Origin of the sequence: Caballeronia sp. AZ7_KS35 (genome assembly GCF_023631045.1) — a bacterium.
Classification (GTDB): domain Bacteria; phylum Pseudomonadota; class Gammaproteobacteria; order Burkholderiales; family Burkholderiaceae; genus Caballeronia; species Caballeronia zhejiangensis.
The window spans coordinates 170105-227775 of the sequence record NZ_JALQDV010000017.1 but is presented as its reverse complement, the minus strand read 5'-3'; the positions used below and the strand labels follow the sequence as shown (position 1 = coordinate 227775).

52 protein-coding genes, 1 tRNA gene and 1 pseudogene (2 of these 54 running past the window's edge) are annotated in these 57671 nt (G+C 63.5%); 34 read left to right on the top strand and 20 right to left on the bottom strand.

The genetic code is table 11. From position 1 onward, the window contains the following. From rsmH to lpxC, 16 genes are all read left to right on the top strand, one after another. Positions 1-769 carry the 3' portion of a 16S rRNA (cytosine(1402)-N(4))-methyltransferase RsmH gene (gene rsmH / locus NCT05_RS14795; RefSeq protein WP_008343001.1) on the top strand. Its footprint begins 173 nt before the window's first position, so the window shows 769 of its 942 coding nt (coding positions 174-942); its start codon lies off the left edge, out of view; its stop codon occupies positions 767-769. Next, positions 766-1110 carry a cell division protein FtsL gene (gene ftsL, locus NCT05_RS14790; protein WP_008342999.1) on the top strand — a complete coding sequence of 115 codons (345 nt, stop codon included), beginning with the start codon at positions 766-768 and terminating at the stop codon, positions 1108-1110. The genes rsmH and ftsL overlap by 4 nt, the downstream gene beginning before the upstream one ends. Beyond that, a complete protein-coding gene (locus NCT05_RS14785) occupies positions 1107-2963 on the top strand; it encodes a peptidoglycan D,D-transpeptidase FtsI family protein (protein ID WP_008342998.1) in 1857 nt (618 codons plus the stop codon). The genes ftsL and NCT05_RS14785 overlap by 4 nt, the downstream gene beginning before the upstream one ends. Next, entirely contained in the window at positions 2960-4504 is a 1545-nt protein-coding gene (locus NCT05_RS14780; RefSeq protein WP_244807651.1) for a UDP-N-acetylmuramoyl-L-alanyl-D-glutamate--2,6-diaminopimelate ligase, read from the top strand. Before NCT05_RS14785 ends, NCT05_RS14780 begins: the two co-directional genes overlap by 4 nt. Continuing rightward, positions 4501-5931, top strand: a complete 1431-nt coding sequence (locus NCT05_RS14775; RefSeq protein WP_250435212.1) for a UDP-N-acetylmuramoyl-tripeptide--D-alanyl-D-alanine ligase — start codon at positions 4501-4503, stop codon at positions 5929-5931. Before NCT05_RS14780 ends, NCT05_RS14775 begins: the two co-directional genes overlap by 4 nt. Before the next feature lie 22 nt (positions 5932-5953). Continuing rightward, complete coding sequence (gene mraY / locus NCT05_RS14770; RefSeq protein ID WP_008342993.1) at positions 5954-7123, top strand: phospho-N-acetylmuramoyl-pentapeptide-transferase; 1170 nt, start codon at positions 5954-5956, stop codon at positions 7121-7123. 30 nt (positions 7124-7153) lie between these two features. Beyond that, positions 7154-8665 carry a UDP-N-acetylmuramoyl-L-alanine--D-glutamate ligase gene (murD, locus tag NCT05_RS14765; RefSeq protein ID WP_250502642.1) on the top strand — a complete coding sequence of 504 codons (1512 nt, stop codon included), beginning with the start codon at positions 7154-7156 and terminating at the stop codon, positions 8663-8665. Next, entirely contained in the window at positions 8662-9939 is a 1278-nt protein-coding gene (ftsW, locus tag NCT05_RS14760; RefSeq protein ID WP_008342990.1) for a putative lipid II flippase FtsW, read from the top strand. The genes murD and ftsW overlap by 4 nt, the downstream gene beginning before the upstream one ends. After that, entirely contained in the window at positions 9936-11054 is a 1119-nt protein-coding gene (murG, locus tag NCT05_RS14755; RefSeq protein ID WP_239295172.1) for an undecaprenyldiphospho-muramoylpentapeptide beta-N-acetylglucosaminyltransferase, read from the top strand. The genes ftsW and murG overlap by 4 nt, the downstream gene beginning before the upstream one ends. Further along, positions 11055-12449 carry a UDP-N-acetylmuramate--L-alanine ligase gene (murC, locus tag NCT05_RS14750; protein WP_250502641.1) on the top strand — a complete coding sequence of 465 codons (1395 nt, stop codon included), beginning with the start codon at positions 11055-11057 and terminating at the stop codon, positions 12447-12449. It begins immediately after the preceding gene. A 22-nt stretch (positions 12450-12471) separates the two neighbouring features. Then, positions 12472-13413, top strand: a complete 942-nt coding sequence (locus tag NCT05_RS14745; RefSeq protein ID WP_008342984.1) for a D-alanine--D-alanine ligase — start codon at positions 12472-12474, stop codon at positions 13411-13413. Between the two features lie 34 nt (positions 13414-13447). Continuing rightward, positions 13448-14200 carry a cell division protein FtsQ/DivIB gene (locus tag NCT05_RS14740; protein WP_008342982.1) on the top strand — a complete coding sequence of 251 codons (753 nt, stop codon included), beginning with the start codon at positions 13448-13450 and terminating at the stop codon, positions 14198-14200. 26 nt (positions 14201-14226) lie between these two features. Next, positions 14227-15459, top strand: a complete 1233-nt coding sequence (gene ftsA, locus NCT05_RS14735; RefSeq protein WP_008342980.1) for a cell division protein FtsA — start codon at positions 14227-14229, stop codon at positions 15457-15459. A gap of 117 nt (positions 15460-15576) precedes the next feature. Beyond that, entirely contained in the window at positions 15577-16788 is a 1212-nt protein-coding gene (gene ftsZ / locus NCT05_RS14730) for a cell division protein FtsZ (RefSeq protein ID WP_008342979.1), read from the top strand. 285 nt (positions 16789-17073) lie between these two features. Continuing rightward, the gene (locus NCT05_RS14725) at positions 17074-17577 is read left to right on the top strand and encodes a peroxiredoxin (RefSeq protein ID WP_175982744.1); all 504 of its coding nucleotides are present in this window, start codon (positions 17074-17076) and stop codon (positions 17575-17577) included. A 264-nt stretch (positions 17578-17841) separates the two neighbouring features. Further along, positions 17842-18759, top strand: a complete 918-nt coding sequence (lpxC, locus tag NCT05_RS14720) for a UDP-3-O-acyl-N-acetylglucosamine deacetylase (RefSeq protein WP_008342975.1) — start codon at positions 17842-17844, stop codon at positions 18757-18759. Between the two features lie 45 nt (positions 18760-18804). On the opposite strand, the gene NCT05_RS14715 is transcribed toward lpxC, so the two are convergent. Further along, positions 18805-19290, bottom strand: coding sequence for a DciA family protein (locus NCT05_RS14715; RefSeq protein WP_250502640.1), 486 nt, complete (start codon positions 19288-19290; stop codon positions 18805-18807). A gap of 276 nt (positions 19291-19566) precedes the next feature. Here NCT05_RS14715 and secA point away from each other — a divergent pair, with 276 nt between their 5' ends. The 4 genes from secA to NCT05_RS14690 all read left to right on the top strand — a co-directional run bounded on the left by secA (position 19567) and on the right by NCT05_RS14690 (position 25088). After that, positions 19567-22380, top strand: coding sequence for a preprotein translocase subunit SecA (gene secA / locus NCT05_RS14710; RefSeq protein WP_284507543.1), 2814 nt, complete (start codon positions 19567-19569; stop codon positions 22378-22380). Positions 22381-22540: 160 nt separating this feature from the next. Beyond that, entirely contained in the window at positions 22541-23782 is a 1242-nt protein-coding gene (gene argJ, locus NCT05_RS14700) for a bifunctional glutamate N-acetyltransferase/amino-acid acetyltransferase ArgJ (protein WP_250502639.1), read from the top strand. Between the two features lie 14 nt (positions 23783-23796). Beyond that, entirely contained in the window at positions 23797-24660 is an 864-nt protein-coding gene (locus NCT05_RS14695; RefSeq protein WP_008342970.1) for an ATP-binding protein, read from the top strand. Continuing rightward, a complete protein-coding gene (locus tag NCT05_RS14690; protein ID WP_008342968.1) occupies positions 24657-25088 on the top strand; it encodes an NUDIX domain-containing protein in 432 nt (143 codons plus the stop codon). The genes NCT05_RS14695 and NCT05_RS14690 overlap by 4 nt, the downstream gene beginning before the upstream one ends. Positions 25089-25094: 6 nt before the next feature. Here the strand turns inward: NCT05_RS14690 and yacG are convergent, their stop codons facing one another. The 9 genes and pseudogenes from yacG to NCT05_RS14645 all read right to left on the bottom strand — a co-directional run bounded on the left by yacG (position 25095) and on the right by NCT05_RS14645 (position 32843). Further along, entirely contained in the window at positions 25095-25286 is a 192-nt protein-coding gene (gene yacG, locus NCT05_RS14685) for a DNA gyrase inhibitor YacG (RefSeq protein ID WP_008342966.1), read from the bottom strand. Between the two features lie 63 nt (positions 25287-25349). Beyond that, on the bottom strand, positions 25350-26105 hold the full coding sequence (gene zapD / locus NCT05_RS14680; protein ID WP_008342965.1) for a cell division protein ZapD: 756 nt from the start codon (positions 26103-26105) through the stop codon (positions 25350-25352). Between the two features lie 171 nt (positions 26106-26276). Further along, positions 26277-26882: a dephospho-CoA kinase gene (gene coaE, locus NCT05_RS14675; RefSeq protein WP_175982748.1), complete on the bottom strand. Its 606-nt coding sequence runs from the start codon at positions 26880-26882 to the stop codon at positions 26277-26279. A gap of 21 nt (positions 26883-26903) precedes the next feature. Then, a complete protein-coding gene (locus tag NCT05_RS14670) occupies positions 26904-27827 on the bottom strand; it encodes a prepilin peptidase (RefSeq protein WP_250502638.1) in 924 nt (307 codons plus the stop codon). 31 nt (positions 27828-27858) lie between these two features. Further along, positions 27859-29064: a type II secretion system F family protein gene (locus NCT05_RS14665; RefSeq protein WP_250502637.1), complete on the bottom strand. Its 1206-nt coding sequence runs from the start codon at positions 29062-29064 to the stop codon at positions 27859-27861. Further along, positions 29061-30229, bottom strand: a pseudogene (locus tag NCT05_RS14660) (GspE/PulE family protein). The gene NCT05_RS14665 and the pseudogene NCT05_RS14660 overlap by 4 nt, the downstream one beginning before the upstream one ends. 71 nt (positions 30230-30300) lie before the next feature. After that, positions 30301-31590 carry an HlyC/CorC family transporter gene (locus NCT05_RS14655; protein ID WP_034471461.1) on the bottom strand — a complete coding sequence of 430 codons (1290 nt, stop codon included), beginning with the start codon at positions 31588-31590 and terminating at the stop codon, positions 30301-30303. Between the two features lie 143 nt (positions 31591-31733). After that, positions 31734-31810: transfer RNA gene (locus tag NCT05_RS14650), tRNA-Pro, on the bottom strand. A gap of 40 nt (positions 31811-31850) precedes the next feature. After that, on the bottom strand, positions 31851-32843 hold the full coding sequence (locus NCT05_RS14645; protein WP_008342955.1) for a polyprenyl synthetase family protein: 993 nt from the start codon (positions 32841-32843) through the stop codon (positions 31851-31853). Positions 32844-33100: 257 nt separating this feature from the next. Between NCT05_RS14645 and rplU the strand changes: the two genes are divergently transcribed. From rplU to proB, 4 genes are all read left to right on the top strand, one after another. After that, positions 33101-33412, top strand: coding sequence for a 50S ribosomal protein L21 (rplU, locus tag NCT05_RS14640; RefSeq protein ID WP_008342953.1), 312 nt, complete (start codon positions 33101-33103; stop codon positions 33410-33412). Positions 33413-33437: 25 nt separating this feature from the next. Further along, complete coding sequence (gene rpmA / locus NCT05_RS14635; protein WP_008342952.1) at positions 33438-33698, top strand: 50S ribosomal protein L27; 261 nt, start codon at positions 33438-33440, stop codon at positions 33696-33698. Between the two features lie 146 nt (positions 33699-33844). Next, positions 33845-34930 (top strand): Obg family GTPase CgtA, encoded by a 1086-nt coding sequence (cgtA, locus tag NCT05_RS14630; RefSeq protein ID WP_008342949.1) that lies wholly within the window; start codon positions 33845-33847, stop codon positions 34928-34930. A 25-nt stretch (positions 34931-34955) separates the two neighbouring features. After that, positions 34956-36074, top strand: a complete 1119-nt coding sequence (gene proB / locus NCT05_RS14625; protein ID WP_008342948.1) for a glutamate 5-kinase — start codon at positions 34956-34958, stop codon at positions 36072-36074. Positions 36075-36135: 61 nt separating this feature from the next. Here the strand turns inward: proB and NCT05_RS14620 are convergent, their stop codons facing one another. Next, a complete protein-coding gene (locus NCT05_RS14620; protein ID WP_033537265.1) occupies positions 36136-36699 on the bottom strand; it encodes a CNP1-like family protein in 564 nt (187 codons plus the stop codon). Between the two features lie 149 nt (positions 36700-36848). Then, positions 36849-37493 (bottom strand): RNA pyrophosphohydrolase, encoded by a 645-nt coding sequence (locus NCT05_RS14615; protein ID WP_008342943.1) that lies wholly within the window; start codon positions 37491-37493, stop codon positions 36849-36851. Between the two features lie 221 nt (positions 37494-37714). Here NCT05_RS14615 and NCT05_RS14610 point away from each other — a divergent pair, with 221 nt between their 5' ends. Continuing rightward, complete coding sequence (locus NCT05_RS14610) at positions 37715-39451, top strand: proline--tRNA ligase (protein ID WP_008342941.1); 1737 nt, start codon at positions 37715-37717, stop codon at positions 39449-39451. Further along, positions 39451-40050 carry a MarC family protein gene (locus tag NCT05_RS14605; protein WP_008342940.1) on the top strand — a complete coding sequence of 200 codons (600 nt, stop codon included), beginning with the start codon at positions 39451-39453 and terminating at the stop codon, positions 40048-40050. The genes NCT05_RS14610 and NCT05_RS14605 overlap by 1 nt, the downstream gene beginning before the upstream one ends. A gap of 45 nt (positions 40051-40095) precedes the next feature. On the opposite strand, the gene NCT05_RS14600 is transcribed toward NCT05_RS14605, so the two are convergent. Together NCT05_RS14600 and ffh are read right to left on the bottom strand one after the other, a co-directional pair. Beyond that, complete coding sequence (locus NCT05_RS14600; protein ID WP_008342939.1) at positions 40096-40647, bottom strand: hypoxanthine-guanine phosphoribosyltransferase; 552 nt, start codon at positions 40645-40647, stop codon at positions 40096-40098. Between the two features lie 124 nt (positions 40648-40771). Beyond that, positions 40772-42139: a signal recognition particle protein gene (gene ffh / locus NCT05_RS14595; protein ID WP_008342937.1), complete on the bottom strand. Its 1368-nt coding sequence runs from the start codon at positions 42137-42139 to the stop codon at positions 40772-40774. Between the two features lie 110 nt (positions 42140-42249). Here ffh and NCT05_RS14590 point away from each other — a divergent pair, with 110 nt between their 5' ends. The 4 genes from NCT05_RS14590 (at position 42250) to NCT05_RS14575 (ending at position 47700) form a co-directional block, all read left to right on the top strand. Next, positions 42250-43158, top strand: a complete 909-nt coding sequence (locus NCT05_RS14590) for a cytochrome C assembly family protein (protein WP_008342934.1) — start codon at positions 42250-42252, stop codon at positions 43156-43158. 27 nt (positions 43159-43185) lie between these two features. After that, positions 43186-43524, top strand: a complete 339-nt coding sequence (locus NCT05_RS14585; RefSeq protein ID WP_250502636.1) for a PP0621 family protein — start codon at positions 43186-43188, stop codon at positions 43522-43524. Continuing rightward, positions 43521-44123 (top strand): 1,6-anhydro-N-acetylmuramyl-L-alanine amidase AmpD, encoded by a 603-nt coding sequence (ampD, locus tag NCT05_RS14580; protein WP_250502635.1) that lies wholly within the window; start codon positions 43521-43523, stop codon positions 44121-44123. The genes NCT05_RS14585 and ampD overlap by 4 nt, the downstream gene beginning before the upstream one ends. A 574-nt stretch (positions 44124-44697) precedes the next feature. After that, a complete protein-coding gene (locus NCT05_RS14575; RefSeq protein WP_008342928.1) occupies positions 44698-47700 on the top strand; it encodes a ribonucleoside-diphosphate reductase subunit alpha in 3003 nt (1000 codons plus the stop codon). A gap of 837 nt (positions 47701-48537) precedes the next feature. On the opposite strand, the gene NCT05_RS14570 is transcribed toward NCT05_RS14575, so the two are convergent. After that, positions 48538-49935 carry an MFS transporter gene (locus NCT05_RS14570; protein WP_034471465.1) on the bottom strand — a complete coding sequence of 466 codons (1398 nt, stop codon included), beginning with the start codon at positions 49933-49935 and terminating at the stop codon, positions 48538-48540. Positions 49936-50057: 122 nt separating this feature from the next. Between NCT05_RS14570 and NCT05_RS14565 the strand changes: the two genes are divergently transcribed. From NCT05_RS14565 to NCT05_RS14550, 4 genes are all read left to right on the top strand, one after another. Further along, a complete protein-coding gene (locus tag NCT05_RS14565) occupies positions 50058-50270 on the top strand; it encodes a DUF3820 family protein (RefSeq protein WP_008342924.1) in 213 nt (70 codons plus the stop codon). Between the two features lie 693 nt (positions 50271-50963). Beyond that, positions 50964-52205, top strand: a complete 1242-nt coding sequence (locus NCT05_RS14560; protein ID WP_250502634.1) for a ribonucleotide-diphosphate reductase subunit beta — start codon at positions 50964-50966, stop codon at positions 52203-52205. A 103-nt stretch (positions 52206-52308) separates the two neighbouring features. After that, positions 52309-52638 (top strand): hypothetical protein, encoded by a 330-nt coding sequence (locus tag NCT05_RS14555; protein WP_250502633.1) that lies wholly within the window; start codon positions 52309-52311, stop codon positions 52636-52638. A 31-nt stretch (positions 52639-52669) separates the two neighbouring features. Further along, entirely contained in the window at positions 52670-53359 is a 690-nt protein-coding gene (locus tag NCT05_RS14550) for a histone H1-like DNA-binding protein (RefSeq protein WP_034471475.1), read from the top strand. Positions 53360-53584: 225 nt separating this feature from the next. Here NCT05_RS14550 and NCT05_RS14545 read toward each other — a convergent pair whose 3' ends face one another. The 5 genes from NCT05_RS14545 to prmA all read right to left on the bottom strand — a co-directional run. Next, complete coding sequence (locus NCT05_RS14545) at positions 53585-54064, bottom strand: outer membrane lipoprotein (protein ID WP_008342914.1); 480 nt, start codon at positions 54062-54064, stop codon at positions 53585-53587. Positions 54065-54081: 17 nt separating this feature from the next. Next, positions 54082-55020 (bottom strand): carbohydrate kinase family protein, encoded by a 939-nt coding sequence (locus NCT05_RS14540; RefSeq protein ID WP_008342912.1) that lies wholly within the window; start codon positions 55018-55020, stop codon positions 54082-54084. Positions 55021-55140: 120 nt separating this feature from the next. After that, positions 55141-55641, bottom strand: coding sequence for a thiol peroxidase (gene tpx, locus NCT05_RS14535; protein WP_008342910.1), 501 nt, complete (start codon positions 55639-55641; stop codon positions 55141-55143). Between the two features lie 118 nt (positions 55642-55759). Next, the gene (locus tag NCT05_RS14530) at positions 55760-57073 is read right to left on the bottom strand and encodes a zinc-ribbon and DUF3426 domain-containing protein (RefSeq protein WP_250502632.1); all 1314 of its coding nucleotides are present in this window, start codon (positions 57071-57073) and stop codon (positions 55760-55762) included. A gap of 50 nt (positions 57074-57123) precedes the next feature. Then, on the bottom strand, positions 57124-57671 hold the 3' portion of the coding sequence (gene prmA / locus NCT05_RS14525) for a 50S ribosomal protein L11 methyltransferase (protein WP_250502631.1). It continues 355 nt past the right edge of the window; 548 of the gene's 903 nt are visible here — the last part of the coding sequence; the start codon falls outside the window, past its right edge; the stop codon is at positions 57124-57126.

Sequence of the window (57671 nt, the reverse complement as noted above, 5' to 3'; positions counted from 1 at the left end):
TCTCGCGATCGCCACGGCGCAACAGATTCAGGATTCGCGCTTTTCGATCGTGCACGACAGCTTCGCGGCGTTGCGCGACGCGGCGAGCGAGCGCGGAGTAGGGCGGGTGTCGGGCGTGTTGCTGGACCTAGGCGTGTCGTCGCCGCAGGTGGACGACCCGGAGCGCGGCTTCAGCTTCCGCGCAGAAGGTCCGCTCGACATGAGGATGGACCCGACTCGGGGCGAGTCGGCGGCAGAGTGGCTCGCGCGTGCCACGGTGCAGGAAATCACGGAGGTCATCAGAGATTATGGGGAAGAACGGTTTGCTTTTCAGATTGCAAAGGCGCTTGTTGCTCGCCGGGCAGAGTCCGACCGTCTTGGGCCTCTCGACAGCACGCGCGAGCTTGCCGAAATCGTGGGTCACGTCGTCAAAACCCGTGAAAAGGGCAAGGACCCGGCAACTCGCACCTTTCAGGCTATACGGATTCACGTCAATCAAGAGCTTGCGGAGCTGCAGGTAGTACTCGAATCGGCATTGGCATTGTTGGAGCAAGGGGGGCGGCTGGTCGTGATCAGCTTTCATTCACTCGAAGACCGGATCGTCAAGCGGTTCATGCAGGCGCACGCGAGCGCGCCGGCGGTGGACCGTCGTTTGCCGATCCGCGCGGTCGATCTTCCCAGCCCGCCGCTGCGCGTGGTCGGCCGCGTGTTTCCGAGTGATGCCGAAGTCGCCGATAACCCGCGCGCCCGTTCCGCGGTGATGCGTATCGCCGAGCGGATCGCGCCATGAATCGCCTCAATATCTTCCTGCTCATCATCGTGCTCGGGTGCGCGCTGTCGGTCGTCAGCTCCACCAATCAGCAGCGGGAGATTTTCATCGACTTGCAAAGGGCGCAATCGCAAGAGCGTCAACTGCAACAGGATTACGCGCAGTTGCAGTACCAGCAGAGCGCGTTGTCGAAGACATCGCGCATCGAGCAGTTGGCCACCAACTCACTGAAAATGCAGCCCGTGACGACCGGCCGAACGCAATATCTCACCTACGACACGGCCGCCAACAAGGCCGCCGACGCACCGATGCCGCCGCCGCTGCCGGCGTCGGCGCCGCCTGCACGCGGAGCCAAGCGATGAAAAAGTCCGCGAAGCAGAAAGACATCGCTCACACGCCGAATCCGCTTCTCGCCGTGCGCCTGCCCATGTGGCGCTCGAAGCTCGTCGTGTTCCTGCTATTCATGGCGTTCGTCGCGCTGGCCGGACGCGCGTTCTGGATTCAGGGCCCGGGCAACGCGTTCTTCAAGAAACAGGGCGAAAGCCGCTATCAGCGCACGCTCGAAATGCCTGCGACGCGCGGGCAGATCCGCGACCGTAACGGCCTCGTGCTCGCAACGAGTTTGCCGGTGAAGGCCATCTGGGCGATTCCCGAAGCCGTGCCGAACGATCTCGGCGCGGACAAATTCGCGCAATTGTCCAAACTTCTCGAAATGCCGGAAAAAGAGCTTCGCGCGAAGCTCTCGATGGACAAGACCTTCGTCTATGTGAAGCGCCAGGTGCCGCTCGAAGTCGCGCAGAAGGTCGCCGCGCTCGACATTCCCGGCATCTATTCGCGCGGCGAATACAAGCGCTTCTATCCGGAAGGCGAAATCACCGCGCACCTGATCGGCTTTACTAACATTGAAGACAAGGGACAGGAAGGCGTCGAACTCGGCGACCAGAACGTCCTCGCCGGCACGCCGGGCATGCGCCGCGTCATCAAGGACCGCATGGGCCATATCGTCGAGGACGTCGACGAGCAAGTCGTGCCGCACAACGGCGCGGACGTCGAACTTTCGATCGACAGCAAGATTCAGTACATCGCGTACACGAACCTGAAGGCCGCCGTCGAGAAGACGAAGGCGAAGGCCGGCGCGGCAATGGTCATCGACGTGAAGACGGGCGAAGTGCTCGCGCTCGTCAACTATCCCACGTACAACCCGAACGATCGTTCGCGGATGACCGGCGAGCAGTTGCGCAACCGCATTCTCACGGACACCTTCGAGCCGGGCTCGATCATGAAGCCGTTCACCGTTTCGCTCGCGCTCGATCTGCATCGGGTGACGCCGAATACGCTCGTCGAAACGGGCGGCGGCGTGTTCGTGCTCGACGGCGCCCGCATTACGGACGATTCTGGCTTCGGCACGCTCACCGTCGGCGGCGTGATTCAGAAGTCGAGCAATATCGGCGCGACCAAAATTGCGATGCAATTGCGTCCCGAGGAAATGTGGAACATGTACACGAGCATCGGGCTCGGTCAGGCGCCGAAAGTCGGTTTTCCGGGCGCCGTGACCGGGCGTCTGCGCCCGTGGAAGAGCTGGCGACGCATCGAGCAGGCGACGATGTCGTACGGCTACGGCCTGTCCGTGTCGCTGTTCCAGCTCGGGCGCGCATACACGGCCATCGCGAACGACGGCAAGATCCTGCCGGTCTCGATTTTCCGCACGGCGGGCGATCAGCCGCCGCTCGGTCAGCAAGTGTTTTCGCCGACTACCGCGCGCGAAGTGCGTGCGATGCTCGAAACCGTCGTGTCGAAGGGCGGCACGTCGCCGGATGCGGCGGTGGCCGGCTATCGCGTCGGCGGCAAATCGGGCACGGCGTACAAGCATGCGGGCCACGGCTACGACCATTCGAAGTACCGGGCATCGTTCGTCGGCATGGCGCCGATGCCGAATCCGCGCATCGTCGTGGCCGTATCGGTGGATGAACCGACGGTCGGCAGCCACTTCGGCGGTCAGGTGTCGGGTCCGGTGTTCTCGGGCATCGTCGGCGATACCTTGCGCGCGCTGAATGTGCCGCCCGATATGCCAGTGAAGCAAATGGTCGTGACGGACGATTCGAACTCCGCCACGCAAGCGGCCGCCAAGCAGCCGGCGAATACGAACAACGCGAATACCGCGAAGAAATTCGCGGTGTCGAGCAATACGAAGACGCACCCGGGAGTCGTGCGATGAGCGCGCAAACCCGACAGAGCAAGATGCAAAAGGACGTATCACAAGCCGTTCAATGGCTGCGCGCCCACGCGCAGCCCGAGGCGCAATTGCACGCCGACACGCGCTCGCTCAAAAGCGGCGACGTGTTTCTAGCCTATGCGGTCGACGGCGCGGACAACCGTCCGTATCTCGACGCCGCGCTCGCCGCAGGCGCGGCTGCGGCGCTCTATCAGCCGGAGAATTTCGCGGGCAAGCCGGACGCGTCGAAGACGCTCGCCGTGAAGGCGCTGAACGAACTCGCGGGCCCGATCGCATCCGCGTGGTACGGCGAGCCGACCGCGTCGATGCTTACCGTCGGCGTGACGGGCACGAACGGCAAGACTTCGTGCAGCCAATGGATCGCGACTGCGCTCTCCGCGCTCGGCCGTCCGTGCGCCATCGTCGGCACGCTCGGCATCGGCATGCCGGGCAAACTGGTGCATAGCGGCTTCACCACGCCCGACGCGCCGCAGCTTCAGCGCAATCTTGCGCAATTGAAAGCTCAGGGCGCGGAAGGCGTCGCGATGGAAGTGTCGTCGCATGCGCTGCATCAGGGGCGCGTGAACGGCGTCGATTTCGATATCGCCATCTTCACGAATCTCACGCAGGATCATCTCGACTACCACGGCACGTTCGAGGCGTACGAAGCGGCGAAGGCGCGTCTTTTCGCGTGGCCGTCGCTGAAGACGGCAATCGTCAATCGCGACGATGCGGCCGGTCAGCGTCTGATCGAATCGCTGCGCGGCAAGGTGCGGACGATTGCCTACGGCGTCGAGATGCCCGCCGATGCCGCGCCGAGCGCCGACGCGTTCCTGCTCGCAACGCAAGTCCGCGCGACTGCGACCGGCACTGCGTTTCATCTGTCGTCGGACTGGGGCGAAGCCGATGTCGAAGTCGGCACGCTCGGCACGTTCAACGTGAGCAATCTGCTTTCCGTGCTCGGCGTGCTGCTCGAAGTGGGCGTGCCGTTCGATGCCGCCATCGCGCGCATCGAAAAGCTCGAATCGGTCAACGGCCGCATGGAGCGTCTCGGCGGACGCATTCAGAGCGACGAGCCGCTCGTCGTGATCGACTACGCGCACACGCCCGACGCGCTCGACAAGACCCTCACCGCGCTGCGCCCGATCGCCGAGGCGCGCGGCGGCGAGCTCGTCTGCATGTTCGGCTGCGGCGGCGACCGCGACGCCACCAAGCGTCCGCTGATGGGCGAAATCGCCGAACGCCTCGCGGATCAGGTCGTCATCACGAGCGACAACCCGCGCAGCGAAGATCCCGTCGCGATCATCGATCAAATCGCCGCCGGCATGAGCGAAGCCGCGAAGGCGCGCCGCGTCGAAGACCGCGCGAGCGCGATTCTGCAAGCAATACGAAGTGCGGCGCGCGAGGACGTCGTCGTGCTCGCCGGAAAAGGGCACGAAGCCACGCAGGAAATCATGGGCAAGAAGCGCGCGTTCTCGGATCAGGATCACGCGCGTCTCGCGCTGGCCGCACGCGCCACACAACAACGCGGAGGCGGCGAATGACGATGTTCACTTTGCGCGAAGCCGCCGCGATGATTCCCGGCGCCGTCCTTAAGGGCGATGCGGGTATCGCCATCGCGCGCGTCGTCACGGACAGCCGCGGCGTGCAGGCCGGCGATCTGTTCGTCGCGGTGAAGGGCGATCGCTTCGATGCGCATGATTTCCTCGATCAGGTGGCGAAGAGCGGCGCGGCTGCTGCGCTCGTGTCACGCGACCCGAGCAACTCCGGTGCCTGGCCACTTCCGGTCATCAAGGTAAAGGACACGCGCGCGGCGCTCGGTGCGTTGGCGCACGGCTGGCGCAAGCGCTTCACGATGCCGCTCGTCGCGGTCACGGGCAGCAACGGCAAGACGACGGTCAAGGAGATGATCGCGTCGATCTTCGCGGCTGCGGTCGGCGAGGAAGCGCGCCTCGCGACCGCGGGCAACTTCAATAACGACATCGGCTTGCCGCTCACGCTGTTTCGCCTGAAGGCGTCGCACAAGCTCGCGGTCGTCGAGCTGGGCATGAATCATCCGGGCGAAACCGAAGTGCTCGGCAAGATCGCCGCGCCGGATGTCGCCGTCGTCAACAACGCGCAGCGCGAGCATCAGGAATTCATGGCGACGGTCGAAGCGGTCGCGCTCGAGCACGCTTCGGTCATTCATGCGCTAGGCGATACCGGCACGGCCGTGTTTCCCGCCGACGACCAGTACGCCGTCTTCTGGCGCACGGCCGCGACCGGCAACGCGATCATCGATTTCGCGCTGACCGCCGATGCATCGCAGGCCGCCGTCACCGGTACGCTCGAAGGCACGACGGTCCACATGCAAACGCCGCAGGGCGCGGTCGACATCGCGCTGAACGTGCTCGGCGAACACAACGCGCGCAACGCAATGGCGGCGACCGCGGCAGCGCTTGCCGCAGGCGTTTCGCTCGACGTCATCAAGCGCGGTCTCGAAGCGTTCGAGCCGGTTAAAGGCCGCTTGCAGGTGAAGCGCGCGATGCTCGGCGCGCTCGCCGGCGCGACCGTCATCGACGACACGTACAACTCGAATCCCGATTCGATGCGCGCCGCGATCGACGTGCTCGCATCGCAGGCAACGCCCCGCGTGCTCGTGATGGGCGACATGGGCGAAGTCGGCGAGGAAGGTCCGGCGTTTCATCGCGAAGTCGGCGCGTATGCGGCGGAGTGCGGCATCGATGCGCTCTTCGCGCTCGGCGCCGCGAGCGTCGATTCGGTGAACGCATTCAACGCGGCCGCATCGAAGCAAACCGCGCAGCATTTCGCCGATGTCCGCGAACTGCTCACCGCGCTCGAACAGGCAGGCTACGGCAACAAGGCCACGTATCTCGCCAAAGGCTCGCGCTTCATGAAGATGGAGCGCGTGGTGGATGCCTTGACGAGTCCACAACAACCCGCAGCGGGCCATGCGCCCGCTGCACATTGATTCACTGAAGAGAAGGACCAGCATGCTACTCGCACTCGCGCAATGGCTTCAGAATGACGCCAGCTTCATGCGCGTGTTCACCTACATCACGTTCCGCGCGGTGGGCGCCACGGCAACGGCGCTTCTGATCGGTCTCGTCTGCGGCCCGTGGGTCATCCGCAAGCTGACCTTGCTCAAGGTCGGCCAGGCCGTGCGCAAGGACGGCCCGCAGACGCATCTCGTGAAGTCCGGCACGCCGACGATGGGCGGCGTGCTGATCCTCATCGGCATTGCCATTTCCACGTTGCTGTGGGCCGATCTCACGAACCGTTTCGTGTGGATCGTGATGCTCGTCACGTTCGGCTATGGCGTGATTGGCTGGGTGGACGACTATCGGAAGGTCGTGCACAAGGATCCGCGCGGCATGTCGTCGCGCGAGAAGTATTTCTGGCAATCGGTGATCGGCCTGTTCGCGGCGGTGTATCTCGCGTTTTCCGTGTCCGAAGCGAACAACGCGCGCGTGTTCGATCTCTTCATGGCGTGGGTGCGCAGCGGCCTCTCGATGGGCCTGCCCGCGCGCGCCGACCTGATGCTGCCGTTCCTCAAATCGATCACGTATCCGCTCGGCGTGTGGGGCTTCATCGCGATGACCTACTTCGTCATCGTCGGGTCGAGCAACGCCGTGAATCTCACCGACGGCCTCGACGGCCTCGTCATCATGCCGGTCGTGCTGGTCGGCGCGTCGCTCGGCGCGTTCGCGTATGTGATGGGCTCGTCGGTCTATTCGAAGTACCTGCTGTTCCCGCACATTCCCGGAGCGGGCGAGCTTTTGATCTTCTGTTCCGCAATGGGCGGCGCCGGTCTCGCGTTTCTCTGGTACAACACGCACCCCGCGCAGGTCTTCATGGGCGATGTCGGCGCGCTCGCGCTCGGCGGCGCGCTCGGCACGATCGCGGTGATCGTTCGTCAGGAAGTCGTGCTGTTCATCATGGGCGGCGTGTTCGTCGCGGAAACGCTTTCCGTGATGCTGCAGGTCTTCTGGTTCAAGTTCACGAAGCGCCGTTATGGCGAAGGCCGCCGTTTCTTCAAGATGGCGCCGCTGCATCACCATTACGAGCTGTCCGGCTGGACCGAGACGCAAGTCGTGGTGCGCTTCTGGATCATCACGTTGATGTTGTGCCTGTTCGGTCTGTCGACGTTGAAGTTGCGTTGATTCATTCAAGTTTCGGTAAAAGGTAAAGCGATGTTTGGCGAGAAGTTTGTCGGTCGGCAAAGTCCGATGGTGCTCGTGCTTGGGCTGGGTGAATCCGGTCTGGCGATGGCGCGCTGGTGCGCCAGGCACGGTTGCCGCCTGCGGATCGCCGACACGCGCGAAGCGCCGCCGAATCTCTCCGAACTCGCGATCCACAAGATCGATGCGGATTTCGTCGGCGGCGCGTTCACGCCCGCGTTGCTCGATGGCGGCATCGAACTCGTCGCGATCAGCCCGGGGCTGTCGCCGCTCGCGGATGACCTCGCGCCGCTGATCGCTGCAGCGAAAGAACGCGGCATTCCCGTCTGGGGCGAACTCGAACTGTTCGCGCAGGCGCTCGCCGGACTCGGCGCGAACGGCTATGCGCCTAAAGTCATCGCGATCACGGGCACGAACGGCAAGACCACCACGACCGCGCTCACCGGCCTCTTGTGCGAGCGCGCGGGCAAGTCGGTCGCGGTCGCGGGCAACATCAGCCCGGCGATGCTCGACAAGCTGACCGAAGCCATCGACCAGACCGCGCTGCCCGATGTCTGGGTGCTCGAACTGTCGAGTTTCCAGCTCGAAACCGCGCATACGTTCGCACCGGATGCCGCCGCGGTGCTGAACATCACGCAGGATCATCTCGACTGGCACGGCGGCCTCGACGCCTATGCCGCCGCGAAAGGGCGCATCTTCGGCCCGGCCACGACGCGCGTGCTGAACCGCGACGACAGCCGCGTCATGAAGCTCGCGGCGAACGTCGCGCAACATCGCGTCGTGACGTTCGGACTGAACGAGCCGCTGAATGTCGGCGACTACGGTTTGCTGCGCGATAACGGCATGCAGTGGCTCGTCGTTGGCATCGATCAGGAGGCGTCGGAAGAGACTGCGACTTCGCGTCGCCGCAAGAAGGACGAGGCCGAGCCGAACCTCGTTTCCAAGCGTCTGATGCCCGTCGACGCGCTGCGCATCCGCGGTCTGCACAACGCGGCGAACGCGCTCGCAGCGCTGGCGCTGGCTCGCGCGATCGATCTGCCGCTCGCGGCGCTTTTGCACGGCTTGCGCGAGTATCGCGGCGAGCCGCATCGCGTCGAAGTGATCGCGCAGATCGACGGCGTCGATTATGTCGATGACAGCAAAGGCACGAACGTCGGCGCGACGGTCGCCGCGCTCGACGGCCTCGCGCAACGCGTCGTGCTGATCGCCGGCGGCGACGGCAAGGGCCAGGACTTTTCGCCGCTCGAAGCGCCGGTCGCACGCTGGGCGCGCGCCGTGATGCTGATCGGCCGCGACGCGGCACGCATCCGCGAAACGCTGGCATCGACGAATGTCGAATTGCAGGATCACGCGACGCTCGAGGAAGCGACGAACGCCGCCGCGAAAATCGCGGAAGCCGGCGACGCCGTGCTGCTTTCGCCCGCGTGCGCGAGCCTCGACATGTTCAAGAACTACGCACATCGCGCCGACGTGTTTCGCGGCGCGGTCGAAGATATCGCCGCCGCGCGGGGAGTGATGCTATGAGCTGGTCGGAACGCTTCGGATCGAAACTCACCGGACAGCGCAACGCCATGCCCGGCGACTCGCTCGCGGGCCGCTCGAATTCGGGCACGCGCGGCGGCATTTCGAGCGCGGTCAACGGCGTGCGCCCGGCGCGCTCGCGCATGCTCGACTACGACTATTCGCTGTTGTGGGTGATGATCTCGCTGCTCGGCCTGGGCATCGTGATGGTGTACTCGGCGTCGATCGCGATGCCGGATTCGCCCAAGTACGCGAGCTATCGCGACTATCACTTCCTCGTGCGTCACCTCGTTTCGATCACGACGGCGCTCGTCGGCGCGACCATCGCGTTCAAGATTCCGATCAAGACGTGGGAAAAGTACGCGCCGAAGCTTTTTCTCGTCGCGCTGGCGATGCTCATCATCGTGCTGATTCCGCACGTCGGCAAAGGCGTGAACGGCGCGCGCCGCTGGATTCCGCTCGGCATCACGAACATGCAGCCGTCGGAGATCATGAAGCTCGCGGTGACGATCTACGCTGCGAACTACACCGTGCGCAAGCAGGAATTCATGCACAGCTTCGGCAAGGGCTTTCTGCCGATGGCGGTCGCGGTCGGCGCGGTCGGTGCGCTCTTGCTGCTCGAGCCCGACATGGGCGCGTTCATGGTGATCGCCGCGATCGCGATGGGCGTGCTGTTTCTCGGCGGCGTCAACGGCAAGCTGTTCGGCGGCCTCGTGCTGACGGCGGTGGGCACGTTCACGATGCTCGTGTGGCTGTCGCCGTGGCGTCGCGAGCGGATCTTCGCGTACCTCGATCCGTGGGACGACCGTTACGCGCAAGGCAAGGCGTATCAGTTGACGCACTCGCTGATTGCGTTCGGGCGCGGCGAGTGGTTCGGCGTCGGCTTGGGCGGCAGCGTCGAGAAGCTGAACTATCTGCCGGAAGCGCATACCGACTTCATTCTCGCGGTGATCGGCGAGGAGCTCGGTTTCGTCGGCGTGATCTGCGTGATCCTGCTGTTCTACTGGATCGTGCGCCGCGCGTTCGAGATCGGCCGTCAGGCGCTTGCGCTCGATCGCACGTTCGCCGGTCTCATGGCGAAGGGCGTCGGCATCTGGTTCGGCGCGCAGACGTTCATCAACATGGGCGTGAATCTCGGTCTTCTGCCGACCAAGGGTCTCACGCTGCCGCTCGTCTCCTACGGCGGCTCGGGCATTTTGCTGAACTGCGTCGCGCTGGCGGTGTTGCTGCGCGTCGATTACGAAAATCGCGTCTTGATGCGCGGAGGAAAAGTATGACCGCGCAACGCGACCGCACCTTGATGGTGATGGCGGGCGGCACCGGGGGCCACGTGTTCCCGGGGCTCGCGGTCGCGCACTGGATGCAGGCGCACGGTTGGCGCGTCGTGTGGCTCGGCAATGCGAGCGGCATGGAAGCGACGCTCGTGCCGAAGCACGGCATTCCGATGGAATACGTGCGCTTCGGCGGCGTGCGCGGCAAGGGCGTCAAGACCAAGCTGATGTTGCCGGTGAATCTGCTGCGCGCATGTTCGCAAAGCCTCGCCGCGCTGCGCCGCGTGAAGCCGGACGTCGTGCTCGGCATGGGCGGCTATATCACGTTTCCGGCGGGCATCATGACGAAGCTCGCGGGCTGCCCGCTCGTGCTGCACGAACAGAACTCCATCGCGGGGCTCGCGAACAAGGTGCTCGCGCATCTCGCAAAGCGCGTGCTCGTCGCGTTTCCCAATGCTCTGCCGAATGCAGAATGGACCGGTAATCCGATCCGTGCGGAACTAACGAGCGCATTGCCACCCAAAGAACGCTACGCCGCGCGTTCGGGACGCCTGAACGTGCTCGTCGTCGGAGGCAGTCTCGGCGCTGCCGCGCTCAACGAAACCGTGCCCAAGGCGCTCGCGATGCTCGCATCGGAAGAGCGCCCGCGCATCGTGCATCAGGCGGGCGCGAAGCATATCGAAGCACTGGAAGCGAACTACGCGGCTGCGGGTCTCACGCGCGGTGAAGACCTGCAACTCGTGCCGTTCATCGAAGACATGGCGAGCGCGTATGCATCGGCGGATCTCGTCATCTGCCGGTCGGGCGCGATGACCGTCTCGGAAATCGCCGCGGTCGGCGTGGCGGCGCTCTTCGTGCCGTTCCCGTTCGCCGTCGACGATCACCAGACGACCAACGGCGCGTTCCTCGCGAAGAACGGCGCGGCTGAACTGATACAACAACGCGATCTGTCGGCGCAAAAGCTCGCCGACTGGTTACGCGTACAGACGCGCGACACGCTCGCGGCTATGGCCGAGCGCTCGCGCGCGCTGGCGAAACCGGACGCGACCGAAAAAGTCGCGAGCATTTGCGCCGACGTGGCCGGCGCGCGTTTCGACGCGCAAGCTCGGGAGGCACACTAAATGAAGCACATCGTCAAACATATACATTTCGTCGGGATCGGCGGCGCGGGCATGAGCGGGATCGCCGAAGTGCTGCTCAATCTCGGCTATCACGTGAGCGGATCCGATCTTTCGAACGGCGCGGTCACCGAGCGTCTGCGTGCGCTTGGCGCGCGCGTCGAGATCGGTCATCACGAGCAGAACATCGAAGGCGCGAATGCGGTGGTCGTTTCGACGGCCGTGCGTCCCGACAATCCAGAAGTGCTCGCGGCGCGGCATCGCCGCGTGCCGATCGTGCCGCGGGCCGTGATGCTCGCGGAACTCATGCGCCTGAAGCAGGGCATCGCCATCGCCGGCACGCACGGCAAAACGACGACGACTTCGCTCGTCGCGAGCGTGCTGGCGGCGGGCGGGCTCGATCCGACCTTCGTCATCGGCGGGCGGCTGAACAGCGCGGGCGCGAACGCGCGTCTCGGCACGGGCGATTTCATCGTCGCTGAAGCCGATGAGTCGGACGCTTCGTTCCTGAATCTTTTCCCGGTGATCGAAGTCATCACGAACATCGACGCCGATCACATGGACACCTACGGCCACGACTTCGCGCGGCTCAAGCAGGCGTTCATCGAGTTCACGCATCGGCTGCCGTTTTACGGCATTGCCGTGCTATGTGTCGACGATCCGAACGTCCGCGAAATCCTGCCGTTCGTGTCGAAGCCGATCATCCGCTACGGTCTCGGCGCGGAAGCGCAAGTGCGCGCGGTGAACGTCGAGGCGCGCGACGGCCGCATGCATTTCACGACGCTGCGTGAAGACGCGCCGTCGCTCGACGTCGTGCTGAATCTGCCGGGCACGCATAACGTGCAGAACGCGCTCGCGGCAATCGCGATCGCGACTGAACTCGAAGTCGCGGATGCCGATATCCAGCGTGCGCTCGCTGAATTCAACGGCGTGGGCCGTCGCTTCCAGCGTTACGGCGAAGTGAGCGCGGCGAGCGGCGAAGGCGCGTACACGCTCATCGACGACTACGGTCATCACCCGGTCGAAATGGCCGCGACGATCGCGGCGGCGCGCGGCGCGTTTCCGGGGCGGCGTCTCGTGCTCGCGTTCCAGCCGCATCGCTATACGCGCACGCGCGACTGTTTCGAGGATTTCGTGAAGGTGCTGTCGACGGTCGACGCCCTCGTGCTCACCGATGTCTACGCCGCCGGCGAAGCGCCCATCGTGGCCGCCGACGGCCGCGCGCTCGCGCGTGCGATCCGCGTCGCGGGCAAGGTGGAGCCGGTGTTCGTCGAGACGATCGACGAAGTGCCCGACGCGGTGACGACCATCGCGCGCAACGGCGACGTGGTGATCGCCATGGGCGCGGGTTCCATCGGCGGAGTGTGCGGCAAGCTGGCTAACCCCCAGCCTCAGTAAGAGCAAGACCATGAGCAATCAAGTGAATCAAATCGATCCGAAAGTCTTCGGCAAAGTCGCGGTGCTGCTCGGTGGCAATTCCGCCGAACGCGAGGTCTCGCTCAATTCCGGGCGCCTCGTGCTCGAAGGCTTGCGCGAGGCGGGCATCGACGCGCACGCGTTCGATCCGGCGCGGCATCCGCTTTCGGATCTGAAGGCGCAAGGCTTCGTGCGCGCGTTCATCGCGCTGCATGGCGGTTACGGCGAGAACGGGCAACTGCAGGGCGCGCTCGATTTCTACGGCATCCGCTATACGGGCAGCGGCGTGCTCGGCTCGGCGCTCGGCATGGACAAGCTGCGCACGAAGCTCGTGTGGCAGCAGACCGGCATTCCCACGCCGCCGTTCGAAACCGTCTTTCGCGGCGAAGACTACGCGGCGCGCGCGCAGGACATCATCGCGAAGCTCGGGCTGCCGCTCTTCGTCAAGCCGGCGAGCGAAGGATCGAGCGTCGCGGTCATCAAGGTGAAGAGCGCGGAGACGCTCGTGCCCGCGCTCGAAGAAGCGGTGAATTACGACAAGATCGTGATCGTCGAGAAGAGCATCGAGGGCGGCGGCGAATTTACGTGCTGCATCGCGGGCGATCTCGACTTGCCGGTCATCAAGATCGTGCCGGCGGGCGAGTTCTACGACTATCACGCGAAGTACGTCGCGGACGACACGCAATACCTGATTCCGTGCGGCCTGACCGAAGCCGAAGAAACGCGCATGAAGCAGCTGACGAAGCGCGCCTTCGAGATTCTCGGCTGCACCGACTGGGGCCGCGCGGACTTCATGCTCGACTCGGACGGCAACCCGTATTTCCTCGAGGTGAACACGGCGCCCGGCATGACCGATCACTCTCTGCCGCCGAAAGCCGCGCGCGCGGTCGGCATCAGCTACAAGGATCTCGTCGTGAAAGTGCTGTCGCTCACGCTGAAGAACTAGGTCGATCACACACAGGACACGAACAAGCGAAACCATGTGGAACAACGTTCGCCAACTCAACCTCGCCGCCAACGGGCTGCACGTCGTGCTCGTGCTGCTGCTTCTCGGCGCCGCGGGGTACTGGGCGATCCAGCGTCCCGAGTTTCGCCTGCGCGAGATTCAGATCGACGGGGATACGGCGCACATCAGCTCGCCGGTCGTGCGGGCAAGCGTGATCGGTCATCTGAAGGGCAACTACTTCACGGTCGATCTCGATGCGGCGCGCGCCGCGTTCGAGCAGGTGCCGTGGGTGCGCCACGCGAGCGTGCGCCGCGTATGGCCGAACGCGCTCGCGGTGACGCTCGAGGAATACAAGCCGCTCGGCACGTGGGGGAACGATCAACTGGTGAGCGTGGACGGCGATCTCTTCACCGCGAATCAGGGCGAACTCGACGACGATCTGCCCGCGTTCGACGGCCCCGAGGGCACGGCGAAGGAAGTGGTCGCGCGGTATCACGATTTCGAGAAGTGGTTCGCGCCGCTCGACGCGAAGCCGGAAGAAGTCACGCTGTCGCCGCGCTTCGCGTGGACGGTCAAGCTGTCGAACGGCACGCAGGTCGAACTCGGACGCGAGCGTAATCAGGACACGCTGAACGACCGTTGCAAGCGTTTCGTCGCGTCGTGGCCGTCCGTCACGGGACGCTGGGGGAAGGACATCGAATATGCGGATTTGCGGTACCCGAACGGCTTTGCCATACGAGCCGCGAACATGCGCTTCATCAACGACACCGACAAGGCCAAGAAGTAAGCAGACATCACAGGCATGAGCACGCTATGAGCAAAGACTACAAAGACCTGCTGGTTTCCCTCGACATCGGAACGTCGAAGGTGGTCGCGATCGTCGCCGAATTGAAGGGCGAAGGCCACTACGAGGTAATCGGACTCGGTCAGAGCGACTCGAAGGGGTTGAAGAAGGGCGTCGTGGTCAATATCGAGGCCACGGTGCAATCCATCCAGCGCGCGCTCGAAGAAGCCGAACTGATGGCGGATTGCAAGATCACAAACGTATTCACCGGGATCGCGGGCAGCCATATCCGCAGCTTCAATTCGAGCGGGATGGTCGCGATCAAGGACAAGGAGGTCACGCAGGCGGATGTCGCGCGCGTGATCGAAACGGCCAAGGCGATCAACATCCCGACCGATCAGCAGGTGCTGCATATCCTCACCCAGGAATTCATCATCGACGGGCAAGAGGATGTGCGCGAGCCGATCGGCATGAGCGGCATCCGCCTCGAAGTGAAGGTGCACATCGTGACGGGCGCGGTGAGCGCGGCGCAGAACATCGTGAAGTGCGTGCGCCGCTGCGGCCTCGAAGTGAACGACCTCATTCTGCAGCCGCTCGCGTCGTCGCTTGCGGTGCTGACCGAGGACGAGAAGGAACTGGGCGTGGTGCTCGTCGATATCGGCGGCGGCACGACGGACATCGCCATCTTCAGCGAAGGCGCGATCCGACATACGGCGGTGATTCCCATCGCGGGCGATCAGATCACGAGCGACGTCGCGATGGCGCTGCGCACGCCGACGCCGGATGCGGAAGACATCAAGGTGAGCTACGGCATCGCGAAGCAGGCGCTCGCTGATCCGGACGAAATGATCGAAGTGCCGGGGCTGGGCGAGCGCGGTCCGCGCACGCTGTCGCGGCAGGCGCTGGCGGCGGTCGTGGAGCCGCGCGTCGAAGAGCTGTTCTCGCTGGTGCAGCAGGTCGTGCGCGAGTCGGGCTATGAAGAACTGCTGTCGAGCGGCGTCGTGCTGACCGGCGGCGCGGCGATGATGCCCGGCATGGTCGAGCTCGGCGAAGACATCTTCCTGAAACCGGTGCGCATCGGCGTGCCGGAATACGCGGGCGGCCTTGCCGATGTCGTGCGCAATCCGCGCTATTCGACGGCAATGGGCCTGCTCGCCGAAGGACGCTCGCAACGCATGCGCGGCCGCAAGGTCGCGGTACAGAACGGTTCGATGGGACAAGTCTTCTCGCGGATGAAAGACTGGTTCCTCGGGAATTTCTAAGCAATACGCAACACGCAACAAAAAGAATTTCGCGCCGGTACCGGCGGCTGGTGCGCGACAAGGGGTTGCCCGATCTCTCGTCGAATAACGCCGATCTTCATTCTTGACGGAGGCAACATGGATTTCGAAATGCTGGAAACGGAAACCAACGGAACGATCATCAAGGTCGTGGGCGTTGGTGGTGCTGGCGGCAACGCGGTTCAGCACATGATCAACCGCGGCGTGCAGGGCGTCGACTTCATCGTGATGAACACCGACGCGCAAGCGCTCGCCCGTTCGCGCGCGCCGGCGGTTTTGCAACTGGGCATGACCGGTCTCGGCGCTGGCGCGAAGCCGGAGAAGGGCAAGGAAGCGGCGGAAGACGCGCGCGAGCGTATCGCCGACGCACTGCGCGGCGCGCACATGGTGTTCATCACCGCGGGCATGGGCGGCGGCACGGGCACGGGCGCGGCGCCGGTGGTCGCGCAGATCGCCAAGGAAATGGGCATTCTCACCGTTGGCGTCGTGAGCAAACCGTTCGAGTTCGAAGGCGGCCGCCGCATGCGCGTCGCGGAAGCGGGCTCGCAGCAACTGGAGGATCACGTCGACTCGCTGATCGTCGTGCTGAACGACAAGCTGTTCGAGGTGATGGGCGATGACGCCGAGATGGACAAGTGCTTCCAGTGCGCGGACGACGTGCTGAACAACGCTGTCGCCGGTATCGCTGAAATCATCAACGTCGATGGCCTCGTGAACGTCGACTTCGAAGACGTGAAGACGGTGATGGGCGAGCAGGGCAAGGCGATGATGGGCACGGCGACGGTTGCCGGCGTCGATCGCGCGCGTCTCGCCGCGGAACAGGCGGTCGCGAGTCCGCTGCTGGAAGGCGTGGATCTGTCGGGTGCGCGCGGCGTGCTGGTGAATATCACGTCGAGCCGTTCGCTGCGTCTGTCGGAAACGCGTGAAGTGATGAACACCATCAAGTCCTACGCAGCCGACGATGCAACGGTCATCTTCGGCGCCGTGTACGACGACGCGATGGGCGACGCGCTGCGCGTGACGGTGGTGGCGACGGGCCTGGGCCGCGCGGCGAAGAAGCAGCAGCAAGCGCCGATGACCCTCCTGCGCACGGGCACCGACAATCAGCCGGTCGCACACGCGCATCACGCCGCCGCGCACAATTCGTACGGTACGCAGCACGGTCAGAGCACGACGGATTACGGTCAGCTCGACACGCCGGCAGTGTGGCGCTCGACGCGTGAAACGGCGGCTTCGCACGTGCAGGCGCTGCAGGAAAAAGGCGTCGATACTTACGACATTCCGGCGTTCCTGCGCAAGCAGGCGGACTGAGCGAAGCGCACGTTATTTGCTGCTGAGTTCGTGACGAAGCGGCACACCGCGTGCACGCGCTGAACGTCCGGCGCGCACGACGCAGGCTTCGCGTGGGACGACTGTCCAAGGCCGCGTCCTGATGCAAAATGGACGCCGGGCCGTGGCCAGCCGACCTCCACGAATCTGCCCCTGACGTCGAGGAAGGCAGAGTGAAGCCGAAATCGCTGCGCAGACTTTCGGCGCGGTTGCGGGACGATGCGATCGCGAGGATGTCCGCGAGCACTGATGAGGGAAGGACCGAGCATGATCAAAGTGGGTGAAACGTTGCCCGACGTGCGTCTCTTCGAGTTCATCGACGAGGCCACCGAGGGCTGTGCCGTGGGACCGAATGCGTTCCCGGTGCGCGAGCGGAGCGCAGGCAAGCGCGTGGTGATCTTCGGATTGCCGGGCGCGTTCACGCCGACGTGCTCCGCCAGACACGTGCCCGGCTATGTCGAAGCGGCGGCGGATTTGTCTGCGGCAGGCATCGACGAAGTCTGGTGCGTTTCCGTCAACGACGCGTTCGTCATGAACGCGTGGGGACGCGATCTTCAAACCGCGGGCAAGGTGAAGATGATTGCGGACGGCAGTGCGCGTTTCACTCAGGCACTCGGACTGGATCAGGATTTGTCCGAGCGTGGCATGGGAATCCGTTCCCAGCGCTACGCGATGGTGGTCGACGACGGCGTGGTCAAGACGCTGAATGTCGAAGCGCCCGGCAAGTTCGAAGTCAGCGACGCTCGCAGTATCCTGGCGACGTTGCGCTGAGTGCAGCGGCGCGCCGCGTTGCCCGCGCGCAACGCTTGAAGCGCCCTCGCATTGAGCTGCAATTTGGGGCCGATGACCGGAAATGCCTCCATTCCGGCCATCGGCCCGTTCTACTTCACAAATCCTTCGCCTTGGCGTAACACAGGGAAACAGTTGATACCACCTGGATCAGGACGGCATGCGGCGAATGGAGTATAATTCGACCTATTAGAATTTAACGCACGATTAATTTCCTTTATAGGATCTTGAATCGGAAAGAACATCATGTTGAAGCAGCGAACAATCAAGACCGTCGTCAAAACCGTGGGGATCGGGCTCCATTCCGGCCGCAAGGTCGACCTGACCCTGCGCCCAGCGCCGATCGGGACGGGCATCGTCTTTTCGCGTATCGACCTGCCCGAGCCGGTCGATATTCCCGCGTCCGCGATGGCGATTGGCGACACGCGTCTCGCTTCCGTGCTGCAGAAGGACGGCGCGCGCGTCTCGACCATCGAGCATTTGATGTCGGCGTGCGCGGGCCTCGGCATCGACAATCTGTATGTCGATGTGACCGCCGAGGAAATCCCGATCATGGACGGCAGCGCGGCATCGTTCGTGTTTCTGATTCAATCGGCGGGTATCGAAGAGCAGAACGCGCCGAAGCAATTCATCAAGGTGACGAAGCCCATCGAAGTACGCGACGGCGACAAATTCGCGCGCCTGGAACCGTATTTCGGCTTCAAGCTGAGCTTCACGATCGATTTCCGCCATCCGGCCGTCGACAAGACCGGTCAGGCGCTCGAAGTGGATTTCGCGACCACGTCGTATGTGCGTGAAATCGCGCGCGCCCGCACGTTCGGCTTCGCGCATGAAGTGGAGATGATGCGCGAACTGGGGCTCGCGCGCGGCGGCAGCATGGACAACGCGATCGTGCTCGACGAGTACCGCATCCTCAACAATGACGGCCTGCGTTACGACGACGAATTCGTGAAGCACAAGATGCTCGACGCGATCGGCGACCTGTACGTGGTCGGCCGTCCGTTGCTGGCGTCGTACAAGGCGTACAAGGGCGGTCACGCGATGAACAACATGCTGCTGCGTGAGTTGCTCGCGAACGAAGACGCTTATGAAATCGTCACATTTGAAGATACGAAAACCGCACCGCGCGGTTTCGGTTTCGACACGCAGACGGCGTTTGCTTAACTGAAAGCCTCAACGGATGAACAAGAATGAGCGGCCGGGCGCCGCTCATTTTTTTTGTCCGCGCGCCTGATGCCGCTCCGCCATCCGCGCGAGCGCTTCCTGTAGGGGCGACGGCTCGAGCAAGGCCGCCAGATCATGCAGCGCCGTTGCGCCCGCCGCCGACATGCGCGCCTGCTTCGGCGGCGCGGATTCTTTCATCGGCTGCGGACGGACGCGGATTTTCAGCGCGTTGACGGCCCAGCCGCGTTGTTGCAGGTCGGAAAGCAGACGCGGCTCGATATGCCGCAGCCGCGCCGCCAGCGCGTTGTGCGCGGCGAAAAGCGCGAGGACTCCGTCCTTGATGAACCCCGGTTCCACGTTCGACGCCAGATAATCCGGCAAAAGCGAGCTCAGATCGCGCTGCAGCGCCGCCACTTGCTCGACGCCCGCGCGCAACGCGCGGAACGCATCGGTGCGATCGAGGACATCGGCGACGGCTTGCGGCCGCCGCGGATCGAAACCCGATCTTGAATTCGTAGAAAAGCGGCTCATTTTTGTATAGGCGCAGGCCCGACGGAACGGTTCGATTGTACGCGAGGCGGCCCGTTGCTTCGGGCGGGGAAACGAGTTTCGCCCGAGCTTTCAGCGGGTTGACTGTCGCGTTCCGTCTACGCACGCGCGGGCACGCCGACGCAAGGTCTGCCAAACTCACATGCTAAAATTCCCGATTCGAATTTCACCCTATGGACTTAAGTCGCCGAGGTTCTCCGAGCCCGGACGCAGCTTTGTGCTGTGGCCGTCCGAAGCCGCGACGCAGACACTGATCCGATGACGACCGGTTTCCTTCAGAAGATTTTTGGCAGCCGCAATCAGCGGCTGGTCAAGCAGTATCAAAAGACCGTTGCGGCAATCAATGCCCTCGAGCCGACCGTCGAGAAGTATTCGGACGACCAGCTGCGCGCCAAGACCGACGAGTTCCGCCAGCGCGTCGCGGGCGGCGAATCGCTCGACGTGATCCTGCCCGAGGCGTTCGCGGTCTGCCGCGAGGCGAGCAAGCGCGTCCTGAAGATGCGCCACTTCGACGTGCAGCTCATCGGCGGCATGGTCCTGCATTACGGCAAGATTGCGGAAATGCGTACCGGCGAGGGCAAGACGCTCGTCGCGACGCTCGCCGCGTATTTGAATGCGCTGTCGGGCCGCGGCGTGCACGTCGTGACGGTGAACGACTACCTCGCCCAGCGCGATGCCGAATGGATGGCGCGCCTCTACAACTTCCTCGGTCTGTCGTGCGGCGTGAATCTGTCGCAGATGGAACACTCGCAGAAGCAGGAAGCGTACGCGGCGGACATCACGTACGGCACGAACAACGAGTTCGGCTTCGATTATCTGCGCGACAACATGGTCTACGAGACCAACGCGCGCGTGCAGCGGCCGCTCAATTTCGCGATCGTCGACGAAGTGGACTCGATCCTCATCGACGAGGCACGCACGCCGCTTATCATCTCCGGTCAGGCTGAAGATCACACCGATCTCTACGTGCGCATGAACGCGCTGCCGCCGCTGCTCGAGCAGCAGATCGGCGAAGAGAAGGCCGACGGCACCGGCGTCGAAAAGCCGGGCGATTACACGCTCGATGAAAAAGCGCGTCAGGTGTTCCTGACCGAATCGGGCCACGAGAAGGCCGAGCGGCTGCTCGCCGAGTGGGGTTTGATCGGCGAAGGCGAGAGTCTCTACGCGCCGCAGAACATCACGCTGATGCACCACATCTATGCCGCGTTGCGCGCGCATACGCTTTTCCTGCGCGATCAGCACTACGTGGTGCAGAACGGCGAAGTCGTGATCGTCGACGAATTCACCGGCCGCATGATGACCGGCCGCCGCTGGTCGGACGGTCTGCATCAGGCGGTCGAAGCGAAGGAACACGTCCAGATTCAGGCCGAGAACCAGACGCTCGCGTCCATCACGCTGCAGAACTATTTCCGCATGTACTCGAAGCTGTCCGGCATGACCGGCACGGCGGACACGGAAGCCTACGAATTCAACGAAATCTACGGCCTCGAAACGGTCGTGATTCCGACCAACCGTCCGCCGAAGCGTGTCGACAAGCAGGATCAGATCTACAAGACGTCGAAAGAGCGTTACGACGCGGTGATTCGCGACATCCGCAATTGCGTCGAGCGCGGTCAGCCGACGCTCGTCGGCACGACGTCGATCGAAGCGTCCGAATTGCTGTCGCATCTGCTCACGCAGGCGGGCGTGAAGCACGAAGTGCTCAACGCGAAACAGCACGCGCGCGAAGCGGCGATCGTCGCGGAAGCGGGCCGTCCGGCCGCCGTCACGATCGCGACGAACATGGCCGGCCGCGGCACGGACATCGTGCTTGGCGGCAACGTCGAGAAGCAGGCGTCGTTCATCGAAGCGGATCTCTCGATCCCCGAGAACGAGAAAGCCGCGCGCATCCAGAAGCTGCACGACGAATGGCAGGCGCTGCACGATCACGTGAAGGCGGCGGGCGGTCTGCATATCATCGGCACCGAGCGTCACGAGTCGCGCCGTATCGACAACCAGCTGCGCGGCCGCGCGGGCCGTCAGGGCGATCCGGGTTCGTCGCGCTTCTATCTGTCGCTGGACGATCCGCTTCTGCGCATTTTCGCGGGCGACCGCGTGCGCGCGATCATGGATCGCCTGAAGATGCCGGAAGGCGAGCCGATCGAAGCAGGCATGGTCACGCGTTCGATCGAAGGCGCGCAGCGCAAGGTCGAAGCGCGCAACTTTGACATCCGCAAGCAACTGCTCGAATACGACGACGTCGCGAACGATCAGCGCAAGGTCATCTATCAGCAGCGTAACGAACTGCTCGAAGCGAACGACGTGCAGGAAACCATCGCGGCGATGCGTCAAAGCGTGATCGGCGACGTCGTGCGAACCTTCGTGCCGGCGGGCAGCATCGAAGAGCAGTGGGAAGCGCCGGAGCTGGAAGAAGTGCTGCGCAACGACTGGTCGCTCGATCTCGCGGTTCAGGAGATGATCAACGAGTCGAATTCGATCGACGCGGAAGAAATTTGCGAAGCCGTGCTCGCCGCCGCCGACGAAGCGTACGAAGCGAAGGTCGCGATGGTCGGCCGCGAATCGTTCAGCGCGTTCGAGCGCTCGATCATGCTGCAGACGCTCGATAGCCGCTGGCGCGAGCATCTCGCCGCGCTCGATCACTTGCGGCAGGGCATCCATCTGCGCGGCTATGCGCAGAAGAACCCGAAGCAGGAATACAAGCGCGAGGCGTTCGAACTGTTCGCCGCGATGCTCGACGCTGTGAAGCAGGAAGTCACGCGCGTCGTGATGAACGTGCAGATCCAGTCGCCGGAGCAGTTCGAAGAAGCCGCCGAGCAGTACGAAGAGAAAGGCAGCCACCTCGAAAACGTGTCGTTCACGCACGCGGATTTCAACGCGCCGGCCGCCGAGCCGACGCCCGCCGCGGCGGCGGCGAGCGCCACCGCGCAGATGGTCAGCCAGGCGATGGCCGCCGGCGACGACATCAGCGTGGCGACGCGTCCTTCGGACGACGTGCCGAAGGTCGGCCGCAACGATCCGTGCCCGTGCGGCAGCGGCAAGAAGTACAAGAACTGTCACGGCAAGCTGGTGTAATCGGCTCGTGACCTGACGAACAAGCGACGCAGCGATGCGTCGTTTGTCTTTGCAGCATCCATCCTTCACGGCGCCGGTTCGAATCCGCTGGCCGGCGTCAGTCTTTCATCATGTGCCGGTTCGATGAGCCGGCATGCGCCACTTTCAGCGAGACGCGAACATGGCCGTCAACTTCCCCTCGATCGATCCCGCAGCGCTTCATCCCGTCCCCGGCGTCACGCTCGGTTACGCGGAGGCGAACATTCGCAAGCCCAATCGCAAGGACGTGCTCGTCATTCGCGTCGATGAAGGCGCGAGCGTCGCGGGCGTTTTCACGCAGAATCGCTTCTGCGCCGCGCCGGTTACGGTCTGCCGTGAGCATCTCGCGGCGGCGGGCCAAGGCGGCAAGAGCATTCGTGCGCTCGTCGTGAATACGGGCAACGCGAACGCAGGCACCGGCGAGCCGGGCATGGCGCACGCGCGCGAAACCTGCGCGGAGCTCGCGCGTCTCGCCAATCTCGATGCGCAGCAAATCCTGCCGTTCTCGACCGGGGTGATTCTGGAGCCGCTGCCGATCGATCGCCTGAAGGCCGGTCTGCCCGCCGCGCTCGCGAATCAACAAGCCGCGCACTGGTTCGACGCCGCGCAAGCGATCATGACGACCGACACGCTGCCGAAGGCGGCGTCGCGCCAGGTAACGATCGACGGTCACGTCGTCACGCTGTCGGGCATCAGCAAGGGCGCGGGCATGATCCGCCCGAACATGGCGACGATGCTCGGCTTCCTCGCATTCGATGCGAATGTCGCGCAGCCGGTCCTCGATCAGCTCGTGAAGCACGTCGCGGATCGTTCGTTCAACTGCATCACGATCGACGGCGATACGTCCACCAACGATTCGTTCATCCTGATCGCGTCGGGGAAGTCGTCGCTGCCCGTGATCACATCGACGGATTCGCCCGCGTACGCCGCATTGCGCGACGCCGTGACCGAAGTGGCGCAGGAACTCGCGCAACTCATCGTGCGCGACGGCGAAGGCGCGACCAAGTTCATGACGATCACGGTGGAGGGCGGCCAGGACGCGGCGGAGTGCCGTCAGATTGCCTACGCGATCGGCCATTCGCCGCTCGTTAAGACCGCGTTCTACGCGTCCGATCCGAACCTCGGCCGCATTCTCGCTGCGATCGGTTATGCGGGCGTAACGGATCTCGATGTCGGCAAGATCGATCTTTATCTCGATGACGTGCTGGTCGCGAAAGCCGGCGGGCGCAATCCCGCGTACAAGGAAGAAGACGGCCAGCGCGTGATGAAGAAGAGCGAGATCCTGATTCGCGTCGTGCTCGGGCGCGGCGACGCGCAAGCGACCGTCTGGACCTGCGACCTTTCGCATGATTACGTGAGCATCAACGCCGACTATCGCTCCTGAACGCGGACAACTCGATGGATAAACTCGAACAATTTCTCACGCGCGCCGAAGCGGTGCTGGCGCGCATCGAAGGCATGTTGCCGCCCGCCGCGCCCGATATCGACTGGGAATCCGCGGTGGCGTTTCGCTGGCGCAAGCGTCAGGGACGCGGCTTCCTGCAACCCGTTTCCGCCATCTCGCAGATCTCGCTCGACGACCTTCAGAACATCGATCGTCAGAAATCGCTCATTCAGCAGAACACGCAACAGTTCGTGAACAAGCTGCCCGCGAACAACGTTCTGCTGACGGGCGCGCGCGGCACGGGCAAGTCGTCGCTGATCAAGGCGTGTCTGAACGCGTATGCGAAGGACGGCTTGCGCCTGATCGAAGTCGACAAGGACGATCTGCATGATCTCGGCGATATCGTCGATCTGATCTCCACGCGGCCCGAGCGTTTCATCGTCTTCTGCGACGATCTCTCGTTCGAGGAAGGCGAGTCGGGCTACAAGGCGCTGAAGGTCGCGCTCGACGGCTCCGTCGCCGCGCAATCGGACAACGTGCTCATCTACGCGACGTCGAACCGCCGCCATCTGTTGCCCGAATACATGAGCGACAACGAGACTTACAAGCACACGTCCGACGGCGAGATTCATCCCGGCGAAGTGGTCGAAGAAAAGATTTCGCTTTCCGAGCGCTTCGGCCTTTGGGTCAGCTTCTATCCGTTCAAGCAGGACGACTATCTGTCGATCGTCGGACACTGGCTGAAGCACTTCGGCTGCGCCGACGCCGAAGTCGAAAGCGCACGCGGCGATGCGCTCGTGTGGGCGCTCGAACGCGGATCGCGCTCGGGCCGCGTGGCGTGGCAATTCGCGCGCGACTGGTCGGGACGCAAGCAATGACCGATGCGAAGCCGGACATCGCGCCCGATGGCCGCAAGGTGACCGAAGTGGCCGTCGGCGTGATGGTGCAGCACGACGGGCGCTATCTGCTTGCGCAGCGGCCTGCGGGCAAACCGTATGAAGGTTACTGGGAGTTTCCCGGTGGCAAGCTGGAGCCAGGCGAGAGCATCGAGGCGGCGCTCGGTCGCGAACTGCACGAGGAACTGGGCATCGATGTCACCGCGTGCCAGCTCTGGCGCACGCTGGAGCATGATTATCCCCATGCGTACGTGCGGCTTTTCTTCTGCAAAGTGACGGAGTGGAACGGTTCGCCGGTCGGCCGCGAAGGTCAGGCGATCGCGTGGCAGACGCTTCCCGTCGAGGTCGCGCCGCTCCTGCCGGCAGCCATTCCGATTTTGGAATGGCTCGAAGAGGAAGAGCGCGAATAACGGCGCTCAGTTGAGTCCGCCGCGATTGTCTTCGTCCGGCGGCGTTTCCTGCGAATTACCCGCGATCTTGTACTTCTCGGCAGCCCACGCGCCGAGATCGATCTGCTTGCAGCGCTCGGAACAGAACGGGCGAAAGCGGTTTTCGGGAACCCAGCGGACATCCTTGCCGCAGGTCGGACATTTGACGACAGTGGTCATGACGAATACGAATTGAGCCGGTTACGGACGATATTTGACCACATGAGGCCAAACCGTTCCGATTCAAAGGCTGCAAAGCGTCAGATGAAACGGCACGTCGACATCGACGGCGCGCGGTTTCAGATCGCCGTCCTGCACCGTGAAGCGCACCCACAGCATGTACTTGTTCGCGCTTGCTTCCGGAATCACGCGCGTGTCCGGTGAGACGCGCACTTGCATCAGCTGATACGTGCGGCCGGACAACATCTGCTGGTAGCTGCCCTGCATCGCCATGACTTTCGATGCCTGACCCGACTCACGCGCGAGCCGCAATACGATGGCCGCCGCGTCGCGCAACGCGAGCATCGGCATGACCCACTTCGCGATGTCCTGGCGGCGCTCCTCGACCGGCAACTGCTGCCAGGCGTAATACGACGGCAAATCGAACTTGCACGTTCCGCCGGGAATGATCGTGCGGCTGCGGATGCTCGCGAGCCATTCGTTGTCGGCGAGATGCTGGCCGGTCTTGCCGTGCATTTCGGTGAGGCCGGCGAGCGTCTGCTCGATTTCGCCGAGCACGGCTTCGAGCGCTTCCTGTTCGATGCCCGGATTGCCGCGAAACGGCGCGAGCGTTTGCCGCTGCCGTTCCAGTTCCTTCATGAGGTCGGCTTTGAGGTCCGTGCGGCCAGCGACTTCCGCGATCTCGAAGAGCGTCGTGAGTGCAACGTGATGTTCTCGCGCGTCTTCCTGAGTCAGAAAGAACGTGAAGCGCTCGAACAGGTCTTCGAGGCGCAGCAGCGTCCGGATTCGCTCGTTGAAGGGATACTCGTAAAGGATCAAGCGCGCTCGCCTCGGCGTGGGTCGGTTGCTTCCATGAGCGGAAGTGAGCACATTCTAATGCCGCATCCTCACCCTAGCAAATCGGGCCATATTCGGGCGCCGAATGGCTCGTTTCGGCGGAAAACGGGGAACTTTTCTACGATTTCGTTAACTCAGGCGATTGCCGTCGCGTCATGCGGACGCAAGCGAAAGATAACGGCCGTGCAGTGTTTCGACTTGCTGCGCGAGCGTGTCGAGCGTGGCGGTTTCATCGTTGAGCACGATGTCGTCGGCAGCCGCGAGACGCGCTTCGCGAGACGCCTGCTTCGCGATGATCGCGAGTACCTGTTCGCGCGTGAAGCCGTTGCGCCGCATGACGCGAGCGATCTGCGTCTCGAGGGGGCAATCCACCACGAGCACGCGCGACACGCGGCTCGCCCATTCACCGGACTCGACGAGCAAGGGCACCACGACGATGTGGTACGCGCCCTGCGCCGCGAACCGCTGGCGTTCCGTCTCGGCGCGAATCAGCGGATGCACGATGCCTTCGAGGCGCGCCTTCGCGGTGTCGTCGGCGAAGACGAGCGCGCGCATCTTCGCGCGATCGAGCGAGCCGTCCGCCGCGATGAATCCGTCGCCGAATTCGCTCGCGATGAGCGGCATCGCGACGCCGCCCGGCGCCGTGATTCGATGCGCGATCAGGTCCGTGTCGATCAGCGGCACGCCGCGCGCTGCGAAGAGATCAGCGACCGTGCTCTTGCCGCTACCGATGCCGCCGGTAAGACCAATGCTGAACATCCGTTGCTCCGTTCGGTTCGATCAACCTAACAATGCATAAAGCGGCGTGCCGATGAAAAGCGTGATCGCGCCGCCCGCCGCGAGAAACGGTCCGAACGGCAACGGCTCTTCGAAACGCATGCGCTTGCGCCACGTCGCCACGATGCCGAACGCGGCGCCCGCGACGGCCGCGATCAGAAGCACTTGCGCGAGCGCCGACCATCCGAGCCACGCGCCGATCGCGGCGAGCAGCTTGAAGTCGCCGTAGCCCATGCCTTCCACGCCGCGCACGAGCTTGAAGAGCCAGTACACGCACCACAGGAACAGATAGCCTGCGACTGCGCCCGTCACGGCGTCGTGCAGCGTCGCGAATCCGCCTTCGCCGAAATTGACGAGAAGCCCGGCCCAAAGCAAGGGCAGCGTCAGTACATCGGGAAGATAGCGTGTGTCGTAGTCGATGAGCCCTGCCGTCAGCAAGGCCGCGCATAGACCGAACGCGGCCATCGCGGGCCACGTGGGACCGAACGCGTAAAGCGATAGCGCCGCCAGCGCGCCGGTCGCGAGTTCGGTCAGCGGATAGCGCGGGCTCACGCGTGCGCCGCATGCCGAGCAACGTCCGCGCAGGGCCAGATAGCTGATGACGGGAATGTTTTCCCACGCGCGCAGCACGTGCTTGCAATGCGGACACGCGCTGCGCGGCACGGCGAGATTGAAGCGCTCGGGATAGGGATCGGCGGCGGCGAATTTGGTGGCATCGGACGCCTCGGGAATGGCTGCGTCGACTTCCGCGCGCCACGCGCGTTCGAGCATGACGGGCAGACGATGCACGACGACAGTAAGAAAACTGCCGATCACGAGGCCGAACACGATGGCGAACCCGTACTGCACGGCCACGGGCAGCGCCGCGAACGCCGCCAGATAGCGGCTCGCGAAATGCGCGGCGGTCGGATCGAACGAAGGCTGCATGATGGACGAACGGTTGCTTTGGCCCGCGATGCTACACCACGTTGCCGAGCTGAATGACAGGAAGATACATCGCGATGACAAGGCCGCCCACGAGCGCGCCCAGCACCGCGATGACGATCGGCTCGCAAAGACTCGCGAAGCCGCCGATGCGCTCGTCCACCTGACGGTCGGCGAGCGTGGCTAGATCGAGAAGCATCGCATCGAGCGAGCCTGATTCTTCGGCGACCGCGATCGGCTGCACGACGTCCTGCGGAAAGCATCCGACGGCGCGCATTGCGGACGCGAGACGCTCGCCGTTGTGCAGGCGCGCGGCGATGTCGACGGTGGCGCGGTCGAACACGCGGTTTCCTGTGGCATGCGTGAGTGAGTTGAACGCATCCGACAGCGGCGTGCCCGCCGAGAGCAGCGTGCCGAGCGCGCGGCTCCATCGCGCGACCGCGAGCGAGCGCAGCAGCTTGCCTGCAAGCGGCAGGCGCAGCGCGGCGTCATCGGCGGCGGCGCGTGCATCGGGCGAACGCTTCATCCAATTCCATCCGATGAATACCGCAGATGCGGCTGCAATCCCGAACGGCACGCCGACATTCGCGACGCCGTCCGAAAGCGCGAGCACGAAACGCGTCGGCGCGGGCAGCGCGGCGCCGAAGCCGTCGAAGATCGTCTTGAAGGTCGGCACGACGCCAATCAGCAATCCCGCCGTAATCGCGAGCGAAAGCAGCAGCACCATCACGGGATAGGCGAGCGCGGCGCGCAATCTGGCCCGTTGCGACGCCGGCCGCTCGCGGTCGTCGGCGAGGCGGGCGAGCACCGTCGGCAACGCACCCGCGACTTCACCGACCGAAACCAGCTGGCAGTACAGCGTGCCGAACGCAGCCGGATGCCGTGCCAGCGCGCCCGAGAATGGCACGCCGCGCGTGATATCGCGGGCCAGCGCGCGCACGATGCGCGGCATTCCGCTGGCGGACGCGCTGCCGGCGAGCAATTCGAGCGCGCCGACGAGCGGCAGTCCCGCGCGCAGCAGGCCGGCGAGCTGTCGCGTGAAGACGGTCACGTCGGCGGTCCTCGCTTTGGGCGGCGGCGCGGCGTCGAGCGTTTCGAGCAAGGTGACGATCACGCCTTCGCGCCGCAGCGACGCGCGGGCCGCGAGGGCGTCGGCGGCGATGATCTTTCCCCGCATCGGCTGGCCTTCGCTGTCCATGCCGCGCCACGCGAAGCGCAGTTCGAGCGCGTCGTTCATCATTCGATCTCCGTCGCGTCGACTGCTTCGGCGACGCTCGTTACGCCTTCGCGCACGCGCGCGAACGCCGCATCGCGCAACGCGGGCATGCCTTGCGCCTGCGCCGCGCGCGCGATCGCATGCGTCGCGGCGCGCGAGACGATCAACTCGCGCAGTTCATCCGATACCGGCATCACCTGGTGCACGCCGACGCGCCCGCGATAACCGACGCCATGACACGCCGGACAGCCGCGCGGCTCGAACGGATGAAACCCGTCCGCGAGCGCCAACGCCGACGGCGCGCGGCAGAACTCGCACAGCTTGCGCACGAGCCGTTGCGCGGTGACGAGCTTGAGCGCCGACGCGAGGTTGTAAGGCGCGACGCCGATATCGATGAGACGCGCGATCGCGGCGGGCGCATCGTTCGTGTGCAAGGTCGAGAGCACGAGATGGCCCGTTTGCGCAGCCTTCACCGCGACGTCCGCCGTTTCCGCGTCGCGTATTTCGCCGACCATGATGACATCCGGATCCTGACGCATGAACGCGCGCAGCGCCACGGCGAAGGTCAGTCCCGCCTTTTCGCGCACGCTCACCTGATTGATGCCCGCAAGTCGAATTTCGACAGGATCCTCGACCGAGCACACGTTGCGGGCTTCCGCGTTGAGCATCTGGAGGAAGCAGTAGAGCGATACGGTCTTGCCGCTGCCGGTCGGGCCGTTCACGAGGACGAGACCGTGCGGTGCCCGAATCGCCGATTCGACCGCGCGGCCTTGCGCGTCGTCGAGACCGAGCGAGGCGAGCGAAAGGTCGGGCGGCAGCGCTTCGAGCCGCCGCAGCACGAGTTTTTCGCAAAGAGCGTCGGCAGCGAATTGACGCGATAGTCGCCGATCCGCCCGCCCGGCAGATTCAGGCGCAGCCGGCCGTCCTGCGGCACGCGCCGCTCGGCGATGTCCATGCGCGCCAGCACCTTGATCCGCGTGACGAACGCATCGCGCAAATGGGGCGGCGGGCGCTTCAATACGTGCAACGCGCCATCGACGCGCAGCCGGATGCGCCATGCGTGCTCGGACGGTTCGACATGGATATCGGACGCGCCGCGCTCGGCGGCTTCGCGCAAGGTGTCGGTGAGCAGCGAGACGGCGGGCCTCTCGTGGTCGGATGGCGTTTCGCGGAAGGAAGGGGAAATCATGGCGTCGGCGGTCGAGTCGAGATGATCCGATGATCCCCTCCTCGGCCGCCGGCGCACAGTCGTCCGAATGGCTAACGCAGCGCGTGTCGCGTGCCTTCGGGCGGGCGGAAAATCTTGACGGTTCGGATCGCCTGATCGTCGCTGCGCATGACTTCGAAGGTCACGCCCGCGATCTGCACCGAAACGTCGCCGTCGGGGATGTCTTCGAGCGTTTCGAGGATCAGGCCGTTGAGCGTTTTCGGGCCGTCCGTCGGCAGCGACAGATGCAGCCAGCGGTTCAGTTCGCGCAACGGCATGCTGCCCGCCACGATGCACTCGCCGCTCTCGTCCCAGCCGCCGCGCGAGCCGGCGCCGCGCGGAATCGTCGTCGTGAATTCGCCGATCAGCTCTTCGATGATGTCCTCCGGCGTGACGAGGCCCTGCAATTCGCCGTACTCGTCGACCACGATCGCGATACGGTGGCCGCTTTCCTGGAAGTACTGCAATTGCTGGAAGACAGGCGTGCCCGCGGGCACGAAATACGGTTCGGTGAGCAGTTCGCGCAGTGTGTCGCGCTCGAGTTCCTGGTTGTGCAGTGCCGAGAGCGTCTTGCGCACATGCAGAATGCCGAGCACGCGATCGATGTCGCCCTGAAAGACGACCAGCTTGTTGTGGTAGCACGTCTCGAGCTGGTGCAGGATCTGTTCGAAGGGCGCGTCGAAGTCGAGCGCTTCGATGCGCCGGCGCGGGATCATCACGTCATCGACGGTGATGTTCTCCAGATCGAACAGATTGAGCAGGATGCTGCGGTGCTTGGTCGGCATGAAGCTGCCCGTTTCCAGCACGATGGTGCGCAACTCTTCGGGCGAGATCCGCTGATCGCGCTTGCCCTTCGTGTTGATGTGCAGTGCGGCGAGAATCGCGTTGGCGAACAGATTGACGAACCAGATGAGTGGCCGCGCGACGCGCATGAGCGGCGCGAGCACGAGGCTCGCCGGCAGCGCCACTTTCTCGGGATACGTCGCGCCGACGATCTTCGGCGCGATTTCCGCGAACACGATGATCAGGAATGCAATGACGCCCGTCGTGATCGACAGGACGAGGTTGTTATGGCCGAAGGTGCGCAGCGCGATGGATGTCGTGAGCACCGGGATGATCGTGTTGATCAGGTTGTTGCCGATCAGGATGACCGAGAGAAGCTGATCGGTCTTCGCGAGCAGGCCTTGCGTCGTGCGGGCGCGTAACGATCCTTGGCTCGCCAGATATTTCAGGCGATGGCGATTGAGCGCCATCATCGACGTTTCGGAGATCGAGAAAAAGCCGGAAAGGAAGAGAAGCAGAAAAATGGCGCAAATTTGCGCCCATAAGGGAAGGTTGTCCACGCGGTGATCGAGTAGGGGCGGAGATGGGAGGCAATATAGCAGACGGGCCGGCAAGCTCGCCCTCGGCCTTTCGGCCAGCGTACGCGGTTTTGCCGCCGGAAATAAAAAACCCGCATGGCGAACCATGCGGGTTTTTGCAATTCTGGTCGGGGTGAGAGGATTCGAACCTCCGGCCTCTACGTCCCGAACGTAGCGCTCTACCAGGCTAAGCTACACCCCGAATTTGACCAACTTGGACTCTTGCGCTGCTTCAGTCTCGTTCAAGACTGCCGTGACGTCGAGTAAGAACATAATTCTAGCAGGCTATCTTTGTAGATGGAAGAGGGAAATGAAGAAATCGCATTTGCCGCTGCCTGAGCTTCCTTGCGCGCGCATTCCAGCGTGTGATCGAGCGCGCCGGACGTCGTGATTGCGTGGAAGATCGTGTCGAAGCGATCCGTGCCGCCTTGCTCGATCGCCTCGCGTGCGAGGGCCGCCTGGTCCGGCGTGCCGTGCTCCATCAAATAAATGAGCGGCAGGGTGGGCTTGCCTTCGCGCAGGTCGTCGCCGGCGTTCTTGCCCATCGATTCGGGCGTGCCGGTGTAGTCGAGCCAGTCGTCCATGATCTGGAACGCCGTGCCGATGCGCCGGCCGAACTCCGCCGCCGCCGCTTCGGTCCGCGCATCCGCACCCGAAAGCACCGCGCCGAGCTGCGCCGCCGCTTCGAACAGCTTCGCCGTCTTGTAGCGGATCACCTGCATGTAGCGTGCTTCGTCCACGTCCGGATCGTGCATGTTGAGCAGTTGCAGCACTTCGCCTTCGGAAATGATGTTGGTCGCGACGGACAGGATTTCCATCACGCGCATCTTGCCGACGCTCACCATCATCTCGAACGAGCGCGAATACAGGAAGTCGCCGACCAGCACGCTCGCCGCATTGCCGAACAGCGCGTTCGCGGTCTTGCGGCCGCGGCGCAAATCCGATTCGTCGACGACGTCGTCGTGCAGCAGCGTCGCCGTGTGGATGAACTCAACCACCGCCGCCAATTCGTGACGATGCCCGGTCGTGTCGCCCAGCGCGCCCGAGACGAGGAGCAGCAGCGCCGGCCGCAGCCGCTTGCCGCCCGCGCCGATGATGTACTCCGAAATCTGGTTGATCAGCATCACTTCTGATGCCAGGCGCTGCCGGATGACGCGATTGACCTGCTGCATGTCCTCGGCGATCGGGGCGAGCAGCGCGGCGGCGTTGGGAGAGGAAGTGGCGGTGGACGACATGATCGGCAAAAAGGGTAATCCGGCGGATTATAAGGCGAATCCGACAGACGCCGGGTGGTCCCGCGTTCCGGCTCGCGCAATGTCGGCGAATTTCGGCTGCGATTCGCTTCGTTTTCGCCGAGGTTCGGAGCCGGATCGCGCGTTGCGCCGCCCGCGCGGGCATCGTCACGGCGCTTTGACGTCGAGCGTAACTCTATGTATAATCGCGTGTTTTCCCCGCGTGGTGCGTGGAAAAAGAATTCTGAGTGAGGTTCTCAATGTACGCGGTCATAAAAACCGGCGGCAAGCAGTACAAAGTTGCCGTTGGCGAAAAACTTAAAGTAGAACAGATACCGGCAGACATTGACGCTGAAATCACGCTCGACCAGGTTCTCGCAGTAGGCGAAGGCGAATCGATTCAGTTCGGTACGCCGCTGGTCAGTGGGGCTTCCGTCAAGGCTACCGTCGTGTCCCAAGGTCGTCACAAGAAAGTGACCATCTTCAAGATGCGCCGCCGGAAGCACTACCAAAAGCACGCTGGCCATCGCCAGAACTACACCGAACTGCGCATCGACGCGATCAACGCGTAAGCGCATCGGTTAAGGAGCTAAGCAAATGGCACACAAAAAAGCAGGCGGGTCTTCCCGCAACGGCCGCGACTCCGAGAGCAAACGCCTCGGCGTGAAGGTGTACGGCGGCCAGGCAATCAACGCAGGCGGCATCATCGTTCGCCAGCGCGGCACGCGCATGCACCCGGGTGAGAATGTCGGCATCGGCAAGGATCACACGCTGTTCGCGCTGGCCGACGGTCACGTCAAGTTCGTGACCAAGGGCGCTGCGAAGAAGCACACGGTCGTCGTCGTCCCGGCAGCGTAAGTTTTACGCACGGGCTTCAGGACCGAAGAAATGGCCCCGCGAAGTTCGCGGGGCCATTTTTATTTGGTGCGGTCAAAAATTGGTTATGAGTGACCGGCCAGGTCGGTCACGGCAAAATAGAGCGAATACACGGGACGGAGCAACGCATGAAGTTCATTGACGAAGCGAGGATCGAAGTCATCGCCGGCGACGGAGGAGATGGCAGCGCGTCGATGCGCCGCGAAAAGTTCGTCCCGTTCGGCGGACCGGACGGCGGCGACGGCGGGCGCGGCGGCAGCGTCTACGCGGTCGGCGACCGCAACATCAACACGCTGATCGACTACCGGTTCTCCAAGAAGCATCAGGCGCGCAACGGCGAAAACGGCCGCGGCGCGGATTGCTACGGCAAGGGCGGCGACGACATCACGCTGCGCATGCCGGTCGGCACGATCATTTCGGATCAGGAAACGGGCGAGATCATCGCCGATCTGACCGAGCACAATCAGCAGGTCTTGATCGCGAAGGGCGGTGCGGGCGGCCTCGGCAACCTGCATTTCAAGTCGAGCACGAACCGCGCGCCGCGTCAGAAAACCGACGGCAAGCCGGGCGAGCGCCGCATGCTCAAACTCGAGCTGAAAGTGCTCGCGGATGTCGGTCTGCTCGGCATGCCGAACGCGGGCAAGTCCACTTTCATCTCGTCGGTGTCGAACGCGCGGCCGAAGATCGCGGATTATCCGTTCACGACGCTCGCGCCGAATCTCGGCGTAGTGCGCGTCGGGCCGAGCAAGAGCTTCGTGATCGCGGACATTCCGGGTCTCATCGAAGGCGCGGCGGAAGGCGCGGGCCTCGGGCATCGTTTCCTGCGGCACTTGCAGCGCACGGGCGTGCTGCTGCATCTCGTCGACATGGCCCCGTTCGATGAAAACGTCGATCCGGTCGCGGAAGCGAAGGCGATCGTCAACGAACTGCGCAAGTACGACGAGCAGCTTTACGAGAAGCCGCGTTGGCTCGTGCTGAACAAGCTCGACATGGTGCCGGAAGACGAACGCGAGGCGCGCATCGCCGATTTCGTCGAGCGCTTCGAATGGGACGGTCCGGTCTACGAGATTTCGGCGTTGACCGGTCAGGGCTGCGAGGCGCTCACCTACGCGATCTACGATTACATCTCGCAGCATTCGGACGCATCGCGCGCGGCTGAAGCGGAAGATCTCGCCGCCGACGTGCGCTTCCGCGACGACGAAACGAAGGAATAAAGCAACCACGAGGAGAAAGCGCACGATGCGTTCGGTCATCGCCGCTGCGAAGCGAATCGTAGTGAAAGTAGGGTCGAGCCTCGTCACCAATGACGGTCGCGGGCTCGATCATGCGGCAATCTCGCGCTGGGCGTCGCAGATCGCGGCGCTGCGCGAACAGGGCAAGGAAGTCGTGCTCGTGAGTTCGGGCGCGATCGCGGAAGGCATTCACCGGCTCGGCTGGACAAAGCGACCGCGCGAAATCGACGAACTGCAGGCGGCGGCCGCGGTCGGCCAGATGGGTCTCGCGCAAGTCTACGAAAGCAGCTTCGGCGCGCACGGCATCCGCACCGCGCAGATTCTGCTCACGCACGCCGATCTCGCCGATCGCGAACGCTATCTGAACGCGCGCTCGACGCTGCTCACGCTGCTGCGCCTGGGCGCCGTGCCGATCATCAACGAGAACGACACCGTCATCACCGACGAAATCAAGTTCGGCGACAACGACACGCTCGGCGCGCTCGTCGCGAATCTGATCGAAGGCGATGCGCTCGTCATTCTCACCGATCAGCGTGGCCTCTTCACCGCCGATCCGCGCAAGGACCCGAACGCGACGCTCGTCGAGCAAGCCGACGCCGGCACGCCCGAACTCGAGCAGATGGCGGGCGGCGCGGGTTCGAGCCTAGGACGCGGCGGCATGCTGACCAAGATTCTCGCGGCGAAGCGTGCCGCGCACAGCGGCGCGAACACGGTCATCGCGAGCGGCCGCGAAGCCGATGTGCTCACGCGCCTCGCATCGGGCGAGATGATCGGCACGCAACTCATCGCGCGCACCGCACGCATGGCGGCGCGCAAGCAGTGGATGGCGGATCACTTGCAGGTGCGCGGGCATGTCGTCATCGACAAGGGCGCGGTCAACAAGCTCACCGCCGACGGCAAGAGCCTTTTGCCGATCGGCGTCATCGACGTGAAAGGCGCCTTCGATCGCGGCGAAGTAATCGCGTGCGTCGACGATCAAGGGCAGGAAGTCGCGCGCGGCATCACGAACTACAGCAGTTCGGAGGCGCGGCTGATTCATCGCCGGCCGAGCGGCGAGATCGAATCGGTGCTCGGCTACATGCTGGAGCCGGAACTGATCCATCGCGACAATCTCGTGCTCGTCTGAAACGAAAACGCCCGCTGAATCAGCGGGCGTTTTCACATCGTCACGCCGACGCGCGGCGCAATCAGCGCAGATTGATCACGCTTTGCGTGCGCTTGTATTCCATGTTGTTGACGATCTGTTTCGCGGTGCCGACGGGCAGCTTGCTCGTGCAGAAATAATCCTGATAGAGCGCCGCCTGATACGCGTTCAGCTCGCCGTTTTCGATGCGCTTGAAGTCGAATGCGGAACCTTGATCCCAGCCGTTCTGATCGTCGTTGATGCTCGCGTAGCGACGCCATTCGTAGGTGTCGCAACGAATGCCTTCATAGTTGACGTTGCGCGCGCCCGCCGGACTCGTCGCGACGATCACGTAACGAATGACGCCATCCTTGCCGACCGTGAGCGTGGTCTTGTCGACGGCGAACGTGAGCGGCGTGTTCTGCGACACGTTGAACGCGACCAGATTCGATGCCTGCGGCAGCGGTGGCATCGTGTCGATTTTTTCTTCGGTCCAGTTCGGCTTGCGGTCGAGCAGATAGGTGAACACGCCGTCGTCCTGCGTGGACGGCGCCTTGTTGCTGGAACAGCCGGCGAGCACGGCGAGCGCTGCCGCGGATGCCGCGATTACCGCGAGTGAGGCATTCACTTTCAATTGGGTCTTCCCGGAAACATGCGCGCGGGCTTCATGCGCCCGCCCGGCGGAACAAAGCGAGATGGCACGGCGAGAAGTTCGCCGTGCCATCGATCGCAATCGAGTTGAGTGTCAAAGTGCTCGAAGCGTTGCAGTGCCCGGATTCACGATGAGCGCTGCACGATCACATGCACTTCTTCGCTGACCGTGCATTCTGCCTGAACTGCCGCGCCGGAGGCAGTAACGGCAGGAGCTTCGATCGTCATCGTCTGGACGACGCGTGGATAGCGCGGCCCGTGATGCGCGGCTCGCTCGCCGCGTTCACCGCGGGAGTTGGTACGCCGCAGAAAGCGGGACAGCTCGGATAGAGCCATTTGATAAACGTCGCGCTTGAACTCGATGACCGCATCCAGCGGTACCCAATACTCGTTCCAGCGCCAGGCATCGAATTCCGGATGGTCCGTCGCGCGCAGGCAGATGTCGCAATCGCGGCCCACCATGCGCAGCAGAAACCAGATCTGTTTCTGACCGCGATAATGTCCGCGCACCTCGCGCTTGATGAACTTGTCCGGCACCTCATAACGCAGCCAGTCGCGCGTGCGACCGACAACTTTTACATGCTCCGGTAGCAGGCCGGTTTCTTCGTGTAACTCCCGATACATCGCTTGCACAGGGGTCTCACCGTATTTGATGCCCCCTTGCGGAAACTGCCAGGAATGTTCACGCAGCCGCTTGCCCCAAAACACTTCGTTGCGCGCGTTCAAGAGGATGATGCCGACGTTCGGGCGAAAGCCTTCACGATCCAGCATACAGCCACCTTCAAATCCTTTAAAATTGCTTTGATTATAAACAGTTATTGGCCTCGACGCACTGGCACGAACCCCAATTCGGGGCATCCGTGTGAATGTCTTTGCCAGAGCATCCGGCAGGCGGCAAAATCTTCTTTTCTCGCCGGTCGTTCCGTCGTTCACCTTGATCCGCCTGCTTCGGCGCTGTCCGCTCCGAAGCGCGCCGCATTTGGAAAATTTGAATGAAAGCATCCCGTTTCTTCATCGGCACCCTGAAGGAAGCTCCCGCCGACGCCGAGATCGTCAGCCACAAGCTGATGATGCGTGCAGGCATGATCCGCCGCGTCGCGGGCGGCATCTACGATTACATGCCCATCGGTCTGCGCTCGGTGCGCAAGGTCGAGGCCATCGTGCGTGAAGAGATGAACCGCGCGGGCGCGCTCGAATTGCTGATGCCCGCCGTGCAGCCCGCGGAACTGTGGCAGGAGTCGGGCCGCTGGGAGCAATACGGCCCGGAACTGTTGCGTTTCAAGGATCGCCACGAGCGCGATTTCGTCATGGGCCCGACGCACGAGGAAGTCGTGACGGACATCGCGCGCCGCGAGATCAAGAGCTATCGCCAGTTGCCGGTGAACTTCTATCAGATTCAAACGAAGTTCCGCGACGAAATCCGTCCGCGCTTCGGCGTGATGCGCGGCCGCGAATTCATCATGAAGGACGCCTATTCCTTCGATAAGGACCTCGACGGCCTCGCAGAGTCGTATCGCAAGATGTACGAAGCCTACGTGCGCATCTTCACGCGCATCGGGCTGGAGTTCCGCGCGGTCGCGGCGGACAACGGTTCGATCGGCGGCAGCGGTTCGCACGAATTCCACGTGATCGCCGATACGGGCGAGGATGACATCGCGTATTGCCCGAGCTCGGACTTCGCGGCGAACGTCGAAGCCGCCGATGCGCTGCCGCTCATCGCGCAACGCGCCGCGCCGACCGAAGAACTGAAGAAGACGCCCACGCCCGGCGCCGCGAAGTGCGAGGCGGTCGCGCAGCTTCTGAACATTCCGCTGGAACGCACGATCAAGTCGATCGTTCTCGCGACCGACAACGAAGGCGCCGAACCGACCATCTGGTTGCTGATGCTGCGCGGCGATCACTCGCTCAACGACATCAAGACGGGCAAGCTGCCCGGCCTGAAGGGCTATCGCTTCGCGACGGAAGCCGAGATCGTCGAATGGTTCGGCACGCCGCCGGGCTACCTCGGTCCGCTCAACACGAAGAAGCCGGTGCGCGTGATCGCGGACCGCACGGTCGCGAACATGAGCGACTTCGTCGTCGGCACGAACGAGGTCGATTACCACACGACCGGCGTGAACTGGGGCCGCGATCTGCCCGAGCCGGAAGTCGCGGACATTCGCAATGTCGTCGCGGGCGATCCGTCGCCGGACGGGAAGGGCACGCTCGAAATCTGCCGCGGCATCGAAGTGGGTCACGTGTTCCAGCTCGGCACGAAGTATTCCGATTCGATGGGCGCGACCTTCCTCGACGAAAACGGCAAGCCCGCGCCGATGCAGATGGGCTGCTACGGCATCGGCGTGACGCGCGTGCTGGGCGCGGCAATCGAACAGAATTTCGACGACAAGGGCATTATCTGGCCGGAAGCCATTGCGCCGTTCGAAGTCGTGATCTGCCCGATGGGCTACGACCGCAGCGACGCCGTGCGCGAGCAGGCCGACAAGCTGTACGCGACGCTGCAGCAGGCCGGCATCGACGTGATTCTCGACGATCGCGGCGAGCGTCCGGGTGTGATGTTCGCGGACTGGGAATTGATCGGCGTGCCGCATCGCATCGTGATCGGCGATCGCGGGCTGAAGGAAGGCAAGCTGGAATATCAGGGCCGCCGCGACGCGGAAGCCACGCTGCTGCCGGTCGATGAAGCCGCCGATGTCGTCGTCGGGAAAGTGCGGGCCGCGCTCGCGAAGTAATGCAGTACAACTTCCTGTCGGCGACGATCCTGCTGCTGCTGATCACCGATCCGCTCGGCAATATCCCGATCTTCATCAACGCGCTGCGCGGCGTCGCCAAAGAGCGGCGCCGCGTGGTCGTGCTGCGCGAAGTGGCGATCGCGTTCGTCATTCTGCTGGTGTTCATGCTGGCGGGCGATCGCTTCCTGCGCGCGATGAACCTCACCGATGTCTCGTTGCGCATCGCGGGCGGCATCGTGCTGTTTCTGATCGCGCTGCGCATGATCTTTCCGCATCCGGACGGCGCGATGGGCGGCGATTCGCGCGGCGGCGAGCCGCTGATCGTGCCGCTCGCGATTCCGGCGCTGGCGGGGCCATCGGCGCTCGCGACGGTGATGCTGCTGACGTCGCAGGCGCCCGGCAAAATGTTCGAATGGATCGGCGCGCTCACGGTGACGATGATCGTCTGCGCGATCGTGCTGATTCTCGCCGAGAAGATTCAGCAATGGCTCGGCGAGCGCGTGGTGACGGCTTTCGAGCGTTTGATGGGGCTTGTCCTTGTCGCGATTTCCGTCGAGATGATGCTCACGGGCATACGCACTTTCGTGCATCAGCTATGAAAAAAGCGGCCCGCGGGCCGCTTTTCTTTTGGATACGGGCGGGGATCACGCCCCTTCCGTCAACGCCCGGATCGTCGGCAGATTACGCCAGTAACCCTTCGCGTCCATCCCGCAGCCGAACACGTAACGATCCGGCACTTCGAATCCGCAAAAATCCGGACGCAGCGGCTTCGCCTTCGGGATGATCTTCTCGCACAGCACCGCGGACAGAAACGTCTTCGCGCCCATCGCCATGATGCGATCGCGGATCGCGGCCATCGTTTCGCCTTCGTCGAGAATATCGTCGAGCACGAGCACCACGCGATCCTTCACCGATTCCGCCGGCGCCACGCGCCACTGCATCTCGCTGCCGCCCTTGATGGCGTTGCGATACCGCGTCAGGTGGATGTAATCGAACTCGAGCGGGAAGTCGAGATGCGGCAGCAGCATGCCGGTGAACACGGCCGCGCCCCCCATGACCGAGAGCACGAGCGGGAAGTCGTCTTTCGTCGCAGCCTTGATGGCCGTGGCCATCTTGCCGATCGATGCGTTGACTTCGTCAGCCGTCACGATCTCTTCGGAGTGGCTGAAAATATGGAGGGCTTCTTCGCGATTCATAAGGGGAAGCGGGAAAGGCTGACTTCTAAGTGTGGAAAAAAACGGCGGCGTGCGCCATATGATAAACCCGCGTTTCTTTCGAGTCGGACGCCCGAAGAGAACGCGGGTTCAATAAAAGTGCGGGTCAGCGCATGCCGGGCAGCATGCCCTTCATGCCGCGCATCATCTTTTGCAGGTTGCCGCCTTTCAGCTTCTTCATCATGCCGCGCATCTGCTCGTACTGGTTGAGCATGCGGTTTACCTCCTGAACGTGCACGCCCGCGCCCGCGGCGATACGGCGTTTGCGCGCCGCCTTGATGAGCTCCGGCTTCGCGCGTTCCTGCAGCGTCATCGAATTGATGATGCCTTCCATGCGGCGCATCTGCTTTTCCGCGTTGTTCATGTCCGCGCCTTGCGCGGCCTGCTGAAACTGCGCGGGCAGCTTGTCCATGAGCGATGAGAGGCCGCCCATCTTCTTCATTTGCGAGAGCTGCGCCTTGAAGTCGTTCAGATCGAAGTCGCCGCCTTTCTTGACCTTGTCGGCGAGCTTCTGCGCGGCCTGGCTGTCGACGCCGCGTTGCGCTTCCTCGACGAGCGCGAGAATGTCGCCCATGCCGAGAATCCGGTTCGCCATGCGATCCGGATGGAAGACTTCGAGGCCGTCGAGCTTTTCCGCGACGCCGACGAACTTGATCGGCTTGCCGGTGACGTTGCGCACCGAAAGCGCCGCGCCGCCGCGCGAATCGCCGTCGAGCTTGGTGAGCACGACGCCGGTGAGCGGCAGCGCGTCGTTGAACGCCTTCGCGGTGTTGACCGCGTCCTGCCCCAACATGGCGTCGACGACGAAGAGCGTTTCAGCGGGCTTGAGCAGCGCGTGCAGCTCGCTGATTTCCTTCATCATCGCTTCGTCGATACCGAGACGGCCGGCCGTATCGACGATCACCACGTCGTGATAGTGCCGCTTCGCCCAGTCGATCGCCGCGCGCGCGATATCCGCGGGCTTCTGATTCGCTTCCGACGGGAAGAAGTCGGCGCCGACCTGTTCCGTCACCGTCTGCAACTGACGGATAGCGGCGGGGCGATACACGTCGACGGAAACGGTGAGGACCTTCTTCTTGCTCTTTTCGCGCAGCAGCTTGGCGAGCTTGCCGGTCGTGGTGGTTTTGCCCGCACCCTGCAGACCGGCCATCAGGATCACGGCGGGCGGCGCGACCGCCAGATTCAGCTCGGCTGCCTTGCCTTCGTAATCGCCGCCGATCACGGCCGTCAGTTCCTTCTGAACGACGCCGACGAGCGCCTGACCCGGCGACAGGCTCGACAGCACTTCCTCGCCGAGCGCCTTTTCCTTCACCTTCGCGATGAACTCGCGCACGACCGGCAGCGCGACGTCGGCCTCGAGCAGCGCGAGACGCACTTCCCGCAACATCTCTTGCGTGTTGGCCTCAGTGAGCCGGGCTTCGCCGCGCAGCGTCTTGACGACGCGGGCCATCCGTTGAGTCAGGTTATCGAGCATGGGAAACGGTAGTGAATGCGGCCCTTTTTCAGCGCAAAACGACGTAATCGCCCCGCGTTGCCGCGAGGGAGAAAACGTCGTGATTCAAGGGCCTAGTGTAAACTTCGAACATGGATATTGTACTGTATGCCCTCACTGCGCTTCTCTATGGCGGACTCGCCGTAGCGGGCTGGCGCGCGCATCGCCACACGGCCGTGGAGCCGGCGCTGGCCGGCGTGCCTCCGGGCATCGCATCGCCGGCGGCGGCCAAAAAATCGCCGGACATGGGCGGATTGGGCCGCGCTCTATTATTAGTAGCGTTGCTCGTGCACGGCCTCCTGCTGCACACGACCATCTTTCCCCAGAACGCGATGATCTTCGGCTTCGCGTTCGCGCTCTCCGCGATGTTCTGGCTCGGCGCGGGCATCTACTGGATCGAGAGCTTCTTCTTTCCGCTCGACGGCCTGCGCCTGCTCGTATTGCCGCTCGCGTGCATCGCGTCGCTGTTGCCGCTCGTCTTCGGCGGCGTGCGCGTGCTGTCGTATTCCGCCGCGCCGATGTTCAAGCTGCATTTCCTGATCGCGAACATCGCGTACGGACTCTTCGCGATCGCCGCGCTGCACGCCGTGCTCATGCTGATGCTCGAACGCCGCCTGCAGCGCATGCGCGGCCTCGCGACGCGTCATACCGGCAATGGCTGGCTCGCGAGCTGGCTCGACACGCTGCCGCCGCTTCTGACTCTTGAAAAGCTGCTGTTCCGCCTGATCGCGGCGGGCTTCGTGCTGCTCACGCTCACGCTCGTGTCGGGCATCGCGTTCAACGAGCAACTGGTCGATCGCGCGCTGCGCTTCGATCACAAGACTGTGTTCGCGTTCGTCTCCTGGCTGATGTTCGGCGCATTGCTCACCGCGCGCCGCCTCTCCGGATGGCGCGGACGCGCCGCGTTGCGCTGGGTGCTGGCGTCGTTCGCCGCGCTGCTGCTCGCGTACGTCGGCAGCCGCTTCGTGTTCGAAGTGCTGCTGCATCGCGCGGTCGTCTGAGCGTCTGAATCTATCGGCATTGAATCGATGCGAAATTTCTTCTTTCTGATCGTCCTCTTTTTCCTGTGCCTGTGGCTTCTGAAGAAGCTGCGCCGCGCGAACGAGCGCGCGCAGCAGGGCGACGCGCCAGCCGGCGGCGCGACCGCGGGCGGAGCGCATGACGCACGCCGCGCCCGCAGCGGCAACGGTCATGGCAACGGCGCGGCCGCGAGCGCGCCGCAACTCGCCGATCCGCTCATCCGTTGCGCGCAGTGTGGCGTGCACACGCCGCGCAGCGAATCGATCATCGTCGCGGGCGAGCGCTTCTGCTGCAGCGATCACGCGCGCCATTACGCGGCCCGTCCGACCGGACGCGACGCACGATGAACACCAACGTCGTCAGACAGCGCGATCCGCATATCGACGCGCAAGGCTGGTTCACGCACGCGACGCGCCTGCCGTCGCCGAACTTCGAGGCGCGTCCGGGCGACGCGGTGCCGACGCTCATCGTCGTGCACAACATCGCCCTGCCGCCCGACGATTTCACGACGAACGCCATCGCCGATTTCTTCCTCAACAAGCTCGATCACGACGCGCATCCATACTTCGATCATCTGCGCGGCATGCGTGTGTCGGCGCACTTCGTGATCCGTCGCGGCGGCGCGATCGAGCAGTTCGTCTCCTGCGACGAACGCGCGTGGCACGCGGGCGTCTCGTCGTTCTGCGGGCGCGAGCGCTGTAACGACTTTTCGATCGGCATCGAGCTCGAAGGCAGCGATCGCGTGCCCTTCGAAGACGCGCAGTACGACGCGCTCGCCGCGCTCGTGCGAGTCGTGGTGAAGCGCTATCCGATCGATGCAGTCGCGGGTCACTCGGACATCGCGCCCGGCCGCAAGACCGATCCGGGCCCGCATTTCGAGTGGTCGCGTCTGCGTCACGGCAGCGCGCTGCCGCCGTCGTTCTTTCCGTTTCAATCCAACATCTGAGCGCTGCGTAAGGTCTTTCTCGTTGCGGCGCAGCAGCGTCACGCGCGAGGCCTTGTCGCGCTTTGCTATAGCAAAAGTCAACCCCGCTACCGCAGACTCAGGGCAAATAAAACTTTTTGAGACTGCGATGTTGTCCACTATACTTGGTGCCGACAGACGTACTTTGCACTAGATCTTGTGTTGTTGACGCGGCGCCCGCTCCAGTGAGCCGGCGCCGTCGGCTTTCCGGCGTAGAAGAAGTTTGGCTGGCCCGGGGCGATGCGCGAGACGGTTTCTCTTTGCGAGGAGAGAGGCGTCGGGCGCGTCGGGCGCCAGCGAGCAGCACCGTGAAGAAGGCATGCAAGCAAGCGCGAATTGCGTCGACCGACACCGCGCGCCAACGCGGGCACCGCATGAGACGCCAATGACAATGCGGGCCGTAAGCGCCGCGATTCGTGTTTTCAGCCTGCTGCATTCACAGCCCGGCTTGACCGCCAAAACACCGCGCGACTTTCACGACGAGTTCGTCACGCGCGCGGCATAAGTGATAAATCCGCGGACCATCCGCACCAATCGAACACCAGGAGTTTTGCACATGCAAACCACCGAAAACGCCACGACTTCATTCGAAGGCGCATCCGCACAGCCGATGAGCGGTGCGCAGGGCGTGGGCGCTCAGGCGCTCGCGCCGAACACGACGTTTGCCGACTACAAGGTCATCCGTCGCAACGGAAGCGTGGTGTCGTTCGAGCCGACGAAAATCGCGATCGCCGTGACGAAGGCATTCATCGCGGTGAACGGCGGTCAGGGCGCAGCTTCGGCGCGTGTGCGCGAGCAAGTCGAGCAACTGACGCAAGCCGTCGTGCGCGCGCTCGTGCGCAGCCGTCCGCACGGCGGGACTTTCCACATCGAAGACATTCAGGATCAGGTCGAGCTCGCGCTGATGCGCGGCGGCGAGCACAACGTCGCGCGCGCGTACGTGCTGTATCGCGAGAAGCGCACGCAGCAGCGTTCGCAAGAGCGCTCGGCCGCGCAAAACGCGCAGTCGCACGAAGGCGCGATCAACGTGACGGACAACGGCGTCACGCGTCCGCTCGATCTCGAAGCGCTGAAGGCGCTGATCGTCTCCGCGTGCGCGAATCTGGGCGATGCGGTGTCCGCCGAGCCGATCGTCGCGGAGACGGTGAAGAACCTGTACGACGGCGTGCCGATGTCGCAGGTCTACGATTCGGCCATTCTCGCCGCGCGCACGATGATCGAGAAGGATCCGGCGTACAGTCAGGTCACGGCGCGCATCCTGCTGCACACGATCCGCCGCGAAATTCTCGAAGAGGAAGTGACGCAAGCCGAAATGGGCGAGCGTTACGCCGAATACTTCCCGCAGTTCATCAAGCGCGGCGTCGAAGCCGGCCTGCTGGATGACAAGCTGCAACAGTTCGACCTCAAGCGCCTCGGCGCCGCGCTCGATCAGAATCGCGATCTGCAGTTCGGCTATCTCGGCCTGCAGACGCTGTACGACCGCTACTTCCTGCACGTCGACGGCACGCGCATCGAGTTGCCGCAGGCATTCTTCATGCGCGTGGCGATGGGCCTGTCGCTGAACGAGATCGACCGTGAAGCGCGCGCGATCGAGTTCTACAACGTGCTGTCGTCGTTCGACTTCATGTCGTCGACGCCGACGCTCTTCAATTCGGGCACGCATCGCTCGCAATTGTCGTCGTGCTATCTGACGACGGTCGCCGACGATCTCGACGGCATCTACGAAGCGCTGAAGGAAAACGCGCTGCTCTCGAAGTTCGCGGGCGGCCTCGGCAACGACTGGACGCGCGTGCGTGCGCTCGGCTCGCACATCAAGGGCACGAACGGCAAGTCGCAGGGCGTCGTGCCGTTCCTGAAGGTCGTGAACGACACGGCCGTCGCGGTGAACCAGGGCGGCAAGCGCAAGGGCGCGGTGTGCGCGTACCTGGAATCGTGGCACCTCGACATCGAGGAATTCCTCGAGCTGCGCAAGAACACCGGCGATGACCGTCGCCGCACGCACGACATGAACACGGCGAACTGGATTCCCGATCTGTTCATGAAGCGCGTCGTCGAAGGCGGCGACTGGACGCTGTTCTCGCCGTCGACCTGCCCGGACCTGCACGATCTGTTCGGCGCCGACTTCGAAAAGGCGTACGTCGCTTACGAAGAGAAAGCCGCGCGCGGCGAAATCAAGCTGTTCAAGAAGCTGCCGGCGGCGCAACTGTGGCGCAAGATGCTTGGCATGCTGTTCGAGACGGGCCATCCGTGGATCACGTTCAAGGATCCGTGCAATGTGCGTTCGCCGCAGCAGCACGTCGGCGTCGTGCACTCGTCGAACCTGTGCACCGAAATCACGCTGAACACGAGCGAGACGGAAATCGCCGTCTGCAATCTGGGCTCGGTGAACCTCGTCGCGCACATGGTGAAGCAGGCCGATGGCAGCTACGCGCTGGACCACGCGAAGCTCAAGCGCACGATCAGCGTCGCGATGCGCATGCTCGACAACGTCATCGACATCAACTACTACGCGGTGCCGAAGGCGCGCAACTCGAACCTGAAGCATCGTCCGGTCGGCATGGGCATCATGGGCTTCCAGGACTGCCTGCATCTGCTGCGCACGCCTTATGCGTCGGGCGAGGCGGTCGAATTCGCGGATCGTTCGATGGAAGCCGTCTGCTACTACGCGTACTACGCGTCGACGGAACTCGCGGAAGAGCGCGGTCGTTACGCGACGTATCGCGGCTCGCTGTGGGATCGCGGCATTCTTCCGCAGGATTCGCTGAAGCTCCTGGCCGAGGCGCGCGGCGGTTATGTCGAAGTGGATACCTCGGAGACGATGGACTGGGCGCAACTGCGCTCGCGCATCTCGACGTACGGCATGCGCAACTCGAACTGCGTGGCGATCGCGCCGACGGCGACGATTTCGAACATCATCGGCGTGTCGGCGTGTATCGAGCCGACGTTCCAGAACCTGTATGTGAAGTCGAATCTGTCGGGCGAATTCACGGTGGTCAACGACTACCTCGTGCGTGATCTGAAGGCGCGCGGCCTGTGGGACGAAGTGATGGTGTCCGATCTGAAGTATTTCGACGGCACGCTTTCGCGCATCGACCGCATTCCGGCCGATCTGCGCGCGATCTACGCGACCGCGTTCGAAGTCGACCCGAAGTGGCTCGTGGAAGCGGCGTCGCGCCGTCAGAAGTGGATTGATCAGGCGCAGTCGCTGAACATCTACATGGCGGGCGCGTCGGGCAAGAAGCTCGACGAGGTCTACAAGCTCGCTTGGATTCGCGGTCTCAAGACGACGTACTACCTCCGCACGATGGCGGCGACGCACGTCGAGAAGTCGACCGTGGCGCACGGTGCGTTGAATGCGGTGCCTTCTTCTTCCGGTGACGGTGGGGCGGGTGCGGCTGGCGGGTTTGGTGGCGGTGCGGCGTCGGCTGCCGGGAATGGTGGCTTCAATGCTGCTGCCGCGAGCGCGCCGGCGGTGGAGGCGGCTCAGGAAGCCGATGGTCCCGTCTGTATGATGCGCCCCGGCGATCCGGGCTTCGATGAGTGTGAGGCTTGTCAGTAGGTTTTTGAGCTGAGAGTCGGTCTCTGCGGACCGGTGCTGGGTGCTTCCTGCTTATGGAAGCGGTCGGTGCCGGTCCGTTTTTGCTTTTTGCTTTGCTTTTTGGTTTCGGTTTCGCTGGATCCCGTTTTCGTGTCGGTCTATTAGCGTTGCCCCTGTGCGGGGCGGCACTCACTTTCTTTGCTGCTGCAAAGAAAGTAAGCAAAGAAAGCAGCTTTTCAGACCCGCGGTCACACGCAATTTGGGTCGTCCTCTCGTCCCAGGCGGCACTCGCCTAAAGAGTGCCCTCAAACACCTAATCGGGCTTGGCTCGCGCACGGTCCGCCGTCCGAAGACGTTGAGGACACTGGTTCAGCACGAGATGGCTTCGGCACAGCGCTACGCGCTGCCGCCGGGTATGCAAGGGAAACCAACGGGCGGCAAGTGCAGCGGGACGGAGACGTTAGTAGAGAAGCGCGTGCATCCCCGATTGACCGGTCGGCCGCGAAGCGGGCCGGAGCTATTTGGTGCTGAACCCGTTTGGTGTGTGGTGCGATGAGACGGACCGTGCGCGAGCCAAGCCCGATGGGGCCTATGAGGGCACTCTTTAGGCAGCCCACGATGGACGAGAGGACTACCCAAATTGCGTGTGACCGCGGGCGTATCAGTAGCTGCTTTCTTTGCTTACTTTCTTTGCAGCAGCAAAGAAAGTGAGTGCCGCCCCGCACAGGGGCAGTGCTAATAGACCACTAAGAAAACGGGATCCGGCGAAACACCGAGCCGACACGATCACGGGATCCGGCGAAACACCGAGCCGACACGATCACGGGATCCGGCGAAACAAAACGCAAAACAGCGAACTCACCCCCGCGTACCGCGAGAAATCTCCGTCCCAGCATCATGCGAAAGCCGCGCCGTAATCGGCATCGAAAGAAAAGAGAACAGCCCGACGACGACAAACGCCGGCCAGAAATCCGACCATTGCACACTCGCATGACCGTTCAGATATTGCGAGAGCTCGAGCGTGATCCCCGCGATCGTCACGCCGAGCCCGAGCGAAACCTGCTGCACGAAGCTAGCAAGGCTCGTCGCGCGGCCCACATCGCGTGTTTCGATCTCAGCGTAAGCAAGCGAGTTGAGGCTCGTGAACTGCAACGCAGGGAAAAAGCCGCCGAGCAGCACGACGGCCCAGATCACCCAGGCCGGCGTGCCGGGAAAGAACGCGCCGCACGCCGCGATCGCGATACCCGACAACGCCGCGTTGTAGAACAGCGTCTGACGGAAGCCGAAGCGATGCAGCACGCGCGATGCGAACGAGCGCATGAACATGCCGCCGAAAGCCGACGCGCACGTGATCGCGCCGGACTTGAACGCGCTCATGCCGAGACCCTCCTGCAGCGCGAGCGGCAGAAGAAACGGCACGGCGCCAAGCCCGATGCGAAACATCGAACCGCCGAGCACGCTCGCCTGAAACGTCGACACGCGGAAAAAGCGCAGATCGAGCAGCGGCTTCTCCACACGTCGCGCGTGGACGCAGTACAGCACGACCATCAGCGCGCCGGCGACGCACATCGCAAAGGCGACGCGCTGCGGAATCAGTTCGCCGCCGACGAGCGAGAGCCCGAGCAACAGCAGCACGCCCGCGCTCGCGGAGAGAAAGAAACCGAACCAGTCGAGACGGCCCGGATGTTCCTCGTGCGAGTTGGCGATGTAGCGGTTGGTCAGCCAGATGCCCGCGATGCCGATCGGGATGTTGATGAAAAAGATCAGGCGCCAGTGCAGATACGTCGTGATGAAGCCACCGAGCAACGGCCCGACCGCTGGTCCAAGCATTGCGGGCACCGAGAGGTAGTTCATCGCGCGTATGAACTCGGAGCGGCGCACCGAGCGAAAGATGATGATGCGGCCGACAGGCACCATCATCGCGCCGCCGACGCCCTGGATGAAGCGCGCGACGGTGAAGGGGCCAAGCGATGTGGAAGCCGCGCACAACAGCGAGCCGACGACGAACACGCCGATGGCCGTGCGGAACACGGCGCGTGCGCCGAAGCGGTCGGCGACCCATCCGCAGATCGGTATGAAGACGCCGAGTCCGAGCACGTAGCTCGTGACCGCAACCTTCAGCGTCACGGGATCGCGTCCAAACGCGCGCGCCATTTCAGGAATCGCGGTAACGATGACGTTGGCGTCGACGCTTTCCATGAACATCGCGCACGCGACGATGAGAGGGGCAATGAAAGCTTTGACGGCCAGCGGCATGTTGATTCGCGATCGACTCTCGGCGGCAAGAGCGGCGATTATGGCACCGATATGCAGCAATCGCTGAAGGATCGAAGCGCGCTGCGTGGTGCGATGAACATTGAACGAGGAGTGAAGAAGCGATGGACCCGCAAGACCTGCAGCGTCTCGTCACGCAGACGATGCCCTATGGCAAATACAAGGACAGGCTCATCGCCGATCTGCCCGGTCACTATCTCGCGTGGTTCGCGCGTGAGGGTTTTCCACAAGGCAAACTCGGCAGCCTGCTCGCGTTGATGCACGAGATCGATCACAACAATCTGCGCTCGCTGCTCGATCCGTTGCGCGGCCGATGAGCCTTGCGCAGCGCGGTTTCGCGTGAGACGGATCGTCGCGTAAACACGCTATAGATTGTGTTGGCGAGATTTGCAAGCACAAGATATTGTGGAAATACGAGACGTCAAATGCTAAACTTCGGCAACGAATTCGACGCGCGCAGCAGGCATCGACGCTCCATCGAAGTGCTTGCGTCAGCGTGTATCGAGCGATGCGAAGTGCGTGCGGTCACACACATCGAAGCTCATCGAAGAGGAGCGCATGAAGGTCGCGCGTTCATCGATTCGCGACGCATGTTTTGCATCGCATCGCGGGTCGACGAGAGACTTCGATCGATGATCGCAACGCGTCGCGCTTCGATGCGTTCGCGCTTGGCAACACAGCATCGAGCGGATCGTCGCAATGAAGCGCGCGTGCTTCGCATCGCACAAGCAGCGTCGTCCGCAGAGCCTTGCGCGAAAAGGCTTGCAGAGCAGCGATGAAGTCACGCGAAAGCACGCTGCGATGTCACGGAAGTCACTCGATCAGGACCGCTTCACACTCGATTCAAGAGATGTCGCATCGAGCTTCACACACACGGCTTCGAGCCAAGTGTTGTATGCAGGTAGCAACGTCGAATCTAAATCGCATGAAAACGAGAATTTTCATGAGCAAACTCTTTTATCGCTCATGAAAAGATGGTACAAACCGATCTAAATTGATGGTGAGAATTTATGCTCAACTGGGATGACGAGACCACTGCCGTAGCTCCCTCGAGCGCTCCGCAACAGAACCCGTTGCGTAACGCTCAAGGCACGACTTTCGGTACGCAGGCAGCGCAAGCTGCAACTCATCAAGCTGCCCATCAGATTGCTCAGGCGAACAACATCTTTTCCGATGGCTTCGTTCCGCCCGCAGCCGCAACGCCTTCCGCCAGCGCGATCGCCGCGCAAAGCGAAGCGCGCGTCAATGTCGCCGACAAGCGCATCATCAACGGCAAGACCGACGTCAATCAGCTCGTCCCGTTCAAGTACAAGTGGGCGTGGGAGAAGTACCTCGCCGGTTGCGCGAACCACTGGATGCCGCAGGAAGTGAACATGTCGCGCGACATCGCCCTGTGGAAAGACCCGAACGGTCTCTCGGACGACGAGCGCCGCATCGTCAAGCGCAACCTCGGCTTCTTCGTCACGGCGGACTCGCTCGCCGCGAACAACATCGTGCTCGGCACGTACCGTCACATCACCGCTCCGGAGTGCCGCCAGTTCCTGCTGCGCCAGGCGTTCGAAGAGGCGATCCACACGCACGCGTACCAGTACATCGTCGAATCGCTGGGTCTCGATGAAAGCGAGATCTTCAACGCGTATCACGAGGTCAAGTCGATCCGTGACAAGGACGAGTTTCTGATTCCGTTCATCAACACGCTGACCGACCCGGCCTTCACGACCGGCACGCTCGAAGCGGACCAGAAATTGCTGAAGTCGTTGATCGTGTTCGCCTGCATCATGGAAGGCCTGTTCTTCTATGTCGGCTTCACGCAGATTCTGGCGCTGGGTCGCCAGAACAAGATGACGGGCGCGGCGGAACAGTATCAATACATCCTCCGCGATGAATCGATGCACTGCAATTTCGGCATCGATCTCATCAACCAGATCAAGCTGGAAGAGCCGCAACTGTGGACCGCCGACTTCAAGGCAGAGATCCGCGAGCTCTTCAAGCGGGCTGTCGATCTTGAATATCGCTACGCTGAAGACACCATGCCGCGCGGGGTTCTCGGCCTGAACGCGTCGATGTTCAAGAGCTACTTGCGGTTCATCTGCAACCGGCGTTGCCAGCAGATCGGACTGGACCCGCTCTTCCCGAACGAGGAAAACCCGTTCCCGTGGATGAGCGAAATGATCGACTTGAAGAAGGAACGCAACTTCTTCGAGACACGCGTGATTGAGTATCAAACCGGCGGCGCGCTCACCTGGGAATAATAAAAATCCAGGACGTGTTGCAGACGAAATCGATGGGACGGACGGGCAGCAGCGTGTCGCTCACGCGCGCCCGGCCGACAAGGTTTAGGAGAACGGTCGCCTGATGCAAAGTGCGCCTACTGACTTGGCGGGCTGTGTGGCCCGAATAGAAGACAGGCGTTTTGCGCTCCCTGAAAAGGGATGGGCAAACTTCCCCCCGGAAAATGCCAGCGGCATGCTCGCTGGCTCGATCAAGCGATGGCCGGCGCCGCGAAGAAGCGGTGCTGACTCAATTTGGCGCGCGGTGCCTCGGGGCACGGCGCGCCTTGCCGTATTCATTAGCGTAAGCAGGTGGGATCAGCGTACGCCGATGAATAATCCGCTTCGTAGCGTGCGTTATAGAGAAGGCGACACGTGGGAAGCGGGTTTTGACGAAGGGTGTTGTTTGAACTGACTCTCATCTGAAAACCTGAAGGAGAAAAACCATGGCAGTTGCCAAGAAAAAACCCGCCGCAAAGAAGGCTGCAGCGAAGAAAGTCACCGCCAAGAAGGCCGCTCCGGCGAAGAAGGTTGCGGCCAAGAAGGTCGCTGTGAAGAAGGTTGCAGCGAAGAAAGTAGCGGCGAAGAAGGTCGCAGCGAAGAAGGTCGCGGCGAAGAAGGCACCCGCGAAGAAGGCCGCAGCTAAGAAAGTCGCGACCAAGAAAGTAGCGGCGAAGAAGGTTGCTGCAAAGAAGGTCGCGGCGAAGAAGGCTCCCGCGAAGAAGGCCGCAGCGAAGAAAGTCGCGACCAAGAAAGTAGCGACGAAGAAGGCCGCAGCCAAGAAGGCGCCTGCGAAGAAGGCCGCGGCGAAGAAGACCGCGGCGAAGAAGGCGCCGGCGAAGAAGGCCGCAGCGAAGAAGGCCGCTGCGAAAAAGGCTCCCGCGAAAAAGGCTGCTGCGAAGACCGCAGCCGCTGCGCCTGCGCCTGCTGCTGCGCCCGCACCCGCTGCGAAGAAGGCCCCCGCGAAAAAGGCTCCGGCCAAGAAGGCCGCTGCTGCGAAGAAGACTACGGCTGCCGCTCCTGCCACGACGGCAACGACCGTCTCGGCGCCTGCTCCGGCCGCTCCGGCTGCTGCGGTCAAAACGGCGTTGAATCCGGCAGCGGCATGGCCGTTCCCGACGGGCAGCCGTCCGTAAGCTCTCGCAGTACGCAGCACCCAGGCACAGTGCGCTGTGCCCTTAGTCCGGGTATGCCTACCCGGCCTGAACCCGTCGTCGGGGAAACCTGGCGGCGGGTTTTTCGCTTCGGCCAACGAATTTCATCGCTTGCTCGGGGCGTCGAAAAAGAAAAAGCGCATGCATCTTTCGATACATGCGCATTCTTAGGATGACGCGGCGCTATTTGTCCGCTGAATGCCCTCGTCAGTGAGTGACGCGCGTGACGCCGCCGCTCGACAACAGACGCACTCGCTCGCCCGCCTGAAACACTTCGCCGTTCGCGGTCTGCGTGATCGCGCGCAGGTCGCCGTTATCGAGGCGCACGGTGATCTCGAGACCGTTCTTCATCGCGACGCTATTCTCGACCGCGTTGCCCGCGACGGCGCCAGCCAGCCCGCCGATGATGCCCGCGATGATCGAACCGTTGCCGCCGCCGATTGCACTCGCCGCCGCGACGCCGCCGAGCGCGCCGCCGCCGATCGTGCCGAGGCCCGTAGGCTGGCCGTTGTTCGAGCTGATCTTCACGCCGCGCACGCTTTCGACGGTCGCCATGCGCACCGTTTCCTCACGCTGCGCCTGCGACGCCGTGTAGACGTCCGACGAACTGCTGTTGTAGGCGCAGCCCGTCAGCGCCACCGAGCCGACGAGCGCCATGGCCAGCGCGATACGACTTACCGTTTTCATTCCTTCACTCCAATCATTCAGAACAGGCTGCTTCCGAAGGCCTGCTTGAAACGCTCTTCGATTTCGGCGCGCGTCGGCGCGTAGGTTTGCGGCCCCTGATGTTCGATTTTCAGCGAACCCATCAGACTCGCGAGACGACCCGTTTTCTCCCAGCCAAGCTTGTTTTCGATGCCGTACAGGAGCCCGCCGCGGAATGCGTCGCCGCAACCGGTCGGGTCGACCACCTGACGCGCCGCGACGACCGGAATCTCGGCCACGCCATCTTCATGATAGATCTGCGCGCCGTGTTCGCCACGCGTGACGACGAGGGCATCGACCCGGCTCTTGATGTCTTCGATCGACCAGCCGGTCTTGTTGCTCAGCAGCTTGGCTTCGTAATCGTTGACCGCCACGTAGGTGGCGAGTTCAATCATGCGACAAAGTTCCACGCCGTCCAGAATCGGCAATCCCTGGCCCGGGTCGAACACGAACGGCACGCCCGCGCGCGCCAGCCCTTCGGCGTGCTCGCGCATGCCTTGAGCGCCGTCCGGTGCGACGATGCCGAGCGAGATGCCCTGCGCTTCGTCGGCGCGGTTCAGATGCGACTCCATCATCGCGCCGGGGTGGAACGCGGTGATCTGGTTGTTCGCGAGATCGGTCGTGATGAAGCATTGCGCCGAGTGCTGATCGGCCAGCACGCGCACGTATTCCTTCGACAAACCGAGCGCGTCGAGCCGGTCGATGTAGAGCTGCGCATCCGCCGCGCCGAGCGTCGCCATGATCTTCGGATCGCCGCCGAGCAGCTTCAGCGCATACGCGATGTTGCCCGCGCAGCCGCCGAAGTTGCGCCGCATCGTCGGCACCAGGAAGCTGATGTTCAGCATGTGCACCTGATCCGGCAGGATGTGGTCGCCGAAGCGCCCCTGGAAAGTCATGATGTTGTCGTAGGCGAGCGAGCCGCAAATGAGCGTAGCCAAGGCGAACGTCCTTTATAGATAGGGGCCGAGGAGAGAAATCCGCATACGGCGCGCGGCGAGCGCTTCACCGTGCCTCGTATGCGCGGACCGCTCCGGTCGGAAGCGGTCCGGCGAGACGATTTACTTCAGCGCGGCGAGCGCTGCATCGTAGTTCGGCTCATTCTTGATCTCGGGCACGAGCTCCGAATGAAGCACCTTGTTGTTCTCGTCGAGCACGACCACGGCGCGCGCCGTCAGACCCTTGAGCGGGCCGCTCGTCACGTCGACGCCGTAAGCCTGCGCGAATTCGTGGCCGCGGAACGTCGATGCCGTCACGACATTGGCGATACCTTCGGTCGTGCAGAAGCGCTTCGCGGCGAACGGCAGATCGCCCGAAACCACGACCACGACCGTGTTGTTCAGGCCGGCGGCCGCTTCATTGAATTTGCGCGTCGAGGTGGCGCAGGTCGGCGTGTCGAGACTCGGCACGATGTTCAGCACCTTGCGCTTGCCCGCGAAGTTCGCGAGCTTGACGTCGCCGAGATCGGCGCCGACGAGCGTGAATTCGGACGCCTGCTGGCCCGGGCCCGGGAACGTGCCGCTGACGTCGATAGGGTTGCCGCCGAGGGTAACTTGACTCATGTTGCGCTCCAGAGAATTGTCAGATGCTGACGGGAAAATCGCGCGTGCAGGCGCCGCGAGGAGCATGACGCGCGTCGTGTGGAACCGGGGCAGGCGGCGTTCGCGCGCCTGCCCGACATCACGGGTAAAAGACCTGAACCCGGTAATTGGCGGCAACCGCGTCGCCCGTATCCAGCCGGACGATCACCGGTTGCGCGCTTTGCGGCGCGAGGCCGACGGCGAATATCGTACCCGGTCGCGCGTAATCCTGCGGCCAGAGCACGCGCCGGATCGCGACGTTGTTCTTGTCGTCGAGCAGCGTAAGTTCGAGCGCCGGATACGCCAGCGCGACGTCCATCCGGTTGCGCAGCGACAATTTCAGTTCGAGCTTGTGCGGGCCGTCCACCTGGCGCAGCCCGGAACTCTCGATCTGCAATCCGTCGATGTCGCGCGGCGGCGAGATCGTGCAGCCGATCTGATCGCAGACGTTCGAATAGAGCGCGTGCGAGCCGGGCACGTAGACCATCAACGTTTCGCGTTGCCACCATGCGAGCTGCACCAGCAACAGCAACGCCAGCAGCACGGCGACGATGACGCCCACGACACGTCCCGCCTTCCCGGCTCCGCCGCGGCCACGCACCGGCGCGCGCGTTTCCCGCGACTCGCGAATCACGGGAAACGCCTCGTTCGCGCTGACGCGCCGAGCAGGAGCGGGCGGCTTCTTGGCGCCGAAACCGGGCTCCGCGTCGTCGCGCCATGCGGGTACCGCCGGTTCCGCGGCGGCGCGCGCGGGCGGCGCGTCCGGCTGATGAACCGGACCGATGAACGGCTCGGCGCGATCGTCGACAGCATTGGCGAGCGGCGCGACGGGCGGTTCGCCGAGCGGCGTATCGTCGGCTTGCTCGGAGTTCGCGGCATCGGGATGCGGCACGCCGACGCGAATGTACTGCTTCAGGCGGGCGGGCTCCGAAGGCAACGCGGACGGCTCGTTCGCGGCATCGGCTTGATCGGGTTCGCTGCGCGGCGGCGCGGCGCGAGTCTGGCTCGACGCGCTCGACGCTGCAGGAGCGTTCGCATAGACGGTGCCTTCGCTGTCGGCATCGGGATGCTTGATGGAACTCGGCGCGCCGAGATCGAGGTTGCGCGGCGCGAACGGGCGCGGCTTGAGCGGCGCATCGGGCGGCGCGGTCACATGCGCGGGTGCATCGGCGGCGGCAGCGTGGCCTGCGCCCGAGCTTGTTGCCGGACCGACGGCGGCATCATCGTCGATGATCGCGGCATGCTGAGCGACGCCTGCCGCGGCCGGCTCGTCCGGAAGCTCGAAGCGATGATGCGCGGCATCGAAAACTTCCTGACAGTGTCCGCAGCGCACGCGGCCGTCATGCGGCGCGAGCAGATGCGGGTCCAGCTTGAATACGGTTTCGCAGTGGGGGCAGCGGGTTGCCAGCGCCATATAAGAAGTGCCGTTGGCCTGACGGCCTGATCGTGGAGGATGGCGCTATTCTAAAGGCTTTCGCGCCGCGTTCCCGCGAGGCATACCCAGCCTTCGTGCTCGCGCCAAACGCCGATGTCGATCCACTGCGCATAGACCGCCGCGACCTCGTCGGCCTGGCGCGCGAGCACGCCCGACAGCGCGATTCTGCCACCCGGCTTTACCTTCGCGGCGAGCATCGACGCCATCAGCTTGAGCGGATTCGAGAGGATGTTCGCGACGACGATATCGAACTCCCCGGCGGGGCACGCATCGGGCAGGCCGTAGATCACGTCCGCGCGATTGCGCTCGCTGTTCTGACGCGCCGACTCGACCGCTTGCGGATCGATGTCGATGCCGACGACCGGATCGGCGCCGCACTTCTTCGCGAGAATCGCGAGGATGCCGGAGCCGCAGCCGTAATCGAGCAGCGATTGTCCCGGCTTCACCGACTGCTCCAGCCATTCCATGCAAAGCCGCGTGGTCGGATGGCTGCCGGTGCCGAACGCGAGGCCCGGATCGAGTTCGAGCACGAGCGCGTTCGGATCGGGCGCGTCGTGCCACGAAGGCACGACCCAGA

What these genes read in the sequence shown, in the direction of transcription:
- NCT05_RS14585 (WP_250502636.1), top strand. Translation starts at nt 43,186, where the DNA reads ATGCGAAATTTCTTCTTTCTGATCGTCCTCTTTTTCCTGTGCCTGTGG.
- argJ (WP_250502639.1), top strand. Translation starts at nt 22,541, where the DNA reads ATGGCCGTCAACTTCCCCTCGATCGATCCCGCAGCGCTTCATCCCGTC.
- ftsA (WP_008342980.1), top strand. Translation starts at nt 14,227, where the DNA reads ATGAGCAAAGACTACAAAGACCTGCTGGTTTCCCTCGACATCGGAACG.
- rplU (WP_008342953.1), top strand. Translation starts at nt 33,101, where the DNA reads ATGTACGCGGTCATAAAAACCGGCGGCAAGCAGTACAAAGTTGCCGTT.
- ftsZ (WP_008342979.1), top strand. Translation starts at nt 15,577, where the DNA reads ATGGATTTCGAAATGCTGGAAACGGAAACCAACGGAACGATCATCAAG.
- NCT05_RS14695 (WP_008342970.1), top strand. Translation starts at nt 23,797, where the DNA reads ATGGATAAACTCGAACAATTTCTCACGCGCGCCGAAGCGGTGCTGGCG.
- murD (WP_250502642.1), top strand. Translation starts at nt 7,154, where the DNA reads ATGTTTGGCGAGAAGTTTGTCGGTCGGCAAAGTCCGATGGTGCTCGTG.
- NCT05_RS14665 (WP_250502637.1), bottom strand. Translation starts at nt 29,064, where the DNA reads ATGATGAACGACGCGCTCGAACTGCGCTTCGCGTGGCGCGGCATGGAC.
- rpmA (WP_008342952.1), top strand. Translation starts at nt 33,438, where the DNA reads ATGGCACACAAAAAAGCAGGCGGGTCTTCCCGCAACGGCCGCGACTCC.
- NCT05_RS14740 (WP_008342982.1), top strand. Translation starts at nt 13,448, where the DNA reads ATGTGGAACAACGTTCGCCAACTCAACCTCGCCGCCAACGGGCTGCAC.
- NCT05_RS14550 (WP_034471475.1), top strand. Translation starts at nt 52,670, where the DNA reads ATGGCAGTTGCCAAGAAAAAACCCGCCGCAAAGAAGGCTGCAGCGAAG.
- lpxC (WP_008342975.1), top strand. Translation starts at nt 17,842, where the DNA reads ATGTTGAAGCAGCGAACAATCAAGACCGTCGTCAAAACCGTGGGGATC.
- NCT05_RS14775 (WP_250435212.1), top strand. Translation starts at nt 4,501, where the DNA reads ATGACGATGTTCACTTTGCGCGAAGCCGCCGCGATGATTCCCGGCGCC.
- NCT05_RS14605 (WP_008342940.1), top strand. Translation starts at nt 39,451, where the DNA reads ATGCAGTACAACTTCCTGTCGGCGACGATCCTGCTGCTGCTGATCACC.
- NCT05_RS14670 (WP_250502638.1), bottom strand. Translation starts at nt 27,827, where the DNA reads ATGCAGCCTTCGTTCGATCCGACCGCCGCGCATTTCGCGAGCCGCTAT.
- NCT05_RS14610 (WP_008342941.1), top strand. Translation starts at nt 37,715, where the DNA reads ATGAAAGCATCCCGTTTCTTCATCGGCACCCTGAAGGAAGCTCCCGCC.
- murG (WP_239295172.1), top strand. Translation starts at nt 9,936, where the DNA reads ATGACCGCGCAACGCGACCGCACCTTGATGGTGATGGCGGGCGGCACC.
- tpx (WP_008342910.1), bottom strand. Translation starts at nt 55,641, where the DNA reads ATGAGTCAAGTTACCCTCGGCGGCAACCCTATCGACGTCAGCGGCACG.
- NCT05_RS14555 (WP_250502633.1), top strand. Translation starts at nt 52,309, where the DNA reads ATGCAAAGTGCGCCTACTGACTTGGCGGGCTGTGTGGCCCGAATAGAA.
- coaE (WP_175982748.1), bottom strand. Translation starts at nt 26,882, where the DNA reads ATGTTCAGCATTGGTCTTACCGGCGGCATCGGTAGCGGCAAGAGCACG.
- cgtA (WP_008342949.1), top strand. Translation starts at nt 33,845, where the DNA reads ATGAAGTTCATTGACGAAGCGAGGATCGAAGTCATCGCCGGCGACGGA.
- NCT05_RS14565 (WP_008342924.1), top strand. Translation starts at nt 50,058, where the DNA reads ATGGACCCGCAAGACCTGCAGCGTCTCGTCACGCAGACGATGCCCTAT.
- NCT05_RS14530 (WP_250502632.1), bottom strand. Translation starts at nt 57,073, where the DNA reads ATGGCGCTGGCAACCCGCTGCCCCCACTGCGAAACCGTATTCAAGCTG.
- NCT05_RS14690 (WP_008342968.1), top strand. Translation starts at nt 24,657, where the DNA reads ATGACCGATGCGAAGCCGGACATCGCGCCCGATGGCCGCAAGGTGACC.
- NCT05_RS14645 (WP_008342955.1), bottom strand. Translation starts at nt 32,843, where the DNA reads ATGTCGTCCACCGCCACTTCCTCTCCCAACGCCGCCGCGCTGCTCGCC.
- NCT05_RS14725 (WP_175982744.1), top strand. Translation starts at nt 17,074, where the DNA reads ATGATCAAAGTGGGTGAAACGTTGCCCGACGTGCGTCTCTTCGAGTTC.
- NCT05_RS14715 (WP_250502640.1), bottom strand. Translation starts at nt 19,290, where the DNA reads ATGAGCCGCTTTTCTACGAATTCAAGATCGGGTTTCGATCCGCGGCGG.
- murC (WP_250502641.1), top strand. Translation starts at nt 11,055, where the DNA reads ATGAAGCACATCGTCAAACATATACATTTCGTCGGGATCGGCGGCGCG.
- ampD (WP_250502635.1), top strand. Translation starts at nt 43,521, where the DNA reads ATGAACACCAACGTCGTCAGACAGCGCGATCCGCATATCGACGCGCAA.
- mraY (WP_008342993.1), top strand. Translation starts at nt 5,954, where the DNA reads ATGCTACTCGCACTCGCGCAATGGCTTCAGAATGACGCCAGCTTCATG.
- ftsL (WP_008342999.1), top strand. Translation starts at nt 766, where the DNA reads ATGAATCGCCTCAATATCTTCCTGCTCATCATCGTGCTCGGGTGCGCG.
- NCT05_RS14560 (WP_250502634.1), top strand. Translation starts at nt 50,964, where the DNA reads ATGCTCAACTGGGATGACGAGACCACTGCCGTAGCTCCCTCGAGCGCT.
- NCT05_RS14590 (WP_008342934.1), top strand. Translation starts at nt 42,250, where the DNA reads ATGGATATTGTACTGTATGCCCTCACTGCGCTTCTCTATGGCGGACTC.
- NCT05_RS14545 (WP_008342914.1), bottom strand. Translation starts at nt 54,064, where the DNA reads ATGAAAACGGTAAGTCGTATCGCGCTGGCCATGGCGCTCGTCGGCTCG.
- yacG (WP_008342966.1), bottom strand. Translation starts at nt 25,286, where the DNA reads ATGACCACTGTCGTCAAATGTCCGACCTGCGGCAAGGATGTCCGCTGG.
- ffh (WP_008342937.1), bottom strand. Translation starts at nt 42,139, where the DNA reads ATGCTCGATAACCTGACTCAACGGATGGCCCGCGTCGTCAAGACGCTG.
- ftsW (WP_008342990.1), top strand. Translation starts at nt 8,662, where the DNA reads ATGAGCTGGTCGGAACGCTTCGGATCGAAACTCACCGGACAGCGCAAC.
- secA (WP_284507543.1), top strand. Translation starts at nt 19,567, where the DNA reads ATGACGACCGGTTTCCTTCAGAAGATTTTTGGCAGCCGCAATCAGCGG.
- NCT05_RS14570 (WP_034471465.1), bottom strand. Translation starts at nt 49,935, where the DNA reads ATGCCGCTGGCCGTCAAAGCTTTCATTGCCCCTCTCATCGTCGCGTGC.
- NCT05_RS14785 (WP_008342998.1), top strand. Translation starts at nt 1,107, where the DNA reads ATGAAAAAGTCCGCGAAGCAGAAAGACATCGCTCACACGCCGAATCCG.
- NCT05_RS14615 (WP_008342943.1), bottom strand. Translation starts at nt 37,493, where the DNA reads ATGCTGGATCGTGAAGGCTTTCGCCCGAACGTCGGCATCATCCTCTTG.
- NCT05_RS14600 (WP_008342939.1), bottom strand. Translation starts at nt 40,647, where the DNA reads ATGAATCGCGAAGAAGCCCTCCATATTTTCAGCCACTCCGAAGAGATC.
- NCT05_RS14780 (WP_244807651.1), top strand. Translation starts at nt 2,960, where the DNA reads ATGAGCGCGCAAACCCGACAGAGCAAGATGCAAAAGGACGTATCACAA.
- NCT05_RS14575 (WP_008342928.1), top strand. Translation starts at nt 44,698, where the DNA reads ATGCAAACCACCGAAAACGCCACGACTTCATTCGAAGGCGCATCCGCA.
- proB (WP_008342948.1), top strand. Translation starts at nt 34,956, where the DNA reads ATGCGTTCGGTCATCGCCGCTGCGAAGCGAATCGTAGTGAAAGTAGGG.